Origin of the sequence: Methylobacterium sp. WL1 (genome assembly GCF_008000895.1) — a bacterium.
In the GTDB taxonomy this organism is placed as follows: domain Bacteria; phylum Pseudomonadota; class Alphaproteobacteria; order Rhizobiales; family Beijerinckiaceae; genus Methylobacterium.
The window spans coordinates 5,287,761-5,343,480 of the sequence record NZ_CP042823.1 but is presented as its reverse complement, the minus strand read 5'-3'; the positions used below and the strand labels follow the sequence as shown (position 1 = coordinate 5,343,480).

Annotated in this window: 50 protein-coding genes and 5 pseudogenes (2 of these 55 only partly in view); 27 read left to right on the top strand and 28 right to left on the bottom strand. The window is 70.4% G+C overall.

What is annotated here, in order from left to right:
* From FVA80_RS26100 to FVA80_RS26085, 4 genes are all read left to right on the top strand, one after another.
* Nucleotides 1-334, top strand: partial view of a type II toxin-antitoxin system VapC family toxin gene (locus tag FVA80_RS26100; protein ID WP_147910386.1) — the 3' portion only. The gene continues 71 nt to the left of window position 1, outside the view; only the last 334 of its 405 coding nucleotides appear in the window; its start codon lies beyond the left edge, outside the window; its stop codon occupies nt 332-334.
* 462 nt (nt 335-796) lie between these two features.
* Nucleotides 797-1,276, top strand: a complete 480-nt coding sequence (locus FVA80_RS26095) for a (2Fe-2S)-binding protein (RefSeq protein WP_147910387.1) — start codon at nt 797-799, stop codon at nt 1,274-1,276.
* Nucleotides 1,273-3,612: a xanthine dehydrogenase family protein molybdopterin-binding subunit gene (locus FVA80_RS26090; protein WP_147910388.1), complete on the top strand. Its 2,340-nt coding sequence runs from the start codon at nt 1,273-1,275 to the stop codon at nt 3,610-3,612. The genes FVA80_RS26095 and FVA80_RS26090 overlap by 4 nt, the downstream gene beginning before the upstream one ends.
* Nucleotides 3,613-3,687: 75 nt before the next feature.
* A complete protein-coding gene (locus FVA80_RS26085) occupies nt 3,688-4,086 on the top strand; it encodes a hypothetical protein (RefSeq protein ID WP_147910389.1) in 399 nt (132 codons plus the stop codon).
* Nucleotides 4,087-4,460: 374 nt separating this feature from the next.
* Here FVA80_RS26085 and FVA80_RS26080 read toward each other — a convergent pair whose 3' ends face one another.
* The gene (locus FVA80_RS26080; protein ID WP_147910390.1) at nt 4,461-4,685 is read right to left on the bottom strand and encodes a hypothetical protein; all 225 of its coding nucleotides are present in this window, start codon (nt 4,683-4,685) and stop codon (nt 4,461-4,463) included.
* A gap of 219 nt (nt 4,686-4,904) precedes the next feature.
* Entirely contained in the window at nt 4,905-5,615 is a 711-nt protein-coding gene (locus tag FVA80_RS26075) for an NAD-dependent deacylase (protein WP_147910391.1), read from the bottom strand.
* A 114-nt stretch (nt 5,616-5,729) separates the two neighbouring features.
* Here FVA80_RS26075 and FVA80_RS26070 point away from each other — a divergent pair, with 114 nt between their 5' ends.
* The 8 genes and pseudogenes from FVA80_RS26070 to FVA80_RS26035 all read left to right on the top strand — a co-directional run bounded on the left by FVA80_RS26070 (nt 5,730) and on the right by FVA80_RS26035 (nt 14,605).
* Entirely contained in the window at nt 5,730-6,290 is a 561-nt protein-coding gene (locus FVA80_RS26070; RefSeq protein WP_147910392.1) for an isochorismatase family protein, read from the top strand.
* Nucleotides 6,287-7,294, top strand: coding sequence for a helix-turn-helix domain-containing protein (locus FVA80_RS26065; protein WP_147910393.1), 1,008 nt, complete (start codon nt 6,287-6,289; stop codon nt 7,292-7,294). The genes FVA80_RS26070 and FVA80_RS26065 overlap by 4 nt, the downstream gene beginning before the upstream one ends.
* 207 nt (nt 7,295-7,501) lie before the next feature.
* Nucleotides 7,502-8,929, top strand: a complete 1,428-nt coding sequence (gene hydA, locus FVA80_RS26060) for a dihydropyrimidinase (protein WP_147910394.1) — start codon at nt 7,502-7,504, stop codon at nt 8,927-8,929.
* 48 nt (nt 8,930-8,977) lie between these two features.
* On the top strand, nt 8,978-9,973 hold the full coding sequence (locus FVA80_RS26055) for an ABC transporter ATP-binding protein (RefSeq protein ID WP_147910395.1): 996 nt from the start codon (nt 8,978-8,980) through the stop codon (nt 9,971-9,973).
* Nucleotides 9,974-9,989: 16 nt separating this feature from the next.
* Nucleotides 9,990-11,252, top strand: a complete 1,263-nt coding sequence (locus FVA80_RS26050; RefSeq protein ID WP_147910396.1) for an extracellular solute-binding protein — start codon at nt 9,990-9,992, stop codon at nt 11,250-11,252.
* A 241-nt stretch (nt 11,253-11,493) separates the two neighbouring features.
* A pseudogene (locus FVA80_RS26045) lies at nt 11,494-12,425 on the top strand (ABC transporter permease).
* A gap of 15 nt (nt 12,426-12,440) precedes the next feature.
* Nucleotides 12,441-13,334 carry an ABC transporter permease subunit gene (locus FVA80_RS26040; RefSeq protein ID WP_147856256.1) on the top strand — a complete coding sequence of 298 codons (894 nt, stop codon included), beginning with the start codon at nt 12,441-12,443 and terminating at the stop codon, nt 13,332-13,334.
* A 581-nt stretch (nt 13,335-13,915) separates the two neighbouring features.
* Nucleotides 13,916-14,605, top strand: coding sequence for a 50S ribosomal protein L25/general stress protein Ctc (locus FVA80_RS26035; RefSeq protein WP_147908443.1), 690 nt, complete (start codon nt 13,916-13,918; stop codon nt 14,603-14,605).
* Between the two features lie 217 nt (nt 14,606-14,822).
* Here the strand turns inward: FVA80_RS26035 and pdxH are convergent, their stop codons facing one another.
* Nucleotides 14,823-15,464 (bottom strand): pyridoxamine 5'-phosphate oxidase, encoded by a 642-nt coding sequence (gene pdxH, locus FVA80_RS26030; RefSeq protein ID WP_147908444.1) that lies wholly within the window; start codon nt 15,462-15,464, stop codon nt 14,823-14,825.
* A gap of 93 nt (nt 15,465-15,557) precedes the next feature.
* Here pdxH and FVA80_RS26025 point away from each other — a divergent pair, with 93 nt between their 5' ends.
* Nucleotides 15,558-16,049, top strand: coding sequence for an RT0821/Lpp0805 family surface protein (locus tag FVA80_RS26025; protein ID WP_246692151.1), 492 nt, complete (start codon nt 15,558-15,560; stop codon nt 16,047-16,049).
* A 339-nt stretch (nt 16,050-16,388) separates the two neighbouring features.
* Here FVA80_RS26025 and FVA80_RS26020 read toward each other — a convergent pair whose 3' ends face one another.
* Nucleotides 16,389-16,688 (bottom strand): hypothetical protein, encoded by a 300-nt coding sequence (locus FVA80_RS26020; protein ID WP_147957898.1) that lies wholly within the window; start codon nt 16,686-16,688, stop codon nt 16,389-16,391.
* 334 nt (nt 16,689-17,022) lie between these two features.
* On the opposite strand from FVA80_RS26020, the pseudogene FVA80_RS26015 reads away from it, so the two are divergent.
* Nucleotides 17,023-18,629 (top strand): annotated as a pseudogene (locus FVA80_RS26015) (formyl transferase).
* Between the two features lie 173 nt (nt 18,630-18,802).
* On the opposite strand, the gene FVA80_RS26010 reads toward FVA80_RS26015, so the two are convergent.
* Nucleotides 18,803-19,102, bottom strand: coding sequence for a type II toxin-antitoxin system RelE/ParE family toxin (locus FVA80_RS26010; RefSeq protein WP_246692150.1), 300 nt, complete (start codon nt 19,100-19,102; stop codon nt 18,803-18,805).
* On the bottom strand, nt 19,092-19,337 hold the full coding sequence (locus tag FVA80_RS26005; protein WP_147908448.1) for a type II toxin-antitoxin system ParD family antitoxin: 246 nt from the start codon (nt 19,335-19,337) through the stop codon (nt 19,092-19,094). The genes FVA80_RS26010 and FVA80_RS26005 overlap by 11 nt, the downstream gene beginning before the upstream one ends.
* A 203-nt stretch (nt 19,338-19,540) precedes the next feature.
* On the opposite strand from FVA80_RS26005, the pseudogene FVA80_RS26000 reads away from it, so the two are divergent.
* The 4 genes and pseudogenes from FVA80_RS26000 (at nt 19,541) to FVA80_RS25985 (ending at nt 24,269) form a co-directional block, all read left to right on the top strand.
* Nucleotides 19,541-21,532: pseudogene (locus FVA80_RS26000) on the top strand (monovalent cation:proton antiporter-2 (CPA2) family protein).
* Nucleotides 21,533-21,540: 8 nt separating this feature from the next.
* Nucleotides 21,541-23,205: an MATE family efflux transporter gene (locus FVA80_RS25995; protein ID WP_246692149.1), complete on the top strand. Its 1,665-nt coding sequence runs from the start codon at nt 21,541-21,543 to the stop codon at nt 23,203-23,205.
* Nucleotides 23,130-23,876: a DUF937 domain-containing protein gene (locus tag FVA80_RS25990; RefSeq protein ID WP_147957897.1), complete on the top strand. Its 747-nt coding sequence runs from the start codon at nt 23,130-23,132 to the stop codon at nt 23,874-23,876. Before FVA80_RS25995 ends, FVA80_RS25990 begins: the two co-directional genes overlap by 76 nt.
* Before the next feature lie 75 nt (nt 23,877-23,951).
* Nucleotides 23,952-24,269: a cupin domain-containing protein gene (locus tag FVA80_RS25985; protein ID WP_147908452.1), complete on the top strand. Its 318-nt coding sequence runs from the start codon at nt 23,952-23,954 to the stop codon at nt 24,267-24,269.
* Between the two features lie 93 nt (nt 24,270-24,362).
* On the opposite strand, the gene FVA80_RS25980 is transcribed toward FVA80_RS25985, so the two are convergent.
* Both FVA80_RS25980 and FVA80_RS25975 read right to left on the bottom strand, forming a co-directional pair.
* Nucleotides 24,363-24,809: a hypothetical protein gene (locus FVA80_RS25980; protein ID WP_147908453.1), complete on the bottom strand. Its 447-nt coding sequence runs from the start codon at nt 24,807-24,809 to the stop codon at nt 24,363-24,365.
* Nucleotides 24,806-25,456 (bottom strand): hypothetical protein, encoded by a 651-nt coding sequence (locus tag FVA80_RS25975; protein ID WP_147908454.1) that lies wholly within the window; start codon nt 25,454-25,456, stop codon nt 24,806-24,808. Before FVA80_RS25975 ends, FVA80_RS25980 begins: the two co-directional genes overlap by 4 nt.
* Nucleotides 25,457-25,724: 268 nt before the next feature.
* Here FVA80_RS25975 and glyA point away from each other — a divergent pair, with 268 nt between their 5' ends.
* From glyA to FVA80_RS25955, 4 genes and pseudogenes are all read left to right on the top strand, one after another.
* Nucleotides 25,725-27,029, top strand: a complete 1,305-nt coding sequence (glyA, locus tag FVA80_RS25970) for a serine hydroxymethyltransferase (protein WP_147898955.1) — start codon at nt 25,725-25,727, stop codon at nt 27,027-27,029.
* Nucleotides 27,030-27,131: 102 nt separating this feature from the next.
* A complete protein-coding gene (gene nrdR / locus FVA80_RS25965) occupies nt 27,132-27,671 on the top strand; it encodes a transcriptional regulator NrdR (RefSeq protein ID WP_147908455.1) in 540 nt (179 codons plus the stop codon).
* Nucleotides 27,668-28,772 (top strand): annotated as a pseudogene (gene ribD, locus FVA80_RS25960) (bifunctional diaminohydroxyphosphoribosylaminopyrimidine deaminase/5-amino-6-(5-phosphoribosylamino)uracil reductase RibD). Before nrdR ends, ribD begins: the two are co-directional and overlap by 4 nt.
* A gap of 4 nt (nt 28,773-28,776) precedes the next feature.
* Nucleotides 28,777-29,403, top strand: coding sequence for a riboflavin synthase (locus tag FVA80_RS25955; RefSeq protein ID WP_147908457.1), 627 nt, complete (start codon nt 28,777-28,779; stop codon nt 29,401-29,403).
* A 263-nt stretch (nt 29,404-29,666) separates the two neighbouring features.
* On the opposite strand, the gene FVA80_RS25950 is transcribed toward FVA80_RS25955, so the two are convergent.
* From FVA80_RS25950 to FVA80_RS25895, 12 genes and pseudogenes are all read right to left on the bottom strand, one after another.
* Nucleotides 29,667-30,095 carry a PaaI family thioesterase gene (locus FVA80_RS25950; RefSeq protein WP_147908458.1) on the bottom strand — a complete coding sequence of 143 codons (429 nt, stop codon included), beginning with the start codon at nt 30,093-30,095 and terminating at the stop codon, nt 29,667-29,669.
* A gap of 349 nt (nt 30,096-30,444) precedes the next feature.
* Nucleotides 30,445-32,016 (bottom strand): SpoVR family protein, encoded by a 1,572-nt coding sequence (locus FVA80_RS25945; RefSeq protein WP_147908459.1) that lies wholly within the window; start codon nt 32,014-32,016, stop codon nt 30,445-30,447.
* A gap of 97 nt (nt 32,017-32,113) precedes the next feature.
* The gene (locus FVA80_RS25940; RefSeq protein ID WP_147908460.1) at nt 32,114-33,415 is read right to left on the bottom strand and encodes a YeaH/YhbH family protein; all 1,302 of its coding nucleotides are present in this window, start codon (nt 33,413-33,415) and stop codon (nt 32,114-32,116) included.
* 188 nt (nt 33,416-33,603) lie between these two features.
* The gene (locus FVA80_RS25935) at nt 33,604-35,556 is read right to left on the bottom strand and encodes a PrkA family serine protein kinase (protein ID WP_147854846.1); all 1,953 of its coding nucleotides are present in this window, start codon (nt 35,554-35,556) and stop codon (nt 33,604-33,606) included.
* A 228-nt stretch (nt 35,557-35,784) separates the two neighbouring features.
* The gene (locus FVA80_RS25930) at nt 35,785-36,240 is read right to left on the bottom strand and encodes a 4-aminobutyrate aminotransferase (protein WP_147908461.1); all 456 of its coding nucleotides are present in this window, start codon (nt 36,238-36,240) and stop codon (nt 35,785-35,787) included.
* Between the two features lie 160 nt (nt 36,241-36,400).
* The gene (locus FVA80_RS25925) at nt 36,401-36,820 is read right to left on the bottom strand and encodes a hypothetical protein (protein ID WP_147908462.1); all 420 of its coding nucleotides are present in this window, start codon (nt 36,818-36,820) and stop codon (nt 36,401-36,403) included.
* Nucleotides 36,821-36,915: 95 nt separating this feature from the next.
* On the bottom strand, nt 36,916-37,401 hold the full coding sequence (locus FVA80_RS25920) for a MerR family transcriptional regulator (protein ID WP_147908463.1): 486 nt from the start codon (nt 37,399-37,401) through the stop codon (nt 36,916-36,918).
* 156 nt (nt 37,402-37,557) lie between these two features.
* Nucleotides 37,558-37,887, bottom strand: a complete 330-nt coding sequence (locus FVA80_RS25915; protein ID WP_147908464.1) for an integration host factor subunit alpha — start codon at nt 37,885-37,887, stop codon at nt 37,558-37,560.
* Nucleotides 37,888-38,104: 217 nt separating this feature from the next.
* Nucleotides 38,105-39,097 (bottom strand): beta-ketoacyl-ACP synthase III, encoded by a 993-nt coding sequence (locus FVA80_RS25910; protein ID WP_147908465.1) that lies wholly within the window; start codon nt 39,095-39,097, stop codon nt 38,105-38,107.
* Nucleotides 39,098-39,404: 307 nt separating this feature from the next.
* Nucleotides 39,405-40,439, bottom strand: a complete 1,035-nt coding sequence (plsX, locus tag FVA80_RS25905) for a phosphate acyltransferase PlsX (RefSeq protein WP_147857119.1) — start codon at nt 40,437-40,439, stop codon at nt 39,405-39,407.
* Between the two features lie 418 nt (nt 40,440-40,857).
* A complete protein-coding gene (locus FVA80_RS25900; protein WP_147908466.1) occupies nt 40,858-41,373 on the bottom strand; it encodes a DUF177 domain-containing protein in 516 nt (171 codons plus the stop codon).
* Nucleotides 41,370-41,926, bottom strand: a pseudogene (locus tag FVA80_RS25895) (ubiquinol-cytochrome C chaperone family protein). Before FVA80_RS25895 ends, FVA80_RS25900 begins: the two are co-directional and overlap by 4 nt.
* A 191-nt stretch (nt 41,927-42,117) precedes the next feature.
* On the opposite strand from FVA80_RS25895, the gene bamE reads away from it, so the two are divergent.
* Nucleotides 42,118-42,615, top strand: a complete 498-nt coding sequence (gene bamE, locus FVA80_RS25890; protein ID WP_147857231.1) for an outer membrane protein assembly factor BamE — start codon at nt 42,118-42,120, stop codon at nt 42,613-42,615.
* 145 nt (nt 42,616-42,760) lie between these two features.
* Here bamE and FVA80_RS25885 read toward each other — a convergent pair whose 3' ends face one another.
* The 3 genes from FVA80_RS25885 to FVA80_RS25875 form a co-directional block, all read right to left on the bottom strand.
* Complete coding sequence (locus FVA80_RS25885; RefSeq protein ID WP_147908468.1) at nt 42,761-43,423, bottom strand: HAD hydrolase-like protein; 663 nt, start codon at nt 43,421-43,423, stop codon at nt 42,761-42,763.
* Nucleotide 43,424: 1 nt separating this feature from the next.
* Nucleotides 43,425-45,338, bottom strand: a complete 1,914-nt coding sequence (locus tag FVA80_RS25880) for a PAS domain S-box protein (protein WP_147908469.1) — start codon at nt 45,336-45,338, stop codon at nt 43,425-43,427.
* A gap of 438 nt (nt 45,339-45,776) precedes the next feature.
* Complete coding sequence (locus FVA80_RS25875; RefSeq protein ID WP_147908470.1) at nt 45,777-46,868, bottom strand: alkene reductase; 1,092 nt, start codon at nt 46,866-46,868, stop codon at nt 45,777-45,779.
* Between the two features lie 531 nt (nt 46,869-47,399).
* Between FVA80_RS25875 and FVA80_RS25870 the strand changes: the two genes are divergently transcribed.
* Complete coding sequence (locus FVA80_RS25870; protein ID WP_147908471.1) at nt 47,400-48,149, top strand: hypothetical protein; 750 nt, start codon at nt 47,400-47,402, stop codon at nt 48,147-48,149.
* Nucleotides 48,150-48,392: 243 nt separating this feature from the next.
* Here FVA80_RS25870 and FVA80_RS25865 read toward each other — a convergent pair whose 3' ends face one another.
* Entirely contained in the window at nt 48,393-50,537 is a 2,145-nt protein-coding gene (locus FVA80_RS25865) for a sodium-translocating pyrophosphatase (protein WP_147908472.1), read from the bottom strand.
* 503 nt (nt 50,538-51,040) lie between these two features.
* On the opposite strand from FVA80_RS25865, the gene FVA80_RS25860 reads away from it, so the two are divergent.
* A complete protein-coding gene (locus FVA80_RS25860; RefSeq protein WP_147908473.1) occupies nt 51,041-51,442 on the top strand; it encodes a hypothetical protein in 402 nt (133 codons plus the stop codon).
* On the opposite strand, the gene thiL is transcribed toward FVA80_RS25860, so the two are convergent.
* The 4 genes from thiL to FVA80_RS25840 form a co-directional block, all read right to left on the bottom strand.
* Nucleotides 51,362-52,357 (bottom strand): thiamine-phosphate kinase, encoded by a 996-nt coding sequence (thiL, locus tag FVA80_RS25855; RefSeq protein ID WP_147908474.1) that lies wholly within the window; start codon nt 52,355-52,357, stop codon nt 51,362-51,364. The two genes, FVA80_RS25860 and thiL, sit on opposite strands and share 81 nt — an antisense overlap.
* A gap of 3 nt (nt 52,358-52,360) precedes the next feature.
* A complete protein-coding gene (gene nusB / locus FVA80_RS25850; protein WP_246692466.1) occupies nt 52,361-52,840 on the bottom strand; it encodes a transcription antitermination factor NusB in 480 nt (159 codons plus the stop codon).
* A gap of 167 nt (nt 52,841-53,007) precedes the next feature.
* Nucleotides 53,008-53,496, bottom strand: coding sequence for a 6,7-dimethyl-8-ribityllumazine synthase (gene ribH / locus FVA80_RS25845; protein ID WP_147908475.1), 489 nt, complete (start codon nt 53,494-53,496; stop codon nt 53,008-53,010).
* Between the two features lie 112 nt (nt 53,497-53,608).
* The gene (locus FVA80_RS25840; protein WP_147908476.1) at nt 53,609-54,178 is read right to left on the bottom strand and encodes a carboxymuconolactone decarboxylase family protein; all 570 of its coding nucleotides are present in this window, start codon (nt 54,176-54,178) and stop codon (nt 53,609-53,611) included.
* Nucleotides 54,179-54,354: 176 nt separating this feature from the next.
* Here FVA80_RS25840 and FVA80_RS25835 point away from each other — a divergent pair, with 176 nt between their 5' ends.
* Together FVA80_RS25835 and FVA80_RS31690 are read left to right on the top strand one after the other, a co-directional pair.
* Complete coding sequence (locus tag FVA80_RS25835; RefSeq protein WP_058193267.1) at nt 54,355-55,077, top strand: SDR family oxidoreductase; 723 nt, start codon at nt 54,355-54,357, stop codon at nt 55,075-55,077.
* Nucleotides 55,078-55,099: 22 nt separating this feature from the next.
* Nucleotides 55,100-55,720: the 5' portion of a hypothetical protein gene (locus tag FVA80_RS31690; protein ID WP_246692148.1), read on the top strand. It continues 45 nt past the right edge of the window; the window shows 621 of its 666 coding nt (coding positions 1-621); the start codon lies at nt 55,100-55,102; its stop codon lies off the right edge, out of view.

The window sequence follows — 55,720 nt, the reverse complement described above, 5'->3', positions numbered from 1 at the left end:
CCTCGCCTCAGCCGACCGGTGCATGACCTCGCCCGTCGCGATCCTGGAAACGGCGCTGGCCCTCGCGCGGCCCGACAAGTTCGACATGACGATCGAGGCCGTCGGGCCGATCGTCCTCGAATTCCTCGCAGCCCGAAGCATCGAGATCTGCGATCTCCCGCCCGCCAGCGAGACGACGGCGCTCGCCCTGTCGGCGGCGCATCGATACCGGGCAGGCCGGCACGGTCTCAACCTCGGGGACTGCCTCCACTACGCCGCGGCCCGGTTCTTCAACGTGCCGATCCTCGCCACGGCGGACGAGTTTCGCAGGACCGATCTGGAGACTGTTCGCTGACGGTCCGGTGATGGATCGATCCGCCTTCAAACACTCAACGGACCGATGTTCGCGTTGGGAATGCAGGCGCCGCCCGGCCATGGCGAGCGCGGCGCAGCGGCAAGGCCGTTAGGTCCGAGCCGAACATGCGTTCGGATGCCGACGCTGATCGTTGTCGACGCAGTGCAGCGTCGCAGTACGGACCTCTTCCCTCTCACACGTTCGAAGGCGTTGTCTTCCACGACGCCGGCATGTGCGCCGCCGCACGCGGCATGTCCCGGGCGCGGACCTCCGGCGGCGTGCCGCATCCACCTTGCGTTGCACAAGGCTCCCGGGGTGGATTAGAATTCTTCCACTTCCGAACCCAGAAGCCCGTTCGCCGGGTTAGCCGGCATGGGCGGACGCGCGGACCGAGCATCGGTCGGCGCCTCCGGCTCTGACCCGACGGGACGCCGCTCAGGCGCTGCCAGACAGGACGCATCGATGATCAAACTCACCGTGAACGGGGCTGCGCGCAGCTTCGACGGCGACCCCGACATGCCGCTGCTGTGGTACCTGCGCGACGAGTTGGGCCTCACCGGCACCAAGTTCGGCTGTGGCGTGTCGCTGTGCGGCGCCTGCACGATCCATCTCGGCGGCGCGGCGACCCGCGCCTGCATCACCCCGGTCTCGGCGGCCGCCGGCCAGGAGGTCGTAACCATCGAGGGGCTGTCGCCCGACGGCAATCATCCGGTGCAGGTGGCCTGGCGCGACCTCAACGTCTCCCAGTGCGGCTACTGCCAGTGCGGCCAGATCATGCAGGCCGCAGCCCTGCTCAAGGACACACCCAAGCCGTCCGAGCAGGACATCGACGACACGATGAGCGGCAACATCTGCCGTTGCGGCACCTATCCGCGCATCCGCGCGGCGATCCATCAGGCCGCCGGCCAGACGGCCCCCGCCGGCAAGGGAGAGCGCCTGTGATTCACGACGCACAGATGATGGCCGAACTGGCCAACGCCAAGCCGACCGCCAAGCCCGTCTTGGCCAATGTCAGCCGCCGCGGCATCCTCGGGGGCGCCGGCGCGCTGGTGCTCGCCCTGTCCCTGCGCGACGCCCGCGCCGACGAGGGCCAGACCGCCGAGCAGAAGGCCCAGAAGTTCGGCGCCGACGGCATGCCGCACGGCTGGCGCGACGACCCAAAAATCTTCGTGGCGATCGCCCCGGACGGCACCGTCACGGTGACCAACCACCGCTCCGACATGGGCCAGGGCGTGCGCACCTCGGTGGCGCTCACGGTCGCCGACGAGCTTGAGGCCGACTGGCCGAAGGTGAAGGTGGTCCAGGCCTGGGGCGACGAGCAGCGCTTCGGCAACCAGGACACCGACGGCTCGCGCTCGCTGCGCCACTTCTTCCAACATTTCCGCCATGCCGGCGCCGCCGCGCGGCTGATGCTGATCGAGGCCGCGGCCAAGCAGTGGGGCGTGCCGGCCTCCGAGGTGACGGCGTCCAACCACACCCTCACGCACGCCAAGTCGAAGCGCAGCCTCGGCTACGGCGCCGTGGCGCAGGCGGCCTCCGAGTTGCCGGTGCCGACAAACGTCACGCTGAAGGACCCGAAGGATTTCCGGTACATCGGCACCGGCAAGATCGGGCTGATCGACAATTTCGACATCACCACGGGCCGGGCCATCTACGGCCTCGACACCAAGCTCGACGGGATGCTGTACGCCGTTGTCGCCCGGCCGGCGGTCTACGGCGGCAAGGTCACGTCCTACGACGACAGCGAGGCCAAGAAAGTCCCGGGCGTCGTCAAGATCTTCAAGATCGACGGCGGCGAGATCCCGAGCGAGTTCATGCCGCTCGGCGGCGTCGCGGTGGTCGCCAAGAACACCTGGGCCGCCATGAAGGCGCGCGACGCGCTGAAGATCACCTGGGATGACGGCCCGAACGCCGGCTACGACACCGACGTGTTCCGCAAGGAGCTCGAGGCCGTCGCGCGCAAGCCCGGCAAGGTGGTGCGCAACCAGGGCGACGTCGACGGCGCGATGGCCAAGGCCAAGACTAAGCTCGAGGCCGAGTATTTCGTGCCCCACCTGGTCCAGGCCCCGATGGAGCCCCCGGCCGCCGTGGCCCGGGTGAAGGACGGCTTCTGCGAGGCGTGGGCGTGCACGCAGGGTCCGCAGGCCGCCAACGACCGCCTGATGAAGGCGCTCAAGCTGCCCGACGACAAGGTCAAGGTGAACGTCACGCTGCTCGGCGGCGGCTTCGGGCGCAAGTCCAAGCCGGATTACGTGGTCGAGGCCGCCCTGTGCTCGCAGGCGGTGGACGGCGCGCCGGTCAAGCTCGCCTGGACCCGCGAGGACGACATCCACCACGGCTACTACCACACCATCTCGGTGGAGCGCCTGGAGGCCGGCCTCGACGACAAGGGCATGCCGGTGGCCTGGCTGCACCGCTCGGTGGCGCCGACGATCGGCTCGATCTTCGCGCCCGATCCGAAGCACGAGCTGCCGTTCGAGCTCGGGATGGGTCTGGTGAACACCCCGTTCAACCTGCCCAACGCCCGAATGGAAAACCCGGAGGCCGCCGCCCACGTCCGGATCGGCTGGTTCCGCTCGGTCTCGAACATCCCGCACGCCTTCGCGATCCAGTCCTTCGTGTCGGAGCTGGCGCATGCCGCCGGCCGCGACCCGAAGGAGTACCTGCTGGACCTGATCGGCCCGGCCCGGACAATCGACCCGACCTCGATCGGCGACGTCTGGAACCACGGCGAGGACCCGAAGCTCTACCCGATCGACACCGGCCGCCTGCGCGGCGTGATCGAGGCTGCCGCCAAGGGCGCCGGCTGGGGGCGGCAGATGCCCAAGGGCCGCGGCCTCGGCATCGCCGGCCACTACAGCTTCGTCACCTACACGTCGGTGGCGGCTGAGGTGGAGGTCGACGACAAGGGCCAGGTGAAGGTGCACGCCATCGACATCGCGGTCGATTGCGGTCCGCAGGTGAACCCGGAGCGCATCCGGTCGCAGATGGAAGGCGCGGTGGTCATGGGGATGGGGCTCGCCCTCACCTCCGAGATCACCTTCAAGCAGGGCCGGGCCGTGCAGAACAACTTCGACGGCTACGAGATCATCCGGATCGACGCCGCCCCGAAGGTGGTCCGCGTGCACCTGGTGCCGACCGGCTCCTATGACGGCCCGCTCGGCGGCGTCGGCGAACCCGGCGTGCCGCCGGTGGCGCCCGCCATCGCCAACGCGGTCTTCGCCGCCACCGGCCGGCGCGTGCGGCAATTGCCGATCCGCGACCAGCTCAGCGCCTGAACCGCATTCCACCGCGACGCGTTGGGGGACCGGGGACCTGATCCCCGGCCCCCCGCCATGAGAGAGTTCGACACGATGATGCGTCCCGCCATCTTCACGGTTTCCGTCACGGTGCCGCTGGCCCTGGTCCTGATGGCGGCCCCGGTCCTCGCCTCGCCCTGCTCGGACAAGATCGACGCCCTGTCGAAGCGTGTCACCGCGGAGGCGACCGCCTCGATCTCGGCCTCCACCAGCGGCCAGGGCAACGCCGCCAAGCGCGGCGGCGAGGGCGTGACCGGCACTGAGGGCCAGCGCGCCAACGAATCCCCGCAGGCCCCCCCGGAGAAGTCGGCCCAGGCCGGCGAGGGCGCGGATGCCGCCCAGCAGGCCAAAGTCGCGTTGGACGAGGCGCGCACCGCCGATTCCAAGGGCGACGCGAAGGGCTGCGAGGCCGGCGTGGCCCGGGCCGAAAGCCAGCTGAAGAAGGCGCCCTGAGGCGTCGGTCGCGGTACCGGGCCGGCGATCACGCGGGCCCGACCCCGCGACCGCGCCAACCCATCGTTCCGAGTTGCAGCTTTCGGCAGACCCGTCGTTCCCGGATTCGTTACGTCCGAGCGATGGTCTGCACCGTCGTTCCGGGGCGCCGGAGGCGGCCCCGGGATGACCGGGCGGGGCGGCTCGGATCATTCCTCCGGTCAGGGGACTGAAACCGAGCTTCCGCGTCCGGCGCGGCGTCGCCGCCCGGGCGGACGCCGCGAAACGCAGACGGGGATCGTGCCCGCTCCGGCGGCGGTTTCGCTCGTCTCGGAGGGGTCGGTCCCCGGCGGCGGGCGGTCGGGGCGGCGCAACGTCCGCCCCGCGATGCGGCCTCAGGCGGCCGCGGCGGCGAGCGCGTGGGGGTTGCCGTTCAGGCCGGCGCAGAGATCGTCGATCTCGGCGAGGTCGAGGGCGTCCCCGGCCCGGCCCGCGATGGTGTCGATCAGGTCGTCCTGGCGGGGGTCGAACGGATGTCCCTGCATCCGGTAGAACTGGTAATAGCGCAAAGCCGCCAGGACGGTGTCACGCTCGCGGTCGGTTACGGTGAAGTGCTGCATGGGTCTTCGTCTTCCCCTTGTGGCTTCAACGAACGCCCGGGCGGGCCGCGACGCCGAACCCGAGCTTGACCGTTGTAACCGGTGGGCAACGACCCGAACAGTTCTTGACAGCTCGCGCGGATGTGATTCGCATCATTTAAGATTTTGGTCCTCGCCCCGGAAACCCGGTCGCGAATCGAAAATCCGTTCGCCGGCAACGCGTTGCGGCCGGCGTGACCGTCACAGCCCGAGATCGGCCAGGTAGCGGGGCAGAACCGTGCTCGCCGGCCCGTAGCGCGCGTCGTCGAACGCATCGGTGTTGTCCGAGGGGTCCAGGTTGATTTCGCAGGTCGGAATCGTCAGCGCCCGGGCCTGCCGCACATAGCCGGCCGCCGGGTAGACCGCCCCCGAGGTGCCCACGGCCACGAACAGGTCGGCCGCGGCCAAGGCCTCCTCGATCGCGTCGCGGTGCATCGGCATCTCGCCGAACCAGACGATGTCCGGCCGCATCCGGCCCGCAGTCCCGCAGGCCGGGCAGGACGACGCCCGGTTCAGGTCGTCGCGCCGGGGCGTGACCGTCCCGCACGCGGTGCAGCGGGCCTTGAGCAGCTCGCCGTGCATGTGGACCACCGCGCGCGAACCCGCCCGCTCGTGCAGGTCGTCGACGTTCTGCGTGCACAGGAACAGGCGTCCGCCTCGCTCGGCGAGCCGCGCCTCGGCCCAGGCCAGGGCGACATGCGCGGCGTTGGGCTCCGCCGTCACGACGCCGCGGCGGCGATGGTCGTAGAAGTCGAGCACCGCATCGGGATCGGCGGCGTAGGCCTCCGGGGTGGCGAGCTTCATCGGGTCGAACCGCGCCCAGATCCCGCCGCGGTCGCGGAACGTGCCGAGTCCGCTCTCGGCCGACACGCCCGCCCCGGTCAGCACGAAGATGTTCCTGGGGGCGCTCATGCGGCGTGCTCCAGGGAATGGCCGGATCGGTCCGCAGGTTGGCTGCGCGGTTTCTTTCGCGGGTTTCGCAAGAGGGCGATCCTGCCGCTCGCTTCACCGCGTGGGAGACACGAAATGTCCGATGTTGCGTTGCTGGTCATCGACGTCCAGGAATCCTTCCGTCACCGGCCGTTCTGGAGCGAGGCGGACGTGCCGCTCTTCACCGAACGCCTCCAGGCGCTGATCGACGGCGCGGCGGCGCGCCGCATTCCGGTGCTGCAGGTGTTCCACGTCGCGGAAACGGGTCCGTTTGCGGTCGAGTCCGGCCATGTCCGCACCCTCGAGCCCATCGTGATCGCGCCGGCGGCCATGTTCCACAAGCGCCGGCACAGCGCGCTGGTCGATACGGGTCTCGCGGGCTGGCTGACGCAGCGCGGCATCCGCCGCCTGATCGTGTCCGGGATCCGCACCGAGCAATGCTGCGAGACCACCACCCGCCACGCCTCCGACAGCGGCTTGCAGGTGGATTACGTCACCGAGGCGACGCTGACCTTCGCGATGACCCATCCTGACGGCCGCAGCTTCAGCCCGGACGACATCAAGGCCCGCACCGAGCTGGTCCTGGTGGACCGCTTCGCCCGCATCGCCACGGTGGCGCAGGCGCTCGCCGGCCGGGACCTGCCGGTCGCCGCATGAGCGAGGCGGCGCGGCGCAGCATCCCGGTCCTGGTGGTCCTGCCGCCGCGCACCCTGCTGCTCGATCTCGCCGGCCCGGTCGAGGTGCTGCGGATCGCCGGGGCGGTGCAGGAGCGGGTCGCCTTCGCGGTCCGCTCCGTGGCGCCGGATCCGTACACCCGCTGCTCGATCGGGCTGGCCCTGAGCGGCGCCGAGCCGCTGCCGGAGGCGATCGCGCCCGGCACCGTGGTGCTCCTGCCCGGCGCGTCGTCCCGGGTGCTCGGCTGCGAGGCCGACCCGGACGACGCGGCGGCCGAAGCCCGGATCGTCGACTGGCTGCGCGGCGCGGTCCGGCCGGGCCACACCCTGGTCACGGTCTGCGAGGGCACGCTGATGGCCGCCCGCGCCGGGCTGTTCGACGGCTATGCCTGCACCACCCATCACGCGAGCTGCGCCCGGCTCGCCGCCCTGGCGCCCCGGGCGCGGGTGCTGGAGAACCGGCTGTTCGTGCAGGACCGGGATCGGTTCAGCAGCGCCGGCGTCACGGCGGGCGTCGACCTGATGCTCCGACTCGTCGCCGACTGGGCCGGCCCTGCCGCCGCGCTGGCGGCGGCCCGGACCCTGGTCGTTTACATGCGGCGCGGGCCCGACGACCCGCAGCTCTCGCCCTGGCTGGAAGGCCGCAGCCACCTGCATCCGGTGGTGCACCGCGCCCAGGACGCGATCGCGGCCGAGCCCGCCCGGGACTGGTCCCCCGAGACCCTCGGACGCCTCGCCGGGGCGAGCCCGCGCAACCTCGCCCGGCTGTTCCGGCTCCATGCCGGCATGACCGTGACCGACGCGGTCAACCGCGCCCGGATCGCCCTGGCCCGGGACCTGATCGCCCAGACCGACCTCGCCCTGGAGCAGGTCGCCGACCGCGCGGGTTTTGGCTCGGCCCGGCATATGCGACGGGTGTGGGGCCGGTTCCACGCGGCCGCCCCCTCGAGCCTCAGAGCCAAAATCCCGGTTTCGAAAGGTCCGTGACCTTTCGCGGGTCCAGGGCGGAGCCCTGGGTGCCTCAGGGGCTCCGCCCCCGAACCCCTGCCAAAGGGCTGCGCCCTTCGGGAACCCATGACTTGGGCACTCTGGACCCCGCCGGACGGCTGTGCCCTCCTCGCGTCGCCCGAATCGGCGCGGACGATGCATCCGCCCGTCCCGACAGGCGCCTGCGGGCGCGGAGGAGAGCGCGTCATGCCCGAATTCGACCTGGCGATCCGCGGCGGCACCGTGGTCACGGCGAGCGATACGGTGCGGGCGGATGTGGGCGTGCGCGGCGGGCGGATCGTGGCTGTGGCCGAGGGCATCGCCGACGCCGCCCGGGTGATCGACGCCTCCGGGCTGCTGGTGCTGCCCGGCGGCATCGACAGCCACGTCCACATCGCCCAGGATCCCGGCCCCGGCATCGTCATGGCGGACGATTTCGCCAGCGCGACCCGGGCGGCGGCGGCCGGGGGCAACACCTGCGTGATGCCGTTCGCGGTCCAGCCCCGGGGCGGATCGCTGCGCGGCGCGGTGGATGCCTACCGGGCCAAGGCCGAGGGCCAGTGCCACGTCGACGTGGCGATCCACATGATCGTCTCGGACCCGAGCGAGGCGGTGCTCGGCCAGGAGCTGCCGGCGCTGGTGGCCGACGGCTACACCTCGTTCAAGGTGTTCATGACCTACGACGACCTAGTCCTGAACGACCGCCAGCTGCTGGACGTGTTCCACGTCGCGCGGCGGCAGGGCGCCCGGGTGATGGTCCACGCCGAGGGCTACGACGCGATCCGCTATCTCAGCGACCGGCTGGAGCGGGCGGGCGAGACGGCGCCCTACGGCCACGCCCTGTCCCGGCCCGAGGTGGTCGAGCGCGAGGCGGCGCACCGGGCGATTAGTCATGCCGAGCTGATCGACCTGCCGATCGTGATCGTCCACGTCTCCGGCCGCGAGGCCACCGAGCAGATCGCCTGGGCGCAGGCGCGCGGGCTGAAGATCCGGGCCGAGACCTGCCCGCAATACCTGACGCTGACGGCCGAGCACATGAAGGGGCTCGGGCTCGACGACCCGATGGCGGGCGCGAAATACGTCTGCTCGCCGCCGCCCCGGGACGAGGCCAGCCAGGAGGCGGTCTGGTCCGGCATCCGGCGCGGGATCTTCGACGTGGTCTCCTCGGACCACTCGCCGTTTCGCTACGACGATCCGCAGGGCAAGCTGAACCCGCGCGGCAGATCCTCGTTCCGCTGGATCCCGAACGGCATCCCGGGGGTCGAGACCCGGCTGCCGGTGTTCTTCTCCGAAGGCGTCTCGAAGGGGCGGATCAGCCTCAACCAGTTCGTCGCGCTCACCGCCACGAACCACGCCAAGCTGTACGGCCTGTATCCGCGCAAGGGCTCGATCGCCCCGGGCTTCGACGCGGACCTCACCCTGTGGGACCCGAACAAGCGCGAGACGATCCGCCAGGAGATCCTGCACCACGGCTCCGACTACACCCCCTGGGAGGGCTTTGCGGTCACGGGCTGGCCGGTGATGACGATCGCGGGCGGCCAGGTGATCGCCGAGGACGGCAAGGTCCTGTCCGAGCCGGGCCGCGGCCGGGTGCTCGACCGGGCGGTCGATCCGGCCGAGCGGCGGGGTGCGTGACGGCGACGCTGGCCCGCCGCTTGCGTGCCGTCTCCGGGGGAGCTTCGCATGAATGTCGAGCTGATCGGCCTGACCAAGCGCTACGGCGCGGCCACCGCGGTCGACGCCATCGACCTGAAGGTGCCGTCCGGGGCCTATTGCTGCCTGCTCGGGCCCTCCGGCTGCGGCAAGACCACGACGCTGCGGATGATCGGCGGCCACGAGCGCGCGAGCGCCGGCGACGTGGTGATCGGCCCGAAAGCCGTGGGCGACGCGACGCCGGCCGAGCGCGGCACCGCCATGATGTTCCAGAGCTACGCCCTGTTCCCGCATCTCGACGCGCGGGACAACGTCGCCTTCAGCCTGCGCATGCGCGGCGTCAGCAAGGCCGAGCGCCGGGCCAAGGCGATGGCGATGCTCGACCTCGTGCAGATGGGCCACCTCGCCGGGCGCCTGCCGGCCCAGCTCTCGGGGGGGCAGCAGCAGCGCGTGGCGCTCGCCCGCGCGCTCGTCACCGGCCCGAAGGTGCTGCTGCTGGACGAGCCGCTCTCGGCGCTGGACCCGTTCCTGCGGGTGCGGATGCGGGTCGAGCTGAAGCGGATCCAGACGGAGCTCGGGCTCACCTTCATCCACGTCACCCACAGCCAGGAGGAGGCGATGGCGCTCTCCGACCTTGTGGTGGTGATGAATGCCGGCCGGATCGAGCAGGCCGCTGACCCGCGCACCGTGTTCGAGCGGCCGGCCACCGCCTTCGTGGCCCGGTTCATCGGCGGCCACAACGTGATCCGCCTGCCGGACGGGATGATCGCCGTGCGGGCCGACCGGATGCGGCTGGGCGCCGAGGCCGGCCCGGAGGCCCTGCCGGCCCGGGTGGTCGCGGTCGAGTACCAGGGCACCAGCGTCCATGTCGGGCTCGACGCGGACGGGCTGGAGCGGGCGCCCGACAACTCGGCTGCCCTGACCGCCGTGCTCAGCGATGCCGCCTTCGCGGCCCGCCCGCTCCGGCCGGGCGACACGGTCCCGGTCGGCTGGGACGAAGCCGCAGCCCACCGCCTCGACGCGTAGACCTTTGGAGACGACCATGGATCCGTTCTCGAAGCCGAGCCGGCGCACGCTCCTGAAAGGCGCCGCGGCCCTGGCGGCGACGCCGGTGACCGGCTTCCCGGCCGTGCACGCGGCCGAGCCCGTGACCCTGCGCTACCTCGGCACCGCGGTGAGCCAGTCGGCGGACATCGCCCGGAAGGTGAAGGAGGATCTGGGCATCACCCTCGAGTACATCCCGGTGGTGACCGACGAGGTGACCAAGCGGGTGGTCACCCAGCCGAACTCGTTCGACCTGGTCGACACCGAGTATTTCAGCCTCAAGAAGATCATCCCGTCGGGCAACCTGGGCGGCCTGGACGCCAGGCGGATCGCGCTCGCCGACAAGATCTCTTCGGTGTTCACCAAGGGCGAGGTGGCCGGCAAGCGGATCGGCGACCAGGGCACCGCGCCCAAGAAGGTGTTCTACCTCGAGGGTCAGGCCGCCAAGACCTTCGCGTCCGCGCCGACCGAGTGGCTGACCCTGATCCCGACCACCTACAACGCCGACACGCTGGGCATCCGGCCCGACCTGATCAAGCGGCCGGTGGAGAGCTGGAAGGATCTGCTCAACCCCGAGTTCAAGGGCAAGGCGTCGATCCTGAACATCCCCTCCATCGGCATCATGGACGCCGCCATGGTGGTGGAGGCCACCGGCGACTACACCTACGGCGACAAGGGCAACATGACGAAGCCCGAGATCGACCGCACCATCAAGGTGCTGATCGAGGCCAAGCGCGCCGGCCAGTTCCGGGCCTTCTGGCAGGACTTCAACGAATCCGTGAACCTGATGGCGTCCGGCGAGACGGTGATCCAGTCGATGTGGTCGCCCGCCGTGACCAAGGTGCGGGCGCAAGGGGTGCCCTGCACCTACCAGCCGCTCAAGGAAGGCTACCGCGCCTGGGCCCAGGGCTTCGGCATCCCGAAGACCCTGAGCGGCCGCAAGCTCGACGCGGCCTACGCGTTCATCAACTGGTTCCTGTCCGGCTGGGCCGGGGCCTACCTCAACCGCCAGGGCTATTATTCCGCGGTGCTCGAGACCGCGCAGGCGAACATGCAGCCCTACGAGTGGGCGTTCTGGATGGAGGGCAAGCCCGCCGAGAGGGACATCCTGGGCCCGGACGGCACCCTGATCGAGAAGGCCGGCGCCACCCGCGACGGCGGCTCCTTCGACCAGCGCATGGGCTCGGTCGCCTGCTGGAACGCCGTGATGGACGAGAACACCTACATGGTGCGCAAGTGGAACGAGTTCATCGCCGCGTGAGCGCCGTGCCTGGCCCCTTCTCCGCCCCAGCTCTCGGGCTTGCCCGAGAGCCGGTCCCCTCCCCCCTCTGCGGGGGAGGGTGGCCCGCGAAGCGGGTCGGGAGAGGGGAGCGCCGTATCCGGAAAAGTCGCGACGGGCGTGAAACCCAGAACCGTCGCGCCGCCCCTCTCCCCCCCTGCTGCGCAGGGTACCCTCCCCCGTGGAGGGGGGAGGGAGAGGCGCGCGGGTCGGAGGCCGTCCGGTGAACGACCTCACCCCTCCCCGCCCCGCCGAGACCGCCGCCGCCCCGACCGCCGCCGCCCCCAGGCCCGGCGCCGCAGCCTCGCCTACCTCCAGGCGGCGCCGCTGGCCCTGGTGTTCCTGGTCTTCCTGGTGGTGCCGCTGCTGCTCACCGCCGTGGTGTCGTTCTGGGAGTACAACGAGTACGCGATCACCCCGGCGCTGACCCTGCAGAACTACGCCGACCTGTTCGACGGCTGCCTGTCGGCCGACCTCTGCACCACGATCCGGACCTATCTCTCGACGCTGAAATTCGTCGCCCTGACGCTGGCGATCACCCTGCCGCTGGGCTTCTCCATCGCCTACTTCCTGGCCTTCCACGTCCGCTCGGACACGGTGCGGATGGGCCTGTTCCTGCTCTGCACGATCCCGTTCTGGACCTCGAACGTGATCCGCATGATCTCGTGGATCCCGCTGCTCGGGCGCAACGGCCTGGTCAACGACACGCTCCGCAGCCTCGGGCTGATCAAGGCGCCGATCGAGGGCCTGCTCTATTCCGACTTCGCGGTGGTGCTGGCCTTCGTGCACCTCGACACGGTGTTCATGATCGTGCCGATCTTCAACAGCCTGGCGCGGATCGACCGGTCGCTGATCGAGGCGGCGCGGGATTGCGGCGCGTCCGGGTTCCAGACCCTGTGGAACGTGGTGCTGCCGCTGACCAAGCCCGGCATCGCCATCGGGTCGATCTTCGTGGTCACGCTCGTGATGGGCGACTTCGTCACGGTCGGCATGATGGGCGGCCAGCAGATCGCCAGCGTCGGCAAGGTGATCCAGGTGCAGATGGCCTACCTGCAGTTCCCGGCCGCCGCCGCCAACGCGGTGGTGCTGCTCGCCGCCGTGCTGCTGATGATCCTCGGGCTCACCCGGATGATCGACCTGCGCAGGGAACTCTGAGGATGGAGCTGTAGGATGGACCGGCCGCGCGGCTTCGCCTTCTACGGGCTCGCCGGGATTTTCTGCCTCTACGTTCTGTTCCTGTACGGGCCGACCCTGACGATCCTCACCCTGAGCTTCCAGGGCCCGTCCGGCGGCCTGACCTTCCCGATGAACGGGGTCTCGACCCACTGGTTCGCCAAGCTGTGGGAGGGGGTCGGCGTCGTCGACATCTGGGCGGCGCTGCGGCGCTCGCTGATGCTCGGGCTGGTGGTGATGGCGCTCACCGTCACCCTCGCGTTCTACGCCGGCCTCGCCTTCCGCAAGGGGTTCGCCGGCGCCGGCTTGGTCTTCGCCCTGGCGGTGTCGAGCCTGATCGTGCCCTCGATCGTGGTCTCCCTCGGGATCGGTCTGGAGTTCCGGCTGCTGGACGACGCGGTCAAGGCGCTGGCCGAGGCCACGGGCTGGGGATTCCTGCAGGACCACGGCACGTTCATGGGCCTCTTCACGTCGGCACTGGGGGCGCACCTGACCTGGACGCTGCCCTTCGGGCTGCTGATCATGTTCGCGGTGTTCAACCGGTTCAGCCCCGCCTACGAGGAGGCCGCCCGCGACCTCGGCGCCACCGGGGCGCAGACCCTGCGGCACGTGGTGGTGCCGATCCTGGCCCCGGCCCTGGTCGGCGTCGCGCTGTTCGGCTTCACCCTGTCGTTCGACGAGCTCGCCCGCACCAGCCAGGCGATCGGCGGCCGCAACACCCTGCCGCTGGAGCTGCAGGGCCTCACCACCACGGTGACGACCCCGGAGATCTACGCGCTCGGCACCACCACGACGGCGTTCTCCGCCCTGGTGATCGGCACCGCGCTCGGCCTGACCGTGTGGCTGCAGCGGCGCCGGGCCCGGCGGGCGCTCGCGGGGCTGCGGCCGTAAGGGGGCGGTTGGACGGGCAGTCTGTTGCCGGTTGAGGCGCGGCCCTTTCCCGGACGCCTGGCCCGGACGCCTGGAACGTCAGTGGACGGCGATCCGGGACCTCGCAGGCCATGCGCCGCGCAAGCGGCACCATCGAGACGCGGCGTTGCCGCGAAGGGACGCCTCGCGTCGTCCTGTGCTGGGTCCCATTCCGCTGACGCCGCATGCGCTCGGGACAAGGGGCGACGCCCGCATGGCAACGCTCTGCGAGTCAGTTTCCGTGGAGCCGGAATCTGCGACCATCACGCGTCAAGCTTGGCAGCGTTCATCCGCTCGGCGTGGTGGGCGCGCAACGCGGCGAAGACTTCAACGGCAGGAATCGCCGGCCGGGCCGCCAATCGGCCTCGGGCATGTCGACCCGCGATGCTGCCAAGGTGCGAGCGACAGCGCACCGAACATTGCCAATCCGCCCCCATCCGTGTATGCGCACCGCGCGCCCTCCGACACCCTTGGAGGCAGGGGCGCACCGGGAAGGTCACAGCCGTCCGCGTCGGGCGGCTTTTTCGTTTTCCGGGTCCAGCCATCATTTGAAGGATCACGCCATGAGCGCAGTCAAGACGCTTGAGGCCGTGGCACGCGACCGGGTCGGCAAGGGGGCCGCCCGGGCCGTTCGTCGCCAGGGTCAAGTTCCCGCCGTCGTGTACGGAGGCGGCCAGCCGCCGCAATCCATCGCCATCGACCTCGTCCGCGCGCGGACCCTGATCTATGCCGGCGGGTTCAAGACCACGCTGTTCGAGATCAAGGCCGGCGGCAAGACCGTCCGGGCGATCCCGCGCGACTTCCAGCTCGACCCGGTCTCCGGCGTCCCGCTGCACGTCGACTTCCTGCGCGTCGTCTCCGGTCAGACCGTGACCGTCGAGGTGCCGGTGCACTTCGTCAACGAGGACGCGGCCCCCGGCATCAAGAAGCTCGGCGGCACCCTCAACATCGTCGCCCACACCCTGACCCTCGAGGTCGCCCCCGACCAGATCCCGGACGCGATCGAGGTCGACCTGACCGGCCGCCAGATCGGCGACGTGATCCACGTCTCCGACGTCAAGATCCCGGCCGGCACGCATACCGGCGAGCCGACCGATCCGGTCGCCAACATCGTGCCGCCGACCGTGCTGGGCGCCGAGGTCGAGGCCGAGGAGGCCGCGATCGCCGAGGCGCAGTCGGCCGAGGCCGCCGAGGAGAAGGCCGAAGAGGCCGCTGCCGAGGACGAAGAGAAGAAGGACGGCGAGGAGGCCTGAGCCTCGTCGCATCCCGCGTCGCGTCGAGAGCCCCGGTCTCCGCCGGGGCTCTCTTCGTTTCCGGGGAAGCTCACCGCCAAATCCAGGGTTCGTGGGCTGGGTCTTATGTTTATACTCTCCCGGTTGGGGGGGGGGGTGGGGGGGCGGAGCCCTCGAGATGCCAGGGCTCTCCCCTGGGCCCGCAAAGGGTCTCGACCTTTTGAAACCGGGACTTTTTCTACGGATACAGCCGCGACCGGCTCCAGCCGTCGCCGGTCCGGGTGAAGCGGACCCGGTCGTGCAGGCGGTAATCGCCGTTCTGCCAGAACTCGAGCGACACCGGGGCGATGCGGAAGCCGGTCCAGTGCTCGGGCCGGGGGATCGGGCCGTCCTCGTAGCGGGCGGCGAGATCCTGCACCTCGGCCATCAGCGTGGCGCGGTCGACGAGCGGGCGCGATTGCCGGCTGGCGATGGCGCCGAGACGGCTCTCCCGGCGGCGGCTCTCGAAATAGGCATCGGCCTCCTCCGGCGTCACCGGTGAGACCGGCCCCCGGGCGCGGACCTGTCGGCGCAGGCTCTTCCAGTGCAGGACCAGGGCGGCCTGCGGGTTCTGCGCCAGCTCCTCGCCCTTGGCGGATTGGAGGTTGGTGTAGAACACGAAACCGTGCGCATCGAAGCCCTTCAGCAGCACCATGCGCACGTCGGGAAGCCCGTCCGACCCCGCGGTGGCCAGCGCCATGGCGTTCGGATCCTCCGGCTCGGCGGCCTGGGCCTCGCGCATCCAGGCGTCGAACAGCGCGACGGGGTCGTCGCTGAGGGTAAAGTCCGAGGTCGGGGCAACCGCGCCGGCGCTCGGGTCATCGGTCCTTAACTGATCCACGGCAAGACTCCTGCCTGCCGCGTCCAGGGCCTGAGGGGGCCACCGACATCGGCATGTTCGGTCGAGCGGATAGCCCGTCGTGAGTCAGGTGTAATGCGGCGATGCGCGTGTAAAGAGCCAAGCCGACGGTTGCGCGCCCCTGTGGCGATGACGGCCGTTTCGCTGGCGATGCTCCTGTGCAGCTGCAGCCAGCCGCTGCTGGTGTTCCGCGGCGAGCCCGCTGCGGCGAACCCGCCCGTGGCCGAGGAGCCCGTGGTCACCGGCAGCATCGAGAAACGGCCCGCGAGCTTCGGCAGCGACCTCGGCGAGGAGGATTGGCGGCGCGCCCGGGCGGCGCTGTCGGTCGCCCTCGATCCGCAGGGTAACGGCCGGCCGGTGAAGTGGGACAACCCGGAGACCGGGCTGCACGGCGCGGTCAACCCGACCGGCTTGCCTTACGTGGCCGACGACCTGATCTGCCGCAACTTCCTGGCCTCGGTCATCGGCCCGGGCCGCAGCCGCTTCGTGCGCGGCACCGGCTGCAAGCCGTCCGGCGGCCATTGGACGCTCAAGCGGGTCCGGTCCGCCGCATCGGAGCGATCCTGATGCGCGCGCGTCGCTCCTGACGTCGGACGGGAGCGGGGCCGTGCAACCGGCAGCGTCGATCCCGCATGTCCCGTGCGGGCTTTGACGTTCCCGCATCGCGTTCGGGGCGTCCGTACACCTAAGAGCGACGCTTTCAGCGAGCGGGTGCCAATACGCATCCCCTCGCTCGGTGCGCGGGGAGAAGAGAACCCGCGCTTCGTCCAGGGTCTGCGAAGCCCCTCTCCTGCACGGGCGCAGGACTACCCCATCGGATAATGGGCCCGTCGCGGCCTGGGGAGGCGCTACGGACCCGTACGATCGCCGAAAACGGCTCGATCGGCCCGTGGGCCGAACCCGTCCTCAGTACGGGTAGCCGTAATACGGCCGCACGCGCAGGCGCGGCTGCGCGGCCGGCGGGTGGCGGCGCGGGCGGCGGCCTCCGGATCGTAGGGCGCGGATATACGGGTCCAGGGCGGGGTCGCGGTAATTGCCGTTGTTGACCCCGGCGGAGCGGTCGTTGCCGCTCAGCGCCGCGTAGGGCGAGAGGCCGCTGCCGCTGTCGCCACCGCCGCCACCACCGCCGCCCCAGGCGAAGGCCGCGCTCGGGAGGCCGATGAGCAGAGCCGCCGCCAGCGGCATCGTCAGCGTCTTGCGCGTCATGTCGTGTCTCCGCATCACATCCAACGGGCGAACCGTTCAGCCGATCCGCGAGTTCCCGAGGCGGGCCTGGATCGCCGCGCGGCATGGTATCACGGCTGCGTAACGGTGGGTTATCGCGATGCGTTCGAGGCAGGCTCCCGCGTTCATCAACAGACTCCGCGCGGATTAACCGCTTAGCGCGGAGAACCTGCGACGAGACTTGTTTGATCGTGCTACGGAGCGATAGCATTCGTGCGTGCGACAACCGTATCGTCGGCTGTCTTCGCGCTTGTTCGGGAACTGGATTCGCGGTGAGCGTCGCTACGGGATTCGACACGCCGCACGGGTGCGTCTGATGGAGCGGGCGATCGGAGGCGCCGACGGGCCGGCCCCCAGGGTCGGCCGCGGGCCGGTCTGGCCGGAGCCCCGGGCGGCCGCCCCGCGCCCGGTCCTGCTGCGGATCGCCGTGCGGCTCGACCGCCGGACCCTGCGCGGCTGGCACATCCGCCTCCTCGACCAGCTCGGACAGGGTCCCGACCGGCGCGTCCGGGTCGCCTGGGTCGCGGGCGCGCAGGGGCTGCCGCCCAATGCCGAGTTGCTGTTCCGCCTGGAGGCGGCGATCCACGGCCTGCCCCGGCCGGGCCTGGCCACGCCGGCCGAGCCGGTGGCGCTGGCCGCCTACGGGCGGACGCCCCGGCGGACGACGCCGACCTCGTCCTCGACCTGTCGGGCGGGCCGGACGATCCCGCCGTCACCGGCCCCCCGGTCTGGCGGCTCGATTTCGACGGGATGCCGGGCGAGGCCGGGCTGCTCGCCGCCCTGTTCGCCGGCAATGCGCCGGTGGCGGCCCTGCGCGGTCCGGACGGTGCCCCGGTGGCGGTCGGGCGCCTCGGCGCGGAATCCCACACGGTGATGCTGGTCGCGTTCGAGGATTACCTCGCCCGGACCATCACGCTGATCGCCGCCGCCCTGGACGGGGCCGCCTCGACGCACCTGCCGGACGGGTCCGGGGCGGCGCTGCAACCGGCGTCGCGCTTCGACCTCGACGGCCTCGGCGTCAGCCGGCGCGCCGCCGGCGGCCTGGCCCGGCAGATCGCCCGCCGGCTCTACGCGCTCTGCTTCCACCGCCCGCAATGGCGGGTCGGATGGCGCCGCGTCGTCGGCCCGGACCTGATCGATCTGCGCCGCCACCCCGAGGGCGGCTGGACCGACCTGCCCGACGACGGGCGGCGCTTCTACGCCGACCCGTTCGCGATCGCGCATGGCGGGTCGGTCACCCTGTTCGTCGAGGAATTCGACTATCGCCGCGGCAAGGGCGTGATCTCGGCCCTGAGCTTCGACGCGTCCGGGCCGCGCGGCCGTCCGGAGCCGGTTCTGGAGCTCGACACCCACCTGTCCTACCCGTTCGTGTTCGAGGCGGACGGGGCGGTCTGGATGATCCCGGAATCCCACGCCTCGGGCACGATCGACCTCTATCGGGCGACCGCCTTCCCGGGGGGCTGGGTGCACGAGGCGGTGCTGGTCGACCACGTGGTGGCGGGCGACGCCACGCTGCTGCACCACGAGGGGCGCTGGTGGATGTTCGCCACGGTCCGGGCGGGCGGGGGGAGCTATTCCGACACCCTCCACCTCTGGCACGCGCCGCATTTCCGCGGCCCCTGGACGCCGCACCCGCGCAACCCCGTGCTGATCGATGTCGGCTCGGCCCGGGCGGCGGGACCGATCGTGGCCCGCGACGGCGCCCTGATCCGGCCGGTGCAGGATTGCCGCCAGGGCTACGGCGCGGCGCTCGGCCTCGCCCGGATCCTGCGCCTCGACGGGGACGGCTACGAGCAGCGCGTGGAGACGCGCCTCGGCCCCGGGGCGGCCTGGCCCGGCTCGCGCCTGCACATGCTGAGCGCGGCCGGCGGCTTCGAGTTCATCGACGGCTCGCGCCGGGCCCGGGCGCGGCTGCTGGGGTGATCAGGGCCACGTCGCCAGCGCCCGGATCGACCGCGCGCTTCCGGACCCGAGCAACGCTTCCAGCAGAGCCACGCGCTGGCCCGCGATGACGCTCTTGAACACAGCGACTGAACGCCGTGCGCGCCCTCGACTGAGGAAGGTCGAAAATCTCAGCTGGTCGCGATCAAGCCGCGTCAGGATAGGCCGGACGGCACATCCATGCGCCGATGCAGGATGCGGATGACATCGATCCCGGCACCTGTCTGCCGGTAGACTATGACATGCGATCCGACCGCGTATCGAAATAGCCGGCGCGGATCTCGACGGTGCAGCCGACCTTCGCGCCGGTGGCAAGTTCGCCGGCCACGTCCACGATCCCCCGATGGTAGCGATCGGCTTGGTCCGGTGACCACAGCCCGAACGCGTAGCGCCAGGTCTCTTCCCGGTCGGCACGTGCCAGGGGGGGGTAACCGGGCGCCGGGGCTAGCGGCCATACTCGGCCGGCATCGCCTGCAGGAACGCGGGACTGTCCAGTTCCTCCGCGGGACCGGACCGTTCCCCGGCGATAAGGGCCGCTCGAAGCGCGGCGACCTTCACCTCGTGCTCTTCGAGCAGGCGCAGACCCGCGCGAACGACCTCACTGGCCGATCCGTAGCGCCCGTCGGTGACCTGACGATCGATGAACCCGGCAAAATGGTCCCCGAGCGAGACGGATGTGTTCTTCGCCATGGCAGCCCCCTGATACCAGAGGATACCATGTTTTGGTATCAAACGCGCAGGGTACCGGACGGCCCCTCATGAGCCCGCACCCCCGCCGGCCGAAAAGCCCGCTTGTGCCGATTGGCACCCCCGCGCATCTCGCATCGCGGCGCCGCGCACGCTAAGCCGGGCCTGCGCCCACGAACCCGAAGCCATCCGCCGAGAAGACCTGCATGGCGAGTCCCGTCGAACATGCGAGCTTCCTGCCGCCGGTCCTGACCTTCCTGGCGGCCGCGGTGATCGGCGTGCCGGTGTTCCGGCTGATCGGCCAGAGCGCGGTGCTCGGCTACCTGGTGGCCGGCGTGCTGATCGGCCCGTCCGGCCTGTCGCTGATCGCCGAGCCCGAAACCGCGGCGAGCGTCGCCGAGATCGGCGTGGTGCTGCTGCTGTTCATCGTCGGGCTGGAGCTGCACCTGTCGCAGCTGGTCTCGATGCGGCGGGACATCTTCGGCCTCGGCGCGGCGCAGCTCGTGGCCTGCGCGCTGGTGCTCGGCGGCGTCGGGCTGGCCGCCGGGCTCAGCCTCGGGGCGGCCACGGTGATCGGCATCGCGCTGGCCCTGTCGGCCACCGCGGTGGCGCTGCAGCTCCTGGAGGAGCGGGGCGACCTCGGCAGCGCCTATGGCGGCCGCGCCTTCGCGGTGCTGCTGTTCCAGGACCTCTCGGTGGTCGGCATCCTGGCGCTGATGCCGCTCTTGGCCACGGCCGGCGGCGGGGCCGGCGGTCCCTGGCTCGGGGCGGCGGCGATGTCCACCGGCAAGGCGGTGGCGGCGATCCTGGCGGTGGTGCTGGTCGGCCGCTACGGCCTGAACCCGTTCTTCCGGCTGCTGGCGGCCAGCGGCGCCCGCGAGGTGCTGACCGCGGCGGCGCTGCTGGTGGTGCTCGGCACGGCGCTGCTGATGGAGCAGGTCGGCCTGTCGATGGCGATGGGCGCGTTCCTGGCCGGCATCCTGCTCGCCGAATCGAACTTCCGCCACCAGCTCGAGGCGGAGATCGAGCCGTTCCGCGGCATGCTGCTCGGCCTGTTCTTCATGAGCGTCGGCATGTCGATCGACGGCAGCCTGGTGCGGGAGGTCTGGCCGGCCCTGTTCGGGGCGACGCTGGGGGCGATCCTGGTCAAGGTCGCGCTGGTCGCCGGCCTGTTCCGGCTGTTCGGCTCGGACACGCTCGGGGCGCTGCGCGGCGCGGCCGTGCTGGCGCCGGCGGGCGAGTTCGCGTTCGTGCTGCTGCCGCAGGCGGAGGATCTCGGGCTCACCGGCCCGACGGCGACGCGCTTCGCGGTGGCGCTGGCCGCGCTCACCATGCTGATCGGGCCGATCGCCGCCAAGGGCCTCGACAAGCTGATCGAGCGCCGCACCGCCCGCGGGCAGCCCGACGTGTCGGAGCCCTCCGCGGAGCTGGCCGAGAGCGGCGAGGCCCGGGTGCTGGTGATCGGCTTCGGCCGGTTCGGTCAGGTGCTGACCCAGGTGCTGCTCGCCGAGGGCATCCCGGTCACCGTGATCGACAAGGACGTGGAGCAGCTGCGCGCGGCCTCGCGCTTCGGCTTCCGGATCTATTACGGCGACGGCACACGGCTCGACGTGCTGCGCGCCGCCGGGATCGGCCGGGTCGAGCTGGTCTGCATCTGCGTCGACGACCGCGCCGGGGCGCTCAAGATCGTCGACATCGTGCACGAGGAATTCGCCAGCGTGCGCACCTTCGTGCGGGCCTACGACCGCCTGCACGCCGTCGAGCTGATGAACCGGGACGTCGACTTCCAGATCCGCGAGACCGCGGAATCCGCCCTCGCGTTCGGGCGGGCGGCGCTGGAGGGGCTCGGCCTGTCCCCGGAGGTGGCCGCGGCCCGCCGAGGACGTGCGCAAGCGCGACATCGCCCGCCTGGTGCTGCAGCAGGCGGGCGCCCTGCCGGACGGCGCCGGCTGGATGCGCGGCGCCGCCGCGGGCTGAAACCCGAGCCGCTGACCGAGCCGATCCGCCCGGCGCGCGCCTTGAGCACCGAGACCCGCGACCTGATCGGCAACGACCGGCGCGAGGCGGCCGAGCGGGTCCTCGACAAGCCCGCCCTCGCCCCGCAGGAGCCCGACGCGCCCGGAGCCGACGGCGAGGGTGAGACCGAGGGCGAGCCGGAATCCGAGCTGGAATCGGAAGGCAGCGCCCGGGATGCGTGAGCGTCCCGATGCCTGACGGCCTGCCCCCGGCCCCGGCGGGCCGGTTCGTCAGCGGCTCGATCCTCCGGCACGTGGTCGTGATGGCCGCCACCGGCTCCGTGGGGCTGATGGCAATCTTCGTGGTCGACCTGCTGTCGCTGTTCTACGTCTCGAAGCTCGGCGACCCGAACCTCACCGCGGCGATCGGCTTCGCGGCGATCGTGCAGTTCTTTGCCACCGCGGTGAATATCGGCCTGATGATCGCCGCCGGCGCGCTGGTGGGCAAGGCGGTGGGCGCGGGCGACCGGGCGGCGGCACGGCGCCTGTCGAGCTCGGCGCTGGGGTTGGGGAGCCTGGCCGCGGCCGTCATCGCGGCGCTGATCTTCGCCCTGTCGGACCCGCTGCTGAGCCTGATCGGCGCGCGCGGCGAGGCGCTGCGGGTGGCGGGGCTGTTCCTGGCCATCACGCTCCCGTCGAACCTGCTGCTCGCCGCCGGCATGCTGTTCACCGGCCTGCTCCGGGCGGTCGGCGCGGCCCGGCAGGCCATGCTGGTGACGCTGGCGGGCGCCATCGTCACCGCGGCGCTCGATCCGCTGCTGATCTTCGGCGCCGGCCTCGGCGTCGAGGGCGCGGCGATCACGGTCTGCGTGGCGCGGGCGACCTTCGTGGCGGTGGGCCTGCGCGGGGTCATGCGGCACCATCTGCTCGGCCTGCCGCGGGTGGCCGACATGGTCGCCGATGCGCCCGTGCTGGCGGCGGTCGCCGGGCCGGCGGTGCTGACCAACCTCGCGCCCTCGGTGGCGAGCGCCTTCCTGGCCCGGCTCTTTGCCGGCTACGGGGCAGACGCGGTGGCGGCCGCCGCCGTGATCGACCGGCTGACCCCGGTGGCCTTCGGGGGCCTGTTCGCCCTGTCGGGGGCGATCGGGCCGATCCTGGCGCAGAACTGGGGCGCGGGCCGGTTCGACCGGATGCGCGGGGTGCTGCGCGAGGCGGTCCGGGTGACGCTGGTCTACGTGGCCGTGGTCTGGTTGCTGCTGGCGCTCGCCCGCGAGCCCCTGGCGTCCCTGTTCGGGCTGCAGGGCGTGGCGCGCGACCTGTTCGGCTTCTTCTGCCTCGCCGGCGGGGCGATCTGGTTCTTCAACGGGATGCTGTTCCTCGGCAACGCCGCGTTCAACAACCTCGGCTTCCCGGTCCGCTCGACCCTGCTGAACTGGGGCCGGGCGACGCTGGGCACCGTGCCGCCCGCGATGCTCGGCGCCGCGCTCTACGGCCCGCGCGGGGTGGTCGCCGGGATGGGCCTCGGCTCGCTGGTCTTCGGCATCCTCGGCATCCTGCTCGCCCGCCGCACCGTCGACCGGCTGGAGGCGCGGGGCGGGCGCTTGCCGCAGCCGCAGCCGCAGCCGCAGCCGGCGCAGAACGCCCGCCGCTGCCGGCCGGCCACCCCATCCCGGGCCGGTGAGCTGAGCCCGGGGCGCCCGGTCCGGCACGCAATACCGCCCGATCGTCCGGGGCGGGCCGATCTGAGCACAAGTTCCTCTCGCGGGAACTGGTATTTCGCCGCGCAACCGGTCACCATGCCCCGTCCCGGCCGGTTCGACCGGGACGGGGACGAGGCGTCATGTTCAACCCGCTCGAGATGTTCCAGGCCCAGGGCGAGGCCGGGATCCAGGCGATGGCCCAGCAATTCGGCCTGAGCCCCGAGCAGACCGCCCGCGCCTTCGAGGCCTTGATGCCGGCCCTGACCCTCGGGCTCCAGCGCGGCGCCGGCCTCGACCCGAGCAGCTTCGCCCGGATGTTCGGGATGCCCGAGGCCGCCCGCGCCGCCGCGCCCCAGGGCCTCGAAGCCCTCACCCAGATGTTCGGCTCGGCCCCGCTGATGCAGGCGGTGCTGCGCCAAGCCTCCGCCACCAGCGGCGTCGGCGCCCAGGTGCTGCGCCAGATGCTGCCGATGATGGCCGGCGCCGTGGTGACGAGCATCGTCCACGTCATGCTCAACCCGCCGCAGGCCGAGCCCGCGCAGGCCCGGCCGGTTGCGCCCCCGCCCCCGTGCCGTTCCCTGTTCGGCCCGGCCTGGGCGAGATGGCCAAAGGCGTTCATGCCCGGCGCCACCGTGGCCCCGGCCCCGCCGCCGAAGCCCGCCCCCAAGTCGGCCGGGGAAAAGGCCGGCGAGGCGGGCTCCGCGATGATCGAGCAGATGATGCGCACCGGCGCCGAGGTGCAGGGCAACAACATCCGGGCGATGCAGGAGCTGTTCGAGACCTTCTGGCCGTCGTCGGGACAACCCGCGGCTCCGGCCCCGCCGAAGCCCGAGCCGAGCCCGCCGAAGCCCCGGCGCGGCCGCGGCCCCGAGGGCGGGACCGGTTGACGCGCGGTCGGCGATACGGCGCCGGTTGACCCGGTGCGGCCGGGACGCATCTCCCGCGGCGAAGGAGATGCCCCGATGACCGACCACCTGACCGCCTGGGACTCCCGCGCAGAGACCGTCGCCGCCAACGGCGTCGCCAAGCGCACGATCCCGGGTGCCGGGGCGAGCCTCGTGCGGGTCGTGGTGCCCGCGGGCGTCTCGGCGGGGCGCCACAGCCACGATCACGAGCAGTTCGTGCAGGTGATCTCCGGCTCCGGATTCCTCGAGACCGAGCAGGGCCGCACGCCGTTCGCCGCCGGCAGCGTGTTCCATTTCCCCGCTGGGACGTGGCATGCCGCCGCGTTCGAGACCGAGACCGTGCTGGTGGAGACGAATCTTTCAGCGCAGGGCTGAGAGGAATACGTTTCGGGAATCCCATCCAAGGCACGGCCGGTCAGGCGACGCGCTCGAGAACAGGTCTCCGTCAGGGCACGGTTCTGTGCTGGATCATCCTGCTCCCCCGTTAAGCCGCTTCTCCAGATCCTCGGCGGCGGGCACCGTGTCGCGCGCGTACTCGACCGCCTGATCGGCGGTCAGCAATCGGCCCTCCTGCGGATAGAAGGCGAGCCCTCCGACCAGCTTCACGCAGGCCGCGATCGCAATCAGTGCACCGATCGATTCTGAGATGGCACCGAAGCTGAAGGCATACACGCAAGGCCAAGAGCCACCGAAATCAATCTCTGCATAGGTTTCGGTCAGATCCGACAACGGGATGACTGAGCATTCGAAGCCCGTCTCCCGACCTTTCCGCATCGCCGGCAGATGTCCCGACGAAGCAGGGGGGATCTTTTCTGAGCCCAGCCGCAGATCAAAGCCAAGCGCGTCAATGGCAGCCTGCCACTCCGATCTGCTGGTGAGCGGTCGCGGGCATAGCGCATACGCTTCCATACTCATGCGTCACCAACTCCGACCCGAACAGCAACCGAGAAATGGCTTTTCACTGAAATACCCCGAAGAAGATGAATCTCGATAACCGGAATGCTTTCGTCGACGCCCGCACCCGTTCTCAATGCGCGAACGCGATTTGGCGATAGTCCTTCTTCACCGGTCTTGATGTCCCAGATTGCCCTGATTGGCGCGGCGCTGGTTCGACCATCCCGGAGAAGCACATCCGTGCGTATGCTTCCTGAAAAACCGTGCCGAACGACGTCACCGGCGACGAAACTCTGCTCGACACCGTCCCGGCCAATACCGGGAAGATCCAATTCACGCAGCCGCGCTGCCAGCTTCGCATGGATCTGAAGACCGTATAAAAACCCCTCTCCAGGCTCCGTGCTCTCGACGACGTCCTTGAGAACATCGAGAAGCTCATCCGTCTTAGCGTCGATCCGAGCATCGCCCGTTCGGTCCCTTCGAACGACGGTCAGCGAGCCGTTCCCTCCGCACCATCGGCCATTGCAGTCGCGCGGCTGATCGGGTCTGAATCCGGCTTTGATGTCTAGAAGGCGAAGGGCAATGAAAGCCAGACTGAGACGAAGTTCTGCGATGGCATACGCTAAGGTCGGATCCTGGTCATGATTTCGCATGGCGCTGCTGCCCATCACGTTCGTTCTTGTTTTATTCCATGATTATTTTCCTGATTTCAAGCGATTCTGGGCACTTCTAGGATCGCGCGCCCACTGCGGGCCGACAGCGCCAAACATCCCACCTGCGCGAAGCATCTCACCTGCGGCAAATTATTCTTTGCGCCGATCCAAAATGCCTGTGCTTGGCGGCACGGGCCGGCCCGTGTAGGAATCCCGCACGAATGCCCGCCCGTGCACGCCGACGAAAGGCCGGGCACCGCCCCTTCCAGAACAGAGGCAGACCATGAGCGCCGGTACCGCCGCCGACAAGCACTTCTCGAACAGCTTCTTCGCGGCCCCGCTGACCGAGGCAGATCCCGAGATCGCCGATGCGGTGTCGAAGGAACTCGGACGCCAGCAGCACGAGATCGAGCTGATCGCCTCGGAGAACATCGTCTCCCGCGCCGTGCTGGAAGCGCAGGGCTCGGTGCTGACCAACAAGTACGCGGAAGGCTATCCGGGCCGGCGCTACTACGGCGGCTGCCAGTTCGTGGACATCGCCGAGAACCTCGCCATCGATCGCGCCAAGCGCCTGTTCGATTGCGGCTTCGCCAACGTGCAGCCGAATTCCGGCTCGCAGGCCAACCAGGGCGTGTTCCTGGCCCTGATGCAGCCCGGCGACACCTTCCTGGGCCTCGACCTCGCGGCCGGCGGCCACCTCACCCACGGCGCCCCGCCCAACGTCTCGGGCAAGTGGTTCAAGCCGGTCTCCTACACGGTGCGCCGCGATGACCAGCGCATCGACATGGAGCAGGTCGCCGCCCTCGCCGAGGAGCACAAGCCGAAGGTGATCATCGCCGGCGGCTCGGGCTACCCGCGCCACTGGGACTTCGCCAAGTTCCGCGAGATCGCCGATTCCGTCGGCGCCTACTTCATGGTCGACGCGGCCCACTTCGCCGGCCTGATCGCGGCCGGCGTGCATCCGTCGCCGTTCCCGCACGCCCACGTGGTCACCACCACCACGCACAAGACGCTGCGCGGCCCCCGCGGCGGCATGATCCTCACGAACGACGAGGCGCTCGCCAAGAAGTTCAACTCGGCGATCTTCCCCGGTCTCCAGGGCGGCCCGCTGATGCACGTCATCGCCGGCAAGGCGGTGGCCTTCGGTGAGGCGCTCCGGCCCGAGTTCAAGATCTACGCCCGCCAGGTGGTGGAGAACGCCAAGGCGCTCGCCGACACCCTGATGTCGGGGGGCTACGACATCACCTCGGGCGGCACCGACAACCACCTGATGCTGGTGGACCTGCAGCGGAAGGGCCTCACCGGCAAGGCGGCCGAGGCCGCCCTGTCGCGGGCCGACATCACCTGCAACAAGAACGGCGTGCCGTTCGACACCCAGAAGCCGACGATCACGTCGGGCATCCGGCTCGGCACCCCGGCCGGCACCTCGCGCGGCTTCGGCGTCGCCGAGTTCAAGCAGATCGGCGGCTTCATCGTCGAGGTGCTGGACGGCATGGTGGCCAAGGGCGAGGCCGGCGATCCGGAGGTCGAGGCCTCGGTGAAGAGCCGCGTCCACGCCCTGACCGACCGGTTCCCGATCTACGGCTGAGGCCGGTGCGCGGCGGCCTTCCGGCCCGTCCGCGTGTAGTCTAGGAAACGGCCGCGGACCCGACCGGTCCGCGGCCGTTTCCATGCGTCGAGTGCAGATCCCATGCGGTGTCCCTATTGCGGCGGCTCCGAGACGCAGGTGAAGGATTCGCGGCCCTCCGAGGACGGCGCCGCGATCCGGCGCCGCCGGGTCTGCCCGGATTGCGCCGGCCGCTTCACCACCTTCGAGCGGGTGCAGCTGCGCGAGGTCGTGGTGCTCAAGCGCTCGGGCAAGCGCGTGCCGTTCGACCGGGACAAGCTCCAGCGCTCGATCGACGTGGCCCTGCGCAAGCGCGCGGTCGTGCCCGACCGGATCGAGCGGCTGGTCAGCGGCATCACCCGGCAGCTCGAGAGCGCCGGCGAGCCGGAGGTCACCTCTGAGGCGATCGGCGAACTGGTGATGGCGGGGCTCAAAGGTCTCGACGACGTCGCCTACGTGCGCTTCGCCTCGGTCTACAAGAATTTTCGCGAGGCCAAGGATTTCGAGGACCTGCTCGGGACCCTGGGCGACGGCCTGCTCACCGTGGGCGCCGGGCCGGATCCCGCCCCGGAGGACCCCGAAGAGCCCGATTCACCGCCCCGCCGCCGGACCGCCCGGCCATGAGCGACGACGCGACCTTCATGCGCCTCGCCCTGGCGCTCGGCCGGCGCGGGCTCGGCACCACCTGGCCGAACCCGTCGGTGGGCGCCGTCGTGGTCGAGCCCGGCACCGGCCGGATCCTCGGCACCAGGGCGACCGCGCCCGGCGGCCGGCCGCACGGCGAGCCCTGGCGCTCGCCGAGGCCGGCGCCGCCGCCCGGGCGCGACCCTCTACGTCACCCTGGAGCCGTGCTCCCATCACGGCCGCACGCCGCCCTGCACCGACGCGATCCTGGCCGCCGGGATCGCCCGGGTGGTCAGCGCCGTCGAGGATCCGGATGCCCGGGTGGCCGGGCGCGGCCACGCGCGGCTGCGGGCTGCCGGCGTCGCGGTCGAGACCGGGCTGATGCGGGATCTCGCGGCCCGCGACCATATCGGCCACATCACCCGGGTGACCCGCGGCCGGCCGGCGGTGCACCTGAAGCTCGCCCGCACCCGCGACGGCTTCTGCGCGGGCGCCGGCCCGGAGCGGCTGCGGATCACCGGCCCGGTGGCCGACGGCGCGGTGCATCTCTGGCGGGCGCATGCCGACGCGATCCTGATCGGCATCGGCACCGCCCGGGCGGACGACCCGTCCCTCACGGTGCGGCTGCCGGGCCTGGGCACCCGCTCGCCCCTGCGGATCGTGATCGATTCGCACCTGATGCTCTCGCCCGCCAGCGTGCTGGCCCGGACCGCCCGGGACACCGCCACGCTGGTCCTCACCACCCGCTCGGCCCCCGCCCATGCCCGCCGGGCCCTGGAGGCACTGGGCGTCGAGATCGCCATCCTGCCCGCGGATGTCACGGGCCGCGTCGAGTTGCCGACCGCGCTGGCGCATCTCGGGGAGCGCGGTTTGACGCGCCTGTGCAGCGAGGGCGGCCCACGCCTTGCCGATGCCCTGGCGCGGGCCGATCTGATCGAGGCCTGCACGCTGGTCACGGGACCGGACGAACTCGGCCCGGCGGGCGGCCTGAAGGCGCTCGGCCCGGATCTGAGCGACGCTTTGGCGAGCGAGAGATTCACGCTGGCCGAGCGGCTGCAGCTCGGCCCCGACGAGGCCGCCACCTACGAGAGGATGTCGTAAAACAATGTTCACCGGTCTCGTCAGCGACGTCGGCACCATCGTCTCGATCGCGGGCGAAGGCGACCTGCGCCGGATCGCGATCCGCGCCTCCTACAACCCGTCCACCATCGCGCTCGGCGCCTCGATCGCGTGCTCGGGCCCGTGCCTGACGGCGGTCTCGGTGGAGCCGGATGCGGGCGGCTGCGTCTTCGCGGTGGATGCCGCCGCCGAGACCCTGGCCCGCACCACGGTCGGCCGCTGGACGGCGGGGGCGCGCATCAACCTGGAACGCTCCCTCAAGATCGGCGACGAGCTCGGTGGCCACCTGGTCACCGGCCATGTCGACGGCGTCGCCGAAATCCTGGAGCGGGAGAGCGTCACGGCCGGCGCCTGGGGACCGAGCGACCGCTTCACCCTGCGCGCCCCGGCGGGCCTGTCGCGCTTCATCGCCGAGAAGGGCTCGGTCTGCCTCGACGGCACCTCGCTCACGGTGAACAGCGTGGACGGCGACGTCTTCTCGGTGCTGCTGATCCCCCACACCCTCCAGGTCACCACCTGGGGGGAGCGGCGCGCCGGCGACAAGCTGAACCTGGAGGTCGACCTGATCGCCCGCTACGCCGCCCGGCTCACCGAGGCGCAGCCGGGGGCCTAACCGCGGGCACGGTACATGACAGGGTCCGGCTTGATCTTGATCGACGCTCATCCAGCCCACCGCCCTCATCCTGAGGTGTGAGCGAAGCGAGCCTCGAAGGAGCCCTCCAGGGATCGCGAGCAGACTGGAGGGCTCCTTCGAGGGCGCCGCTGCGCGTCGCCACCTCAGGATGAGGGGTGAGAGTTGGACGGGCGTTGATCAGGACCGGACCGACGTTTGAGTCCGCTCCGCCGACTGCCCTGCCAAGACAGCGTCATCATGCTCTAGCGCGGCGGGATCGCGTAGGTCCCGGTGGCGTGGCAGACGAGGGCGTCGCTGCCGGGCGCGGTGATCCCGACCTCGCCCACCGCCAGCCGCCGCCCGAGCTTGAGCAGGCGGCATTCGGCCACGAGGTCTCCCGGGGCGGGCTTGCGCAGGAAGTTGAAGGTCAGGCTCGTGGTCACCGCCAGGGCGACCGGGCCGATATTGGCGAGGATCGCCGCGTAGAGCGCGTAATCGGCCAGCGCCATCATGGCCGGCCCCGACACCGTGCCCCCCGGCCGCAGGAAGCGTTCCTGCCCCTCCATCCGCATCCGCGCCGTGAGCGGCCCCACCGCCTCGAGATGGAAGGCGCGCCCGCCCGCCTGCATCTGCGGGAATTCGCGGTCGAGGAAAGTGTTGGTTTCTTCGAGGGTGAGGATCGGGGCGTTCATGCCTGCTTGCAGCATGGGGTGGGGGGCTGGGGCAATCCAGTCAGGGCGCTAAATCCACCTGAAGTCGCGGCGAGCCCGATCTACTTCAGCGTGCCTGGTAAAACAGTTCAGAATGAACCGCCTTGTCATTCCGGGGCGCCGCAGGCGAGCCCGGAATCCAGATCCGCTGTCGGTGCAGGACCTTGGAACTGTCGGCGGTTATGGATCCCGGGTTCCGCTACGCGGCCCCGGGATGACAAAGTGGATGTTTAACCGGCCGTGCGAGCTGTAGGCCTTTGGACGATCACTCTTCAAGCAACCGTTGCCGTGCCGCCAAGAGGCATGCCCGCGATGGCAGCGGGTCCACTGGTCAAAAAAAGATCGGCCGCGCGCTGGCGCTGATCTCGCCCAGCACCGTGCCGGTGGCGGGCTCGACCTCCTTGAGGACCACGTCGTAGCCCCACAGGTCGGCGAGGTGCTGGAGCACCCGCTTGGCGTCGTCCTTCTGCAGGGTGATCTTGTTGAGCGCCTTGTGGTGCAGGATCAGCCGGCGGTCGCCCTCCAGGTCCACGTCCACCACCTCGATATCGGGATCGAGCCAGGCGACGTCGTACTGGCGGGCGAAGGAGCGGCGCATCTTGCGGTAGCCGCGCTCGTCGTGGATCGCCTCGACGCGCAGTTCCGGCTCGTCGGGGTCGTCGACCACGTGGAACAGGCGCAGGTCGCGCATCAGCTTGGGCGACAGGAACTGCTGGATGAAGCTCTCGTCGCGGTAATTCGCCCAGCAATCGCGCAGCACCGCCATGGCGTCGCCGGTGCCGGCGATGTCGGGGAACCACGCCCGGTCCTCCTGGGTCGGCTGCTCCACGATGCGGGCGATGTCCTGCATCATCGCGAAGCCGATCGCGTACGGGTTGTGGCCGCCATAGGAGCGGTCGTCGTAGGTCGGCTGCCGGATCACGTTGGTGTGCGATTGCAGGAATTCGAGGTAGGCCGCCTCGGTGATCAGCCCCTTCTCGGACAGGGAATTCATGATCCGGTAGTGGCTGTAGGTCGCGCAGCCCTCGTTCATCACCTTGGTCTGGCGCTGCGGATAGAAGTACTGCGCCACCAGGCGGACGATGCGCAGGATCTCGCGCTGCCAGGGGCGCAGCCGCGGCGCGACCTTCTCCAAAAAGTACAGAATGTTTTCCTGCGGCAGTTCGAGCAGGGCCTTGCGCCGCTCGGCGGCCGCGTCGGAGCGCACGGCCCCGGTCTTCTGCGGCAGGGTCCGCCACAGATCGTTGTAGATCTGCTCGCCGTGCTCGACCCGCTCGCGCTCGCGGCGCTGCTCGGAGGCGAGGTCCGGCCGCTTCTTGCGCGGGTAGCGGTGGACGCCCTGGCTCATCAGCGCGTGGGCGGCGTCGAGCACCTGCTCCACCGCCTGGTGGCCGTAGCGCTCCTCGCAGCGGGCGATGAAGCTTTTCGCGAAATCCAGATAATCCAGGATGCCTTCCGCGTCGGTCCACTGCCGGAACAAATAATTGTTCTTGAAGAAGTGGTTATGGCCGAAGGCGGCGTGCGCGATCACCAGCGTCTGCATCGTCGCCGTGTTCTCCTCCATCACGTAGGAGATGCACGGGTCCGAGTTGATGACGATCTCGTAGGCGAGCCCCATCAGGCCGCGCCGGTAGCCGGCCTCGTGCTGGGCGAAGTGCTTGCCGAACGACCAGTGCTTGTAGAACAGCGGCATGCCGATCGACGCGTAGGCGTCGAGCATCTGCTCGGCCGTGATGATCTCGATCTGGTTCGGGTACCAGGACAGCCCGAGTTCCGGCCCGGCGATGCCCTCGCAGGCGTCGTGGATGCGCCGGATCGTGTCGAAGTCCCAGTCGTTGCCGGTGAACAGGGGTTTCTGGCCGCCGGAGATGGTCTGGGGCGTCCGTGGCTTGACGCTTGTCATGCAGCCTCCCGATCGACCGAAGCGTGTCTCGTATGCCCGCGGGGCGCGGGCGCCCTCCCCCCATGGAGCGGGAAGGGAAACGCGGCGGCGCGTCCCGTCACGCCTCCGCCTCGGCCCGTGCGTCCTTGCGGCCGAACAGCTCGCGGAAGACCGGGTAGATCTCCCGCCGGTGGTTGACCTTGCGCATGGCGATCGGGCCGCCCGCCTTGGCGATCGCTTCGTAGGTCCGCCACAGGGTGGTGCGGTGCTCCACGAAGCCGGCCCGGGGGCCGTTCTCGTCGCCGACCTCCAGGTAGGCGAAGTGCTGGCAGGCCGGCAGGATGTGGGCCCGCAGCAGCTCCGTCGAGGTCGGGCCGTCGGAGGAGACGTTGTCGCCGTCCGAGGCCTGTGCGGCGTAGATGTTCCAGTCGTTCGGATCGTAGCGCTCGGCGATGACCCGCTTCATCTCCACCAGCGCCGACGACACCAGCGTGCCGCCGGTCTCCCGGGAGCCGAAGAAGGTCTCCTCGTCCACCTCGGTGGCCCGGTCGGTGTGGCGGATGAACACGATCTCCACGTGCCGGTAGCGGCGGGTCAGGAAGATGTGGAGCAGGATGTAGAACCGTTTGGCCAAGTCCTTCATGTGCTCGGTCATCGAGCCGGACACGTCCATCAGGCAGAACATCACCGCCTGCGCGATCGGCCGCGGATAGGGTTCGAACCGACGGAAGCGCAGGTCGATCGGGTCGACATACGGGATGCGCTTGGCGCGCTCGCGCAACTTCAGCAGCGCGCGTTCCACGTCCGGCCGGCCCGGGTCCGAGTCGCGCATCCCCGCGAGCTGGGCCTCCAGCGCCGCGACCTCCTCGGGCTTGGGGCGCTTGAGGGCGATGCGCCGCGACATCGAGTTGCGCAGGGTGCGGGTCAGGGCGAGGTTGGCGGGCGAGCCGGTCACCGTGTAGCCGGCCCGGCGCAGCCCCTCGGTCTCGACCACCGCGAGGCGCCGCTTGGCCAGATCCGGAAGCTCCAGATCCTCGAGGAAGAGTTCCAGAAACTCCTCGCGGGTGAGCACGAAGCGGAACGCGTCCTCGCTGTTCTCGCCGCCCTCCCCGCCCTCGCCGGAGCCGCGACCACCGCCGCCGCCCGGGGGTCGCTCGATCGTGTCGCCCTCCACGTAGGTCTTGTTGCCCGGCAGGATGTGGTCCTGCAGGCCGGTGCCGGGCTGGCGGGAGAACCGCGGCTCGCGCACGCCGTCGGCGGGCACGCTCACCCGGCCGTCCTTGCCGAGATCCTTGATGTCCTTCTCGCGGGCGGATTCGCGCACGGCGCGCTGGGCCACGTCCTTCACGCGCCGCAGGAAGCGCTGCCGGTTGGGGAGGCTCTTGCCCCCGGGATTCAGGCGTCGGTCGACGATGTGCATACGCTGCGAAAACCCTCGTCCGCGTGTTCCGGCCGGGTCGGGCCCCGTGTCGTACCATGCTGTTCAGGGAGGGATGGATCCCTCTTTCGCAGCAGGCCCGAGAGCCTCGCCGGCCGGTCGTCCGAAACTGTGGCGGCGGAGGGTCGAAACCGGGCCCGGTCGGATTCGCTCCGCCGGGCCCCCGCCCCTCAGCCCGCCTGCTTCACCCGCATGTACCATTCCACCAGGCGGCGGACCTGCCGCTCGGTGTAGCCGCGCGCCACCATGCGCTCGACGAACTCGCCGTGCTTCTTCTCGGTGTCGCCGTCCTTCTTCGAGCCGAAGGAGATCACCGGCAGCAGCTCCTCCACCTGGGAGAACATCCGCCGCTCGATGACCTCGCGCAGCTTCTCGTAGCTGGTCCAGCTCGGGTTACGGCCCCCGTGCTGGGCGCGCGAGCGCAAGGCGAACTTCACCACCTCGTTGCGGAAGTCCTTCGGGTTGGCGATCCCGGCGGGCTTTTCGATTTTGGTCAGTTCCTGGTTCAGCAATTCGCGGTTCAGCAGCTGGCCGGTCTCGGCGTCCTTGAAGTCCTGATCCTCGATCCAGGCATCGGCGTAGTCGATGTAGCGGTCGAACAGGTTCTGGCCGTAATCGTGGTACGATTCGAGGTAGGCCTTCTGGATCTCGTGGCCGATGAACTCCGCGTAGCGCGGGGCCAGCTCGGTCTTGATGAATTCCAGGTACTTCTTCTCGGTCTCGGGCGGGAGCTGCTCGCGGCGCAGCGACTGCTCCAGCACGTACATCAGGTGCACCGGGTCGGCCGAGACCTCGGTGGTGTCGTGGTTGAAGGTGGCGGCCAGCACCTTGAAGGCGAAGCGGGTCGAGATTCCGTCCATGCCCTCGTCGACGCCGGCGGTGTCCTTGTATTCCTGCATCGAGCGGGCGCGCGGATCGACCTCGCGGAGCGATTCGCCGTCGTAGACCCGCATCTTCGAGAACACGTTGGAATTGGCGTGCTCGCGCAGGCGCGACAGGACCGAGAACCGGGCCAGCATCTCCAGGGTGCCGGGGGCGCAGGCCGCGTCCGAGAGTTCCGAGCCGGAGATCAGCTTCTCGTAGATGTGCTGCTCCTCCGCGACCCGGAGGCAGTACGGGACCTTGATCACGTAGATGCGATCGATGAAGGCCTCGTTGTTCTTGTTGGTCTTGAAGGTCTGCCACTCGGATTCGTTCGAGTGCGCCAGGATGATGCCGGTGAACGGGATCGCACCGATATTCTCGGTGCCGACGTAGTTGCCCTCCTGCGTCGCGGTGAGCAGGGGGTGCAGCATCTTGATCGGCGCCTTGAACATCTCGACGAATTCGAGGACGCCCTGGTTCGCCCGGTTCAAACCGCCCGAGTAGGAGTAGGCATCGGGATCCGCCTGGGACAGGGTCTCCAGCCGGCGGATGTCGACCTTGCCGACCAGCGAGGAGATGTCCTGGTTGTTCTCGTCGCCCGGCTCGGTCTTGGCGATGGCGATCTGACGCAACCGCGACGGCCGGACCTTGATCACCGTGAAGCGCGAGATGTCGCCGTTGAACTCGTCGAGACGCTTGAGCGCCCAGGGGCTCATCAGCCCGGTGAGCCGCCGGCGCGGGACGCCGTAGCGCTTCTGGATCTCGTCGCCCATCGTCTCGGGATCGAACAGCCCGAGCGGGCTCTCGAACACCGGGGAGACCTCGTCCCCGGCCTTGAGCACGTAGACCGGGTGGACCTCCATCAGCGCCTTGAGGCGCTCGGCGAGGGACGACTTGCCGCCGCCGACCGGGCCCAGCAGGTAGAGGATCTGCTTGCGCTCCTCCAACCCCTGCGCGGCGTGGCGGAAGAACGAGACGATCCGCTCGATCGTCTCCTCCATCCCGTAGAATTCGCGGAACGCCGGGTAGGTGCGGATCGTCCGGTTCATGAAGATCCGGCCGAGGCGCGAATCCTTGGCGGTGTCCACGAATTCCGGTTCACCGATCGCCGCCAGGATACGCTCGGCGGCCGAGGCATACATCAGCGGCTCGTCGCGGCAGGCTTCGAGATACTCGGAGAGCGTCATCTCCGTATCGCGGCGCGCCTCGTACCCTCGGGCGAAGCTCTGGAAAAGGTCGTTCGTCGCATGCATCGACATTCGATAACCCTCTCAGACCCTGACAGCTTCATCCTGTCTCGGCTCGGATGCAACCGACAGGCCCGCTTTTGTCGCAGCGCGGCGAACGCGCCGCGGGCCTGTCGATTGCTTGCAACACTCGTCTGGCCAAAACCTGGCCTCGACGTGGTCGAACGTTGATTTCGATCTCCTTTGAGCGGGCATTTTAGGATGAAAAACTATGCACGCGCCAGGGTTTCCTGCCTCTGCTTAGAGATCCGTGCCTTCTTTCTTGGCATCGTCGCCGGATTTTGATCCGGAGGCCCCGACCGTGATCTTGATATTGTGAGTCTGGACTTGGCCGTCGGCGCCCTTGACCTCGAACGTCACCTCGTCCGAACCGGTAAAGCCGGTGTTGGGCTGGTAGAACAGCGCGTGCACGGCGGCCTCCTTGTTGGGGCAGCGGTAGCTCGCCGGGGTCTTCAGCTTGCCGACCTTGGTGATCACGGAACCGTTCTTGGGCGCGCCCGAGACCTTGAACTCCGGCATCGGGCCGGGGCTGCAATCCTTCTTGAGGTTCGGGGCGATCTCGAGCCGCACGGTCTTGCCGGGCGCCACCGTCTTGGAGCGGGTCACCGTGGTCTGGGCGAAGGCCGGGACCTGCGCCGTCCCGGCGAGGATCAGGCCGCCTGCGAGCAGCGCAGCGAGCGGACGTAGGGCGGTCATGGCGGCGTCACTCCGGTGCCGATCCGGGGCCGGATGTCCGGTTCCCCTGCCATCGGTCGAGGAGTCATGTGGGGACGCCGAGCACGGCCGTCGAGGGTTTTTCCGAGCGATGCCCCGCTCCGGGCCCGGCTGTCGGACCGAATCTTTTCCGGAACCGGTCCTATTCCTGCAGCACCGCGGCGACGACGCCCGTGACCCGGGCGATCTGCGCGGCATCGAACTCGCCGGCGAGGGCCGCGGCGAGCCGGGCCTCGACCCGGGCGCGCTCGCCGGCATCGGCGATCGGCACCGGCGGGATCTGGTCCTCGGGCAGGCGGCAGACCCGGCGGATCGTCTCGGCGGCGGCGAGCAGCTTCTCCCGGTCGGGCGGCCCCATCTCCCACAGGGGGTTGCGCAGGCGGCTGATCACCCGCTTGGCGTCCCGGTACTCCCGGTCGACGTTGGTGGCGGCCTCGATCTGGCTCACCAGGAACATCAGTTCGAGGACTTCGGAGGCGGCCTCCGGGCAGGTGCGAACGATCCGCATGATGCGGGCCATCAGTTCCTGGCTGGGAGACAGCTTGGGTTTTGGCACGGCCATGCGGGCAACAACGCGGTTTGGGGCCGGAAGGTCCGCCCGCGCCGCAAGATGCGTGCGCGGCATCCTCAACCAATGGGCGAGATGCCGCGGGAACGCTACACGTCGCGGTCGTAGGGCCGGCGCAGGGCGTCGAGCAGTGCCCGGCAGGCCTGCAAGTCGTCGAGCACGTCCCGCAGGGCCGCCCGGTCGGGGGTGTCGGCGAGGTCCTGCATGGTCGCCTCGGGGGCGTCCTCGACCTCCTGGATCCGGGGCTCGGCCGCCCGGGCCTCGCCGCGGCCGACCGCCTGGACGAAGCGGATGCCGTTCTCCTTGAGCACCCGCTGCGCGCCCGCGATGGTGTAGCGCTGCACGTACAGGAGCTGCCGGATGCCGGCTACGAGCTCGACGTCCTGCGGCCGGTAGTAGCGCCGGCCGCCGGCCCGCTTCACCGGGCGGATCTGGCCGAATCGCGTCTCCCAGAACCGCAGGACGTGCTGGGGCACGTCGAGCTCCTCGGAGACCTCGCCGATGGTCCGGAAGGCGCCGGCGCTCTTCGCGCCGATCGGTTCGAGGGGCACGTCGGCGGCGAGGGCTGGGGGCATGGTTATCTGATGCGGCGGGACGACGGCGATCTTGACGGTCCGCGGGGCCGGGCTCAAGCCTTACCGAGGGTTGAGGCGATAAAGTTTGCCGCGCCGGAACGACATCCGCTTAGCGAGCGTCGCCCGCCCCCCGCTGCGCGGTAGGGCGGCCCCCGCTCAATCGTCGTCGTCCGACCCGTCGGCGCCGTTGAGCGCCTGGCCGTTGATCTTGGCCTTGAGGACGTTGGAGGGCTTGAACACCATCACCTGGCGGGGCTCGATCGCGACCTCGACGCCGGTCTTGGGGTTGCGGCCGACGCGCTTGCCCTTGCTGCGGACCACGAACGAGCCGAACGAGGACAGCTTGACCGTCTCGCCCCCCGCCAGGCAGCCGCAGATCTCCGACAGCACGGTCTCGACCAGGGCGGCGGATTCGGTCCGCGACAGGCCCACCTGGTGGTAGACGGCCTCGCTCAAGTCGGCGCGCGTCACCGTCTTGCCTGCCATGCCGTGTCCCCTCGCCTGCTGTTCTCATCCGGCAGCCCACGGGCGCGACGAACCTCGCCGCACCGTGAGCTGAAGGTGTATCCCTATGATCCGGCACGCTAATCTGCGTCCGCCGCCCGGTCAACCGCGCGGGGCGGACGAATTGGCCCGGCGCCTCCCGACGGATGGCGGCCGCCGGCTTCGGCGCCGGGCGCGGCCTACCTGAGGCCGTGCCGCGTCACCAGCGGATCAGCGCCGCCCCCCAGCTGAAGCCGCCCCCGATCGCCTCGATCATCACGAGGTCGCCGGGCTGGATGCGGCCGTCCCGCCGGGCCACATCGAGGGCCAGGGGGATCGACGCGGCCGAGGTGTTGCCGTGGCGGTCCACCGTCAGGACGATCTTCTCCCGGGCGATCCCGAGCTTGTCGGCCGAGGCCTCGATGATCCGGCGGTTGGCCTGGTGCGGCACGAACCAGTCGAGGTCGGCGGCCGTGATCCCGGCCTGCGCGAACGCGTCCGCGATCACGTCGGTGACCTGCCCGACCGCGAACCGGAACACCTCGCGGCCCTCCATGCGCAGGCGCCCGGTGGTGCCGGTGGAGCCGGGCCCGCCATCGACGTAGAGCTTGTCCCGGTGCCGCCCGTCCGAGCGCAGGCTGGCGCAGAGGACGCCGCGCTCGCCCGCATCGGCCCGCGCCTCCAGCACCACCGCCCCGGCCCCGTCGCCGAACAGCACGCAGGTGGTGCGGTCCTCCCAGTCGACGATGCGCGAGAAGGTCTCCGCCCCGATCACCAGGGCCCGGCGGGCCGAGCCGGTGGTGAGGAACTTGTCGGCCGTGGAGACCGCGAACACGAAGCCGGCGCAGACCGCCTGCAGGTCGAAGGCCGCCCCCCGGTGGATGCCGAGCGCCGCTTGGATCTGGGTGGCGGTGGCCGGGAAGGTGTGGTCCGGCGTCGAGGTCGCGCAGATCACCAGGTCGATGTCGTCGGCGGTGAGCCCGGCATCGTCGAGGGCGGCCTGCGCGGCCCGGGCGCCGAGCACCGAGGTGGTCTCGCTCGCGTCGGCGATGTGGCGCTGGCGGATGCCGGTGCGCTGGACGATCCATTCGTCCGAGGTGTCGACCCGCTCAGTCAGGGCGGCGTTGGTGACGACCTGCGCGGGCAGGCTCGACCCCGTCCCGACCACCACCGAGCGCGGCGCCTGCGGAGACTCTGTGCGGAGGGCTGACATCGCTTTCCTTCCCGGACGGCGCAGGCGTCACAATTCTCAGTTGTGTCGCCCCGGACGTCCGAATTCCATCCGTTTGAACACGCGGAGCCGAGATAGGGATCCGGCCAACGCGGCACGCGCGCGGACAGCGGTCCGGCCGCACGCACGATCGCAGATCGTCCAGGGCCGCCCCGGCCACGTTCGGTGACCGGAGAAGCAACCTCGCGAGCACCGATCACACCGTCATCCCGGGCTCGCCTGCGGCGCCCCGGAATGACGGGGAGGAGGTTCGGGCGTTGTGGGAAACGCCACGGCCGAAGACAGAGAATCAAGCCGGCGCCAGGACCGCCGTCTGGTCGAGCATTTCGCGGATCGTCCGGATCATATCGTGGCGGGCCATGTCGTGCGCCAGATCGATCGCGGCGGCGAAACCTTGCGCGTTCTCCGAGCCGTGGCTCTTGATCACGATGCCCTCCAGCCCGAGGAACACGCCGCCGTTGGCGCGGCTCGGGTTCATCTTGTCCTTCAGGGCCTTGAACGCCTGCCGGGCGAACAGCGCGCCGATCTTGGCCGACAGGGTCCGGGTCATGGCCGAGCGCAGGTAGCTGCCGATCTGCTTGGCTGTGCCCTCGGCGGTCTTGAGCGCGATGTTTCCCGTGAAACCTTCCGTCACGACCACGTCGACGGTGCCGCGCCCGAGATCCGTGCCCTCCACGAAGCCGTGATAGGTCAGCCGCGTGCTCTCCATCTCGCGCAGCAGCCGCGCGGCTTCCTTGACCGCCTCGTTGCCCTTCATCTCCTCGGTGCCGACGTTGAGCAGGCCCACGGTCGGCTTGTCGAGATCGAACACGATGCGGGCCATGGCCGAGCCCATCACGGCCATCTCGACCAGGTGCTCGGCATCGGTGCCGATGGTGGCGCCGACGTCGAGCACGACGCTCTCGCCGCGCACGGTGGGCCACAGGCACGCGATGGCCGGGCGCTCGATGCCCGACATGGTCTTGAGGCAGATCTTCGACATCGCCATCAGGGCGCCGGTGTTGCCGGCCGACACGCAGGCATCGGCCTGCCCGTCCCGCACCGCCTGGATCGCCTGCCACATCGAGGACTTGCCGCGGCCCTGGCGCACCGCCTGGCTGGGCTTGTCGTCCATGGCCACGGCCACGGTGGTGTGGCGGATCTCGACGCAGTCCTTCAGCCGCGGCTCCTTGGCGACCAGCGGGGCGATCACCGCCTCGTCGCCGAACAGCAGGAAGGTCATGTCGGGATGGCGCTCGCGGGCCAGGGCGGCGCCGGGCACGACGGTCGAGGGCCCGTGGTCGCCGCCCATGGCGTCGAGCGAGATGCACACGCGTTGGGACATGTCTTTGCGGGTCGCGGTCTCGGCAGGGGGAACGGCGGCGGGAACGGCGGCGGGACGGACGAGGGCCGCCCGCCGGGCGCGCCGGACCATAGCGATACAGGCCCGCCGGGCAAATGAATTCGGGCCGGACGGGTCAGGCAATTGTTTCGGGGCGGGCCGGAGCGGGGCTCTGCGGGGGGCTTCTGCTTCTGCGAGCGATCCCGTCCACCCCCCTCATCCTGAGGTGCGAGCGCAGCGAGCCTCGAAGGAGATCTCCAGGGATCGCGCGGCCGGCTGGAGGGCTCCTTCGAGGCCTCCGCTGCGCTCCGGCACCTCAGGATGAGGGCGTAGGTTGGACATTCCTCTTGGTCGAAACCGACCGCCCGTTTCCGCCTCCCGCGCCGCACCCCGCCCTGGGGCTGCGCCGAGCCGGACGGCCTCAGCCCTCCCCGTCGCGGAGCCGGCGCAACGCGTCGAAGGGGCCGGCATCCTCGCCCGCCACCACGGGCTCGAACGCGATGCCGGGCTTGCGCGGATAGGGATCGAGGCCCAGCGCCAGGAATTCGGCCGTGAGCGCGCCGAAATCGATCCGGCCGCCGACCAGCGGGTCGGGCACCTCGACGTCCTCGGCGTCGGTGCCGGCGAGCTGGTCGGTGTCGGTGTACACGACCTCCACCGGCTCGCGGACCGGACCCTCGAACGGCTCGAGGCTGACGGTGCAGACCTGCGTCACCACGGCCTCGACCGTGCCGGTGACGGTCATCCGGTTCGTAGAGCCCGAGATGTCGAAGCGCCCGACCAGGTCGCGGATGGCGGGGATCTTGAAGTCGGCCGCGAGCGCGTCGCACTCGGCCTGGCTCGCCTCGACGGTGACGGCGCCCCGCCCCTGCGGCAGGCGATCGACGTTGACCCAGCGGGAAAGCGGCCCGCTCTCCGGGCCCGTACGGTGTCTCATGTCCTGTCTCCGGTCGGGGCCGGCGCGAACGCGTCCGGCTCCGGAAAGGGCGGCCCGGCACCGAGCAGCCCGTCGAGGTCGGCCCCGGCCAGGGCCGCATCGGCCGCCAGCACGTAGGCGGCGAGGCCCGCCGGGTCGCCCTCCCGCCGAGCACGTTGCGGGCGAGCACCACCCGCAGGGCCGCGTCGTCGCGGGCGTCGAGCGCAGCATCGTAGCCCGTGGCCCGGCCGTAGAAGGCGGCACCGAGTTTTTTCATCCGCTTGCCGACGCCCATATCGCCGACGCCGAGTTCGCGCAAAGCCGCGTCGAGCTGGGTGAAGACCGCGTTGACCAGGTCCTGCGCCACGTCGGCCGCCGGGGCCGGCAACCGGTTCAGCCGGCGCAGAACCAGGATCACGTGCAGGCACAGGGCCTCGAACCGGCCCTCCACGGTGTCGGGCACGGCGAGCCCCGTGTAGAGGCCCGGCCGGCGCGCCGCCAGGCTGATGGCCGCGTGCAGCCCCTCGACGGCGCGGCGGCGCGCCCCATCGCGCCGGAACAGCGCGGCGATCATGGATGCCTCCGAAAGAAGGGCGATGCCGGGCCGCGGCGGCATCGGGCGGCCGGGGCGTGTGGCCAAGCTTGCCTTGTCAAAGCCATATCCCCGCGGTACGGCAACCCACGCCCAAGGCGCAAGCGCCGTCGGAGACATGGACCGGCGGCGGCCTGCGTCGCTCGTCCGTCAACACGCTCTTTGGGGGCCCGATGCGGCGCCGTCTCGTCCAGTCCTTTGCGCGCCTCGCCCTGATCGGCCTCGCGGGTGCCGGCCTCGCCGGCTGCGTCGGCGAAGAGCTCCGCCACGGCTACCAGATCGACCAGGCGGCGCTCGCCACGATCAAGCCCGGCATGGCCCCCGAGCAGGTGCTGCAGATCCTCGGCACGCCGTCGACGGTCTCTACGGTGGGCAACAAGTCCTGGTACTACATCTCGCAGAACACCAGCCGGACGATCATGTTCCTGGGCGAGCAGGTCGAGGACCAGAAGGTCACGGCGGTCTACTTCACCCCCGGCTTCAAGGTCGAGCGGGTGGCGCTCTACGGCCTGCAAGACGGCCGGGTGTTCGACTTCATCGAGCGCACCACGCCGACCAGCGGCGCCGACCGGGCGTTCCTCAGCCAGCTGTTCCGCGGCCTGACCCGCTACGAGCCGTTCGGCTCCGGCAAGGGCACCAGCGTCGTCCCGGGCGCCAACCGCGGCCTGTAAGAACGAGCGTCAGGGGTTTCCGAAGGGCTCAGCCCTTTGACGGGGTTCGGGGGCGGAGCCCCTGAGCACCCAGAGCGGGGCTCTGCCGCAGGGCTCTGCCCTGCACCCGCAAAAGGTCGCAGACCTTTTGAAACCCTGACGTGTCTCAGACCAATTCGCGTCGCCGCACCAGCTGGGCGATGTCCGCCGGCTCGGCGAACAGGTATTCCGGCCCGAGCGCCGCCAGCGCGCCCGCATCGGTGTAGCCCCAGGCCACCGCGCCGAACGGGCAGCCGAGCGCCCGGGCCGCCTCCAGGTCGCGGACCTCGTCGCCGATGCACAGGGCCCGCTCCGGCGCGACCTTCCGGTGGGCCAGCAGCGCCCGCAGCCGCCGGGCCTTGCCGAACAGCGAGGCGCCGCCGGCATAGGCGTCGATCCGGGCCGCGTTCTCGGGGCCGAGCACCCGGCGGACGGTGTCGGCGCGGTTCGACGACAGGATCGCCAGGGGCACCCCCGCCGCCGCAAGGTCGGCCAGCATCTCCGGCACCCCGGGAAACAGCGCGATCGCACCGGCGTCGCGGGCGGCCAGCGCGTGCATGTGCCGGGCGATGAAGGGCAGCTTCCAGCGCGGGATGCCGAGATGGGCCACGATCGCCCGCGCGCCCTGCAGCCGCAGCGCCTCGACCTCGTGGGCCTCGACCCGGCGGAAGCGGTAGCGGTCGGCGACGCCGTTCAGGACCGAGCAGAACCAGCCGAAACTGTCCGCGAGGGTGCCGTCGAAATCGAGCACGACGAGCGCGGGCCCGGCCCCGCCGGGGCTGCGCGCCATCTCAGTGCCGGAGGTTGGCCAGCGGCATGCTGAGCCGCATCAGCAGCCCGCCCGGCGCCCAATCGTGCTCCAGCACGCCGTCGAGCTGCCCCGCGACGCTGCGCTCGGCCAGCACGGTGCCGAATCCCTTCCGGGAGGGCTTTTGCGTGACCGGGGGGCCGCCGGACTCGGCCCAGGTCAGGGTGTAGCGGGCGCCGTCGCGCAGCCCGCTCAGCGTGACGCCGCCCGCCTTGGTGGAGAGCCCGCCATACTTCATCGCGTTGGTGGCCTGCTCGTGCATGATCAGCGCGAGCGCGGTGGCGGTGCGCTCGCCGATCGCGGCATCGTCCCCGGAGATCGCGACGCGCGCCCGGCCGTCCTCCTCGTAGGCGGCCATGATCAGGCGCATCAGCCCGAGCACGGTCTGGCCCTCGACCTGGGGGGCGCTGTCGGGGGAATGCGGGCGGACGTATTCGTGGGCCCGGGCGAGCGCGCCGAGCCGCTCGCGGAAGGCCGCCGCGAACGGCTTGGCCGCGGGGTCGCTGCGGGCGGTGAGGGCCGCCAGGCCGCCCACCACCGCGAAGATGTTCTTGATCCGGTGGGACAGCTCGCGGATCAGCAGGTCGCGGGCCTCCTCGGCGCGCTTGGCCTCGCGCAGGTCCCGGGTGACGGTGGCGTAGCCGATCTCGGCCCCGGTCGGGTCGCGCACCGGGAAGATGTTGTACAGCACGGCCACCGGCTCGCCCGTTCCGAAATGCCGGAAGGCCAGTTCGCCCTCCCAGTAACCGCTCCGGCGAACCGCCGGCATCACCGTCCCGGTCAGCACCCGGCGGCTGTCGTCGCCGAAGAAATCCTCCATCCGGTGCCGGCGGGCGGCGGCGAGGTTGGGCAGCCCGACCAGCGCCAGCGCGGCCTCGTTGAGATGGGTGACGGCGCCGTCCAGGGTGAAGAGGCCGATGAAGTCCTTGGAGGTCTCCACGATGGCGGCGAGCTTGCGCGCCTCGGCCTCCGCCTGCTTCAGGTCGTCGATGTCGGTGCAGGTCCCGAACCAGCGCTCGATCCGCCCCTCCGCGTCGCGGATCGGCATGGCCCGGCCCAGCGTCCACCGGTAGGCGCCGTCTTTATGGCGCAGGCGATACTCGATCTCGTAAGGCTCGCCGGTCTTCAGGGAATGGCGCCAGCGGGTCCAGGCCCGCTCCTGGTCGTCCGGATGGAACACGGCGTTCCAGCCCTCGCCATCGGTGGAGCCGTACGGCATGCCGGTGAACTCGTACCAGCGGTCGTTGAAATAATCGTGGAACCCGTCCGGCAGGGTGGTCCAGACCATCTGGGGCATCGCCGACGTCATCACCCGGAAGCGGCGCGCGCTGGCGGCGATCTCGGCCTCCCGGGCGGCGACCTGGGCGTGGGTCCGGCGGTTCTCGAGCAGCGTCGAGATCTGGCGCGCCAGGGCGGACAGCGTGGCGGCCTGGTCGGCGTCGAGCCCCTCGGGCCGGGGCGTCCGGTCGAGGACGCAGAGTGCCCCGAGCGGAATGCCCTGCGCGCCCCGGATCACCGCCCCCGCGTAGAAGCGGAAGCCCGCCCCGCCGGTCACCAGAGGGTTGTCGATGGTGCGCGGGTCGTCGGCGAGATCCGGGATGATGAGGCAGTCGCCGGCCTCGATCGTGTGGGCGCAGACCGAGCAGTTGATCGGCAATTCCCGCTGGCCGAGGCCGAATTCCGACTTGAACCATTGCCGCTCGGCATCGACCAGGCTGACCAGGGCCACCGGCGCCCGGCAGACATGGGCGGCGATGCGGACGAGGTCGTCGTAGAGCGGCTCGGGCGCGCTATCGAGGATGGCGAGGTCGTGCAGTTCCGCCAGCCGGTCCGCTCTGCTCCAGAGCCGGTCGGTCGGTTCGCGGTCCGCGCGTGAATTGGGGGGCGGCACATCCATGGTCTGGCGCTCACATAGGCGCGCGACGGGCGGCTGCATAGGCATGGCCGCGTATTAAGGCCCCGTATCAGGGTGCGCGGCGGGGTATTCGCTTCACCGGCCCGCGCAGTCGGGTCGGCGACATCGCCGCCCTGGGGCGGCTGATCCACCCGGCGTCGGCGCGGCGCCCGGACTCTGCACCATTCCGTATGGACCGCGCCCGTTTTCGGCCGGCTTGATCGTCGCGGGGACGCGCGCGGTTCGCTGCGCCATGCCGGGGCCCGGGATCCGGATCCGCCGACATCGCGAGGCCTTGCGCCGTCGGTGACCCTGCAATCCGGGCTCGCCTGCGGCGCCCCGGAATGACGAGGCGGTCCACGCGGCCGGCGTTGGCCTGTCGATCGAGACGGCATCCGGCACCGGGACCCGCCGCGCGGGCCCCGGCGCCGTGCCGGTCGATCAGGCTGCGCGGGCTTCGCCGTGCGTCGGGTAGTCGGTGTAGCCCTGCGGCCCCTGGCTGTACCAGGTCGCGGCCTCGTCCTTGGCGAGCGGGGCGCCCTTGGCGATACGCTCGACCAGGTCCGGGTTGGCGATGTAGGTCCGGCCGAACGCGATCGCGTCGGCGTCGCCCGCGTCCAGCACCTTCTGGCCGCTGACCCCGTCGTAATCGGCGTTGAGGATCATCGGGTTGCGGAACACCTTGCGCATCGCCGGGGCGATCGGCGGGTGGTCGGCCTTGCCGAAGGTCCCGTCCGGGCCGGGCTCACGCATCTCCAGGAAGGCGATGCCGCTGTCGGCGAGCGCCTGGGCGGCGGCCACGAACAGGGGCTCCGGGTTCGAATCGTTGGTGCCCTGGATCGCGCCGTTGGGCGACAGGCGCACCCCGGTGCGCTCCGGCCCGGCGACGCCCGCGACCGCGTCGGTCACCTCGCGCAGCAGCCGCACGCGGTTGGCGATCGTGCCGCCGTACGCGTCGGTGCGGTGGTTGCTGCCGTCGCGCAGGAACTCGTCGATCAGGTAGCCGTTCGCGGCGTGGATCTGCACCCCGTCGAAGCCGGCCGCCAGGGCGTTGGCGGTGGCGCGCTCGTAATCGGCCAGCAGACGCGGGATCTCGGAGACCTCCAGCGCGCGCGGCTCGGCGTAGGGCTTCTTGCCGGAATAGGTGTGCGCTTGGTCCGGGGCCACGATGGGCGAGGCCGAGACCGGCTTCTCGCCGCCGAGGAAGTCCGGATGGACCAGCCGGCCCATGTGCCAGATCTGGCAGACGATCTTGCCACCGCGGTCGTGCACGGCCTTCACGATCGGCCGCCAGGCATCGACCTGCGCGTCGGACCAGATCCCCGGCGCGAACGGCCAGCCCAGGCCCTCCTGGGAGATGCCGGTGGCCTCCGTGAGGATCAGCCCGGCGCCGGCGCGCTGGGTGTAATACTCGGCCATGATCGGGGTCGGCACGTGCTCGCGGGTGGCGCGGCCGCGGGTGAGCGGGGCCATGAAGATCCGGTTCTTCGCCTCGATGGCGCCGATGCGGATCGGGTCGTGCAGGGACGGCATGGATACCTCGTGCTGGTGCGGCGACGCCGCGTCCGAAACTCAAACGCCGAGGTGGCGTCGCGGCGCGGTGATGCCAGGGTGCAGCGCAGCATGGGGGCTCGGTCCGTGCGCGAGCGCACGTCCCAGGGGGGTGGAATCATCCCGGTTTTCTTTGGATTTGGGGGTGGAACGACTCCAGGGGTCGGTCGGCGCAGCCGATTGTAGGGAGCCAAATGCATCGCTCGGCACTGAAAAGAAGTGCGCCCATCTCAGTATAGCGCACGCGGCAATTGACGCTCGAGACAGTCTATAAGCAGAAAAAGGCGCGACCCCTAAGAGCCACGCCTTTCAAAAATTTTGGTTTAGACTCTCAAGGTGCCATGGCAATCCCATGGGCTCGCGACACCATTGCGCCGCCACCAAGCGAGTAGGTGTTATAAGGCGAGACTCAGACCATCACAAGTGCTGATGCCTATCTCGAAGCGCCATGTCCCGACTCGCGAACTGCTCGGAGCGTACCTGACGTTCACGCCTCGCTCGCATGAGGTCGACTTGCTCGACAAGGACATGCGGACGCTGAACCCAACGCTGCTCCGGGACGCGATTCGCGAGGCCACGGAAATACGCAAGCTCCGGTTGGTACCACCTGACGCACAGCGATCCCTGGTGCATCAGATCTACACCCGGAAGATCAAGGAATTCTCCGCGATCTACCCATTCCTGTTCGCGGTGGAGAACGGCCTCAGGTCGGCCCTCGCAGAGCAGTCAGCGATCAAGTTCAACGGCGTGCATTGGTGGACCTTGATCCGGGATGCCCGGGCACGCGGCCAGACGGCTCAAGCCCTCCCAACCATTTGGACGATCCCCGTGAGCGCTGCCTTCTTAAAGGCGGTCTGGCGGGCATTCGATACCATTGCCAATCCGCTCCACGTGCAGAGCGTCTCCGGACCGGGTCGCACCGATGAGTTTTTCTACACCCTCAACCTCGGCGACCTGTGGAACATCCTCAGTGCAGACTGGTCGATGACACGCGGAATGTTCTGCTCGGATGCAGAACTCGGCTTCAAGCTCGGCAGAAAGATGTTCGAGGATACGATGCGGGTCATCAAGGAAGCTCGCAACGAACTCTATCATAGCAATCCGATCACAGACCGCACGAAGGTCGTCGGGGCCTGCGAACGCATCCTGAACGGTCTCAATGTCCATCTCGGTGACTACGACACGGATTTAGCTACGATCCGCCATGTACGGGTGCCGCCGACTGTGCCCCGGAGTCCGCGACACGTCATTCCACCGCGTTGAGTTGTTCGCGAGGGCACACTTGAAGGCACACTCCAGGGCTCGCGCGCCAGGCTGGAGTCCTCCTTCGAGGCCTCCGCTTCGCTCCGTCGCCTCAGGATGGGGTGAGGGATTGGGATGGCCGCTGAGGCGTTATCGCTGCCCCACCGTCATTGCGAGCGCAGCGAAGCAACCCAGGGACACGCGACCTTCACGGGCGGCGCGCTGAGCGCCGAGTCCGGCGCGGATCCGCGCCGGACCCGCCCCTCAATAATGCGCCAGCACCGCCAGCAGCAGCAGGGCGATGATGTTGGTGATCTTGATCGCCGGGTTCACCGCGGGGCCGGCCGTGTCCTTGTAGGGGTCGCCGACCGTGTCGCCGGTCACCGCGGCCTTGTGGGCGTCGGAGCCCTTGCCGCCGTGGTGGCCGTCCTCGATGTACTTCTTGGCGTTGTCCCAGGCGCCGCCACCCGAAGTCATCGAGATCGCGACGTAGAGGCCGGTGAGGATCACGCCGAGGAGGCTCGCCCCCACCGTGGCGAAGGCCTGGCTCTTGCCCGCGATCGCCTGGATCACGAAGAACAGCACGATCGGCGACAGCACCGGGAGCAGCGACGGGACGATCATCTCCTTGATCGCCGCCCGGGTCAGCATGTCGACCGCCCGGCCGTAATCCGGCCGGTCGGTGCCCTGCATGATCCCGGGCTTCTCCCGGAACTGGCGCCGGACCTCCTCGACCACAGCGCTCGCCGCCCGGCCGACCGCCGTCATGGCGATGCCGGCGAACAGGAACGGGATCAGGCCGCCAAGCAGCAGCCCGACCACCACGTACGGGTTGGACAGGGAGAAATCGACGCTGACGCCCTGGAAGAACCGGTACTGCGTCGGGCTGGCATTCGCGATGAAGTAGTTCAGGTCGGACGTATAGGCGGCAAACAGAACCAGGGCGCCGAGGCCGGCCGAGCCGATCGCGTAGCCCTTGGTGACCGCCTTCGTGGTGTTGCCGACCGCGTCCAGCGCGTCCGTGGACTTGCGCACGTCCGGCGGTAGCCCGGCCATCTCGGCGATGCCGCCGGCATTGTCGGTGACCGGCCCGAACGCGTCGAGCGCCACGATGAAGCCCGCGAGCGCCAGCATCGCGGTGACCGCGATGGCGATGCCGAACAGGCCGGCCAGGGCGTGGGTCGCGATGATGCCGGCCACGATCACGATGGCCGGCAGCGCGGTCGATTCGAGCGAGATCGCGAGGCCCTGGATCACGTTGGTGCCGTGGCCGGTCACCGAGGCGTCCGCGATGGACTTCACCGGGCGGTAGTTGGTGCCGGTGTAGTATTCGGTGATCACCACGATCAGCGCCGTGATGGCGAGCCCGATCACCGCGCAGCCGAACAGGCCGCCCGACGTGAAGGTCACGCCCGTGGAGGTGGTGAACGCCGTCGAGAAGCCGCCCAGCAGGGTCAGGTTGACGATCGCGATCGCCACCACGGAGAGCACGCCCGCGGTGATCAGGCCCTTGTACAGGGCCCCCATGATCGACTGGTTGGCGGACAGCCGCACCGCGTAGGTGCCGGCGATCGAGGTGACGATGCAGGCCGCCCCGATGGCCAGCGGATAGAGCATCATCGGTTCGAGCACCGCCCGGCCGCTGCCGGTGGGCCCGGAGAAGAAGATCGCGGCCAGCACCATGGTGGCCACGATGGTCACCGCGTAGGTCTCGAACAGGTCGGCCGCCATGCCGGCGCAGTCGCCGACGTTGTCGCCGACGTTGTCCGCGATGGTGGCCGGGTTGCGGGGGTCGTCCTCCGGGATCCCGGCCTCGACCTTGCCGACGAGGTCGCCGCCGACGTCGGCGCCCTTGGTGAAGATGCCGCCGCCGAGCCGGGCGAAGATCGAGATCAGCGAGGCGCCGAAGCCGAGCGCCACCAGCGCGTCGATCACCTCGCGGCTCGACGGGTCGAGCCCGGCGCCGCGGGTGAGGTAGAGGTAGTAGAGGGCCACCCCCAGCAGGGCGAGGCCGGCGACCAGCATGCCGGTCACCGCCCCGGACTTGAACGCCATGTCGAGGCCCGCCCCCAGCGAGGTCGAGGAGGCCTGGGCGGTGCGCACATTGGCCCGCACCGACACGTTCATGCCGATGAAGCCGGCGGCCCCCGACAGGACCGCGCCGATCAGGAAGCCGACCGCCACCTTGATCCCGAGGAACACCGCCAGCAGCACGAACAGCACCAATCCGACCACGCCGATGGTGAGGTATTGCCGCTTCAGGTAGGCCTGCGCGCCCTCCGCGATGGCGGCGGCGATCTCCTGCATGCGCTGGGTGCCGGCGTCCCGCCGCATCACGTCGAGGATCGTGACGATGCCGTAGGCGACGGCACAGAGCCCGCCCACGATGATCAAAGCCAAGGGGATCATGCTCTACCGTCCTTATTCTTATCGTGCCTGGCGGGGGCTTGTGATCGGTGTCGCGCTTGGCCGTCGCAGGACGACCATGGGACGTTGTGCGCGAATCAGTGCATTCCTTCCCAGTCGGTAAGTCTTAGCGCGTCCGCCGCCGAAGTGGAGACCGGTTCGGCGACAGTGAGCCGTCTCAGCAAAGGATAAGAGTCGGCCCGAGCATGGCGTGATCGGGCGGAGTCTAGTTGCCAAACTTCGCCGGTGAGCGCAAACGCCGCGTTTTCCGGCTTGGGCACTGCATCATGCCGATGCTGCATTGCGCCATGCCAGGATGCGGACCCAGACCGCGAAGGCTCTTCGCAGCGAAGCGGCGTCCGAGGTGTCGGTTCGTCGAAGTCTGGACCGATCCGACCGCCCCCGCGCCGCCCCGGCCGCCGAATTCTTCGCGGCTACGCAGGGCCTTAACCCGCGGTTAACCATACGGATCTCTACTTCCGGTTGTATACCGGATGGGGCTGAACATGAGCAGCGACCAGGTCGCCAAGCTGGCGGCGACGATCGAGGTGTTGACCGGGGCGGTGCACTTTTTGATCGCCGAGCGGGTCTCGGCCCAACCCGAGGCGGTCCAGGGCGACCTCCTGCACATCCTGCAGCGCGCCTTCTCGACGCCGCCCCGCCCGGAGGAGGCGCTCACCGGCCGCGCCGCGCTGACCAGCGGCGACCTGGCCCTGTGGATGCCGATCGTGGCGGCCGGGATGATGGACGAGGTCCGCCGCCAGATCGGGCGCCAGCCCGAGGGGGTGACCCACATCGTCCTCGGCCGGACCAATCCGGGCCCCGCCTCAGAAGTGGCTGAACGCCCCAGCCGCGAACACGCGCGCAGCGCCATCGCCCATTTCGAAGCGGGGCGGGCCGTCGCCTGAAGTGACGGTCCCGATGGCAGTGAGCGGGACCCCGGCTTCCGCCGCCTCGGCCCGGAGCGCGTCGAGGTCCTCGGGGGCTACGGTGCAGAGAATTTCGTAATCATCGCCGCCGGTTAGGACCGGGTCGATCAGGCCCGGCTCGGCGGCGCTCGCCCGGGCCGCGGCCTCCGACAGCGGCACGGATCCAACCGCGATCCGGGCGCTGCGGCCCGCGCCCAGCATCTTGGCGAGGTCGCCGGCGAGCCCGTCCGACACATCCATCGCGGCCGAGGCGTGGCGGCGGATCGCGGTCGCCAGGGCGAGGCGCGGGCGCGGGTGCAGGTACCGGTCGGCCAGCACCGCCAGCAGCGCCGGGTCGAGGGCCGCCGCCCAGGCGGCGTCCGGCTCCAGGCGCAGCCGCAGGCCGAGCGCCGCATCGCCGATCGTGCCGCTGACGCAGATCCGGTCGCCGACCCGGGCGGTGCCGCGCCGGACGATGCCGCCGGACGGCACCTCGCCGAACAGCGTCACCCCGATCAGCGCCGGCCCGCCGGAACGCACCGTGTCGCCGCCGAGCAGCGGGCAGCCGGCCTCGGCCGCCGCCGCCCCGAGTCCACCGGAGAAGCCGGCGAGCCACGCCTCCGTCCAGTCGTCCGGAAGTGCCAGGGTCAGCAGGAAGCCACGCGGCACCGCCCCCTTGGCCGCGATGTCGGACAGGTTCACCCCGAGCGCCTTGCGGGCGATCGAGGCCGGGGGATCGTCGGGAAAGTAGTGGATCCCGGCCACCACCGCGTCGGCGGTAACGACGAGATCATGCCCGGGGGTGGGCGTCAGGGTCGCGGCATCGTCCCGGAGCCCGTCCGCTCCCGGCCCGGCCAGCGGGGCGAAGTAGCGGGCGATCAGCCCCTCCTCGGAGGCGCGGCCCGGCCCGGACACGGCTCAGGCCTTTTTGGCGGGCGGCTTTCCGGAGCCCGGCTTGCCGCCCCCCTTGTTGCTCCCGCCCTTGTTGCTGCCGCCCTTGGGCGCGCTCATCTCACCCGGCCGGACCTCCCGGGCGACCCGGTCGAGGACGGCGTTGACGAGGCCGGGCTCGTCGGCGGTGTAGAAGCTGTGGGCCACGTCGACATATTCGGAGATCGCCGCCGGCGCCGGCACGTCGGGCCGGAACAGCAGCTCGTAGGCGCCCGCCCGCAGGATCGCCCGCAGCACGATCTCGATGCGCCGGAGCGGCCAGCCCTGGGCCAAAGCCTGGTCGAGCTTCTGGTCGATCGCCCGCTGCTCCTCGACCGTGCCGCGCAGCAGGTCACGGAAGAAGGCGGTCTCGGCCTTGGGATGCATGATCCCGTCGACCTCCTGGCCGATCCAGAAGGCCTCGAACTCGGCGAGCGCGTCGAGGACGCCCTTGCCGGAGATGTCCATCTCGTAGAGCGCCTGCACCACGGACAGGCGCGCGCCGCTGCGCGGGCTGATAGCCCGGGCCGTCTCGTGAGCCGTCTCGTGAGCCGTCTCCTGGGCACCGCCTCCGGCGCCATCCTGGGCGGTGTCGTCCGGCCTGGTCTCGGTCGTCGCGGTCATGTCGGTTCTCGTTATCGCGGGCGCGCCGCCTCGGCTGCGCGCTTGAGGGCGAGCACCCCGAGCGCCGCCTCGGCCGCGCCGCCGCCCTTGTTCATCTCGGCGACCCGGGCCCGTTCCAGCGCCTGCGCCTCTGTCTCGACCGTGAGGATGCCGTTGCCGAGCGGCAGCCGGCGCTGGACCGAGAGGTCCATCAGGGCGCGGGCGCTCTCGCCGGCCACGATGTCGTAATGCCCGGTCTCACCGCGGATCACGCAGCCGAGCGCCACCACGGCGTCGTAGTCATCCGCCAGGATCGCCACCGCGGCGGGGATTTCGAGGGCGCCCGGCACCGTGACCACGGTGGCGTGCGCGGCGAACGCCTCGATCACCGCGAGGGCGCCGGCCAGCAGCTCGTCGGCGAGCGCCTCGTAGTAGCGGGCCTCGACGACGAGGATCCGGGCGCCGGCAAGGGCCGGATCCGCGGGCATCGGCGCCGTGGCGGCGCGGTTATGGGCGACCATGGCTGAGTCCGGTCGGTTTTTCGGGGGTTGGCGAGGGCGCCGCGCTTCGGGCGCCCTCGGGATAGAGGGACGGTTAGACCGAAGCGGCCGGCGCGACAAGCACCGCGGTACGCTACCGCACCAGCGGCGGCAGCGGCGGCGCTCCCGCCTCCGGGAGTGCCGTGCGGGCCACGTTCATGGTCATGGCCAGCAGCGCGTAGTAGCCGTTGATCCCCGTGAGATCGATCGCGCCCTGCTCGCCGAAGCGCGCCATCACGGACGCGTAGGTCGCATCGCTCACCGCACGGTTGTGCTGCAGCTCGGTCGAGAAGGCGTAGGCCAGCGCCTCGTCGTCACTCATGGTCTCGGGGCGGCGGCCCTCTGCCAGGGCCTGTGCGGTCTCCGGTGCGACCCCGGCCTTGAGCGCGATCGGGTGGTGGATCTGCCACTCGACCTGCTGGCTCCACAGCCGGGCGACGATCAGGATGACGAACTCGCTGATCCGCAGCGGGAGGGCGCTGCCGTAGCGCAGGTAAAGCCCCATGCGGCTGGCGCATAGCATCAGTTCGGGGCTGCGCAGCAGCGGCACGAACGGCCCGAAGACCTGGACCCCGCGCTCGGCGCGGAACACCTCGGCAGCTGCGGCCTGCGCCTCCGAGAACTGGTCGGCGGGGATCTCCGGCAAGCGATCCGTACGCGTCATGGCTTCCTGCCCTCACTAGCACCGTGCGCGCGGCACGCGCTCTGGATTTCCGGCCCCCGTGAGCCTAGACCGTTCAGGCTCACCGGCACGACGAGCGCCCGGGCCGGACGCGATCCGAACACACGCCAGCGAGGCTTACGGCTTTGGCCCTCCCCGTCAACGAACGCCGGCGCATCATGCTGCTCACGGGCGCGAGCCGGGGCATCGGACACGCCACCGTCAAGCGCTTCTCGGCGGCCGGCTGGCGGGTGATCACCTGCTCGCGCCACGCGTTCCCCGAGAACTGCCCCTGGGAGATGGGTCCCGAGGACCACCTCCAGGTCGATCTGGCGGACGCCCAGGACACGATGCGGGCCATCGAGGAGGTCCGGGGACGGCTCGATGCCGAGGGCGGCGTGCTGCACGCGCTCGTCAACAATGCCGGCATCTCGCCGAAGGGCCCCGCGGGCGAGCGCCTGGGGGCGCTGGCCACCGAGTTCGACGGGTGGCAGCGGGTGTTCCAGGTCAACGTCTTCGCCACGATCCTGCTGGCCCGCGGCCTGCGCGACGAACTCGCCCGGGCCCGGGGCTCGATCGTCAACGTGACCTCGATCGCGGGCTCCCGGGTCCACCCGTTCGCGGGTGCCGCCTACGGCACCTCCAAGGCCGCCCTCGCCGGCCTGACCCGCGAGATGGCCGCCGATTTCGGGCCCCTCGGGGTGCGGGTCAACGCGATCTCGCCGGGCGAGATCGACACCTCGATCCTGTCGCCCGGAACGGAGAAGCTCGTCGAGCAGATCCCGCAGCGGCGGCTCGGCACCCCCGACGAGGTCGCAAAGGCGATCTACTTCCTGTGCACCGACGCCTCGTCCTACGTGAACGGGGCCGAGCTGCACATCAACGGCGGCCAGCACGTTTGACCCGCCGCTCCGGGCGGCGGACATGACCGCTATGCGCTATTTCCCGCCCCGGCAACGCCGGATCGTCGCGGCCCTCATGGGATTGGTCCTGTGCGCGGCGCCGCTCGCCGCCGCCCGCGCCGAGCCACCCGGCCTCCGGATCCTGGACCTGCCGTTCAAGGTGAGGGCGCTGCGCGGGCCGCGCAGCGAGGTCGCGATCTCGGTGGCGACCTCCGGCCTGCTGCCGATCGCCGGTGCGAAGACGAGCCAGCCGGCCGGCGACGAGGAGAGCGCCCCGATCGCCGTGGTCTGGGGCGACGACGGCGGTGCCGTGCTCGGCCTCGCGGACGGCACCGTTACGGCGCGGCCGATCGGCCGTGAGGCGGTCGAGGGGCTGACCGCCGCCGAGACGCCGCGGGGCGCCCTGCCGGGTTCGCGCCGGGTCCTGGCCGGGCCCCTGAGCGCCTACCTGACCGGCCGTACCCGGGCCGCAGATGGCGGCGAGGCCGCCGCCGTCCTGACGATCCGCGAACGCCAGCCGATGGCCGTCAGCACCGATCCGAAGCCGGTCCCGGTCGCCACCGTCACGGTACCGGCGGGGGCGACGCGGCGTTCGCGCCGCTCCGGCCGCGCCTGCTGCGCCTCGCCGGCCGCCCGGCCCTCC

Excerpts from the sequence above, each read along its gene's own strand:
- FVA80_RS26095 (WP_147910387.1), top strand. The coding sequence starts at position 797 with ATGATCAAACTCACCGTGAACGGGGCTGCGCGCAGCTTCGACGGCGAC.
- FVA80_RS26085 (WP_147910389.1), top strand. The coding sequence starts at position 3,688 with ATGATGCGTCCCGCCATCTTCACGGTTTCCGTCACGGTGCCGCTGGCC.
- FVA80_RS26080 (WP_147910390.1), bottom strand. The coding sequence starts at position 4,685 with ATGCAGCACTTCACCGTAACCGACCGCGAGCGTGACACCGTCCTGGCG.
- FVA80_RS26075 (WP_147910391.1), bottom strand. The coding sequence starts at position 5,615 with ATGAGCGCCCCCAGGAACATCTTCGTGCTGACCGGGGCGGGCGTGTCG.
- FVA80_RS26070 (WP_147910392.1), top strand. The coding sequence starts at position 5,730 with ATGTCCGATGTTGCGTTGCTGGTCATCGACGTCCAGGAATCCTTCCGT.
- FVA80_RS26065 (WP_147910393.1), top strand. The coding sequence starts at position 6,287 with ATGAGCGAGGCGGCGCGGCGCAGCATCCCGGTCCTGGTGGTCCTGCCG.
- hydA (WP_147910394.1), top strand. The coding sequence starts at position 7,502 with ATGCCCGAATTCGACCTGGCGATCCGCGGCGGCACCGTGGTCACGGCG.
- FVA80_RS26055 (WP_147910395.1), top strand. The coding sequence starts at position 8,978 with ATGAATGTCGAGCTGATCGGCCTGACCAAGCGCTACGGCGCGGCCACC.
- FVA80_RS26050 (WP_147910396.1), top strand. The coding sequence starts at position 9,990 with ATGGATCCGTTCTCGAAGCCGAGCCGGCGCACGCTCCTGAAAGGCGCC.
- FVA80_RS26040 (WP_147856256.1), top strand. The coding sequence starts at position 12,441 with ATGGACCGGCCGCGCGGCTTCGCCTTCTACGGGCTCGCCGGGATTTTC.
- FVA80_RS26035 (WP_147908443.1), top strand. The coding sequence starts at position 13,916 with ATGAGCGCAGTCAAGACGCTTGAGGCCGTGGCACGCGACCGGGTCGGC.
- FVA80_RS26025 (WP_246692151.1), top strand. The coding sequence starts at position 15,558 with ATGCGGCGATGCGCGTGTAAAGAGCCAAGCCGACGGTTGCGCGCCCCT.
- FVA80_RS26020 (WP_147957898.1), bottom strand. The coding sequence starts at position 16,688 with ATGACGCGCAAGACGCTGACGATGCCGCTGGCGGCGGCTCTGCTCATC.
- FVA80_RS26010 (WP_246692150.1), bottom strand. The coding sequence starts at position 19,102 with ATGGCCGCTAGCCCCGGCGCCCGGTTACCCCCCCCTGGCACGTGCCGA.
- FVA80_RS26005 (WP_147908448.1), bottom strand. The coding sequence starts at position 19,337 with ATGGCGAAGAACACATCCGTCTCGCTCGGGGACCATTTTGCCGGGTTC.
- FVA80_RS25995 (WP_246692149.1), top strand. The coding sequence starts at position 21,541 with ATGCCTGACGGCCTGCCCCCGGCCCCGGCGGGCCGGTTCGTCAGCGGC.
- FVA80_RS25990 (WP_147957897.1), top strand. The coding sequence starts at position 23,130 with ATGTTCAACCCGCTCGAGATGTTCCAGGCCCAGGGCGAGGCCGGGATC.
- FVA80_RS25985 (WP_147908452.1), top strand. The coding sequence starts at position 23,952 with ATGACCGACCACCTGACCGCCTGGGACTCCCGCGCAGAGACCGTCGCC.
- FVA80_RS25980 (WP_147908453.1), bottom strand. The coding sequence starts at position 24,809 with ATGAGTATGGAAGCGTATGCGCTATGCCCGCGACCGCTCACCAGCAGA.
- FVA80_RS25975 (WP_147908454.1), bottom strand. The coding sequence starts at position 25,456 with ATGGGCAGCAGCGCCATGCGAAATCATGACCAGGATCCGACCTTAGCG.
- glyA (WP_147898955.1), top strand. The coding sequence starts at position 25,725 with ATGAGCGCCGGTACCGCCGCCGACAAGCACTTCTCGAACAGCTTCTTC.
- nrdR (WP_147908455.1), top strand. The coding sequence starts at position 27,132 with ATGCGGTGTCCCTATTGCGGCGGCTCCGAGACGCAGGTGAAGGATTCG.
- FVA80_RS25955 (WP_147908457.1), top strand. The coding sequence starts at position 28,777 with ATGTTCACCGGTCTCGTCAGCGACGTCGGCACCATCGTCTCGATCGCG.
- FVA80_RS25950 (WP_147908458.1), bottom strand. The coding sequence starts at position 30,095 with ATGAACGCCCCGATCCTCACCCTCGAAGAAACCAACACTTTCCTCGAC.
- FVA80_RS25945 (WP_147908459.1), bottom strand. The coding sequence starts at position 32,016 with ATGACAAGCGTCAAGCCACGGACGCCCCAGACCATCTCCGGCGGCCAG.
- FVA80_RS25940 (WP_147908460.1), bottom strand. The coding sequence starts at position 33,415 with ATGCACATCGTCGACCGACGCCTGAATCCCGGGGGCAAGAGCCTCCCC.
- FVA80_RS25935 (WP_147854846.1), bottom strand. The coding sequence starts at position 35,556 with ATGTCGATGCATGCGACGAACGACCTTTTCCAGAGCTTCGCCCGAGGG.
- FVA80_RS25930 (WP_147908461.1), bottom strand. The coding sequence starts at position 36,240 with ATGACCGCCCTACGTCCGCTCGCTGCGCTGCTCGCAGGCGGCCTGATC.
- FVA80_RS25925 (WP_147908462.1), bottom strand. The coding sequence starts at position 36,820 with ATGGCCGTGCCAAAACCCAAGCTGTCTCCCAGCCAGGAACTGATGGCC.
- FVA80_RS25920 (WP_147908463.1), bottom strand. The coding sequence starts at position 37,401 with ATGCCCCCAGCCCTCGCCGCCGACGTGCCCCTCGAACCGATCGGCGCG.
- FVA80_RS25915 (WP_147908464.1), bottom strand. The coding sequence starts at position 37,887 with ATGGCAGGCAAGACGGTGACGCGCGCCGACTTGAGCGAGGCCGTCTAC.
- FVA80_RS25910 (WP_147908465.1), bottom strand. The coding sequence starts at position 39,097 with ATGTCAGCCCTCCGCACAGAGTCTCCGCAGGCGCCGCGCTCGGTGGTG.
- plsX (WP_147857119.1), bottom strand. The coding sequence starts at position 40,439 with ATGTCCCAACGCGTGTGCATCTCGCTCGACGCCATGGGCGGCGACCAC.
- FVA80_RS25900 (WP_147908466.1), bottom strand. The coding sequence starts at position 41,373 with ATGAGACACCGTACGGGCCCGGAGAGCGGGCCGCTTTCCCGCTGGGTC.
- bamE (WP_147857231.1), top strand. The coding sequence starts at position 42,118 with ATGCGGCGCCGTCTCGTCCAGTCCTTTGCGCGCCTCGCCCTGATCGGC.
- FVA80_RS25885 (WP_147908468.1), bottom strand. The coding sequence starts at position 43,423 with ATGGCGCGCAGCCCCGGCGGGGCCGGGCCCGCGCTCGTCGTGCTCGAT.
- FVA80_RS25880 (WP_147908469.1), bottom strand. The coding sequence starts at position 45,338 with ATGGATGTGCCGCCCCCCAATTCACGCGCGGACCGCGAACCGACCGAC.
- FVA80_RS25875 (WP_147908470.1), bottom strand. The coding sequence starts at position 46,868 with ATGCCGTCCCTGCACGACCCGATCCGCATCGGCGCCATCGAGGCGAAG.
- FVA80_RS25865 (WP_147908472.1), bottom strand. The coding sequence starts at position 50,537 with ATGATCCCCTTGGCTTTGATCATCGTGGGCGGGCTCTGTGCCGTCGCC.
- FVA80_RS25860 (WP_147908473.1), top strand. The coding sequence starts at position 51,041 with ATGAGCAGCGACCAGGTCGCCAAGCTGGCGGCGACGATCGAGGTGTTG.
- nusB (WP_246692466.1), bottom strand. The coding sequence starts at position 52,840 with ATGGACATCTCCGGCAAGGGCGTCCTCGACGCGCTCGCCGAGTTCGAG.
- ribH (WP_147908475.1), bottom strand. The coding sequence starts at position 53,496 with ATGGTCGCCCATAACCGCGCCGCCACGGCGCCGATGCCCGCGGATCCG.
- FVA80_RS25840 (WP_147908476.1), bottom strand. The coding sequence starts at position 54,178 with ATGACGCGTACGGATCGCTTGCCGGAGATCCCCGCCGACCAGTTCTCG.
- FVA80_RS25835 (WP_058193267.1), top strand. The coding sequence starts at position 54,355 with ATGCTGCTCACGGGCGCGAGCCGGGGCATCGGACACGCCACCGTCAAG.